General features: G+C 35.6%; 46 protein-coding genes, 5 tRNA genes and 3 rRNA genes (2 of these 54 only partly in view). 14 read left to right on the top strand and 40 right to left on the bottom strand.

The window, feature by feature from the left end; genetic code table 11:
• Positions 1-413 carry the end of an asparagine synthase B gene (gene asnB / locus KI430_RS09725; protein WP_248874336.1) on the top strand. Its footprint begins 1,249 nt before the window's first position, so the window shows 413 of its 1,662 coding nt (coding positions 1,250-1,662); the start codon falls outside the window, past its left edge; the stop codon is at positions 411-413.
• Between the two features lie 156 nt (positions 414-569).
• On the opposite strand, the gene KI430_RS09730 is transcribed toward asnB, so the two are convergent.
• The 3 genes from KI430_RS09730 to KI430_RS09740 all read right to left on the bottom strand — a co-directional run bounded on the left by KI430_RS09730 (position 570) and on the right by KI430_RS09740 (position 4,173).
• On the bottom strand, positions 570-1,034 hold the full coding sequence (locus KI430_RS09730; protein ID WP_074232931.1) for a hypothetical protein: 465 nt from the start codon (positions 1,032-1,034) through the stop codon (positions 570-572).
• Entirely contained in the window at positions 1,035-1,415 is a 381-nt protein-coding gene (locus KI430_RS09735; RefSeq protein WP_074232930.1) for a RidA family protein, read from the bottom strand.
• A gap of 133 nt (positions 1,416-1,548) precedes the next feature.
• On the bottom strand, positions 1,549-4,173 hold the full coding sequence (locus KI430_RS09740) for a putative LPS assembly protein LptD (protein WP_248874338.1): 2,625 nt from the start codon (positions 4,171-4,173) through the stop codon (positions 1,549-1,551).
• Between the two features lie 42 nt (positions 4,174-4,215).
• Between KI430_RS09740 and KI430_RS09745 the strand changes: the two genes are divergently transcribed.
• The 8 genes from KI430_RS09745 to aroQ all read left to right on the top strand — a co-directional run bounded on the left by KI430_RS09745 (position 4,216) and on the right by aroQ (position 8,274).
• Positions 4,216-5,499 (top strand): N-acetylmuramoyl-L-alanine amidase, encoded by a 1,284-nt coding sequence (locus tag KI430_RS09745; protein ID WP_248874341.1) that lies wholly within the window; start codon positions 4,216-4,218, stop codon positions 5,497-5,499.
• 60 nt (positions 5,500-5,559) lie between these two features.
• Positions 5,560-5,631 (top strand) — tRNA-Glu (locus KI430_RS09750).
• Between the two features lie 275 nt (positions 5,632-5,906).
• Positions 5,907-6,161 carry a 30S ribosomal protein S20 gene (gene rpsT, locus KI430_RS09755; protein WP_074232927.1) on the top strand — a complete coding sequence of 85 codons (255 nt, stop codon included), beginning with the start codon at positions 5,907-5,909 and terminating at the stop codon, positions 6,159-6,161.
• A 10-nt stretch (positions 6,162-6,171) separates the two neighbouring features.
• Positions 6,172-6,243 (top strand) — tRNA-Glu (locus tag KI430_RS09760).
• A 105-nt stretch (positions 6,244-6,348) separates the two neighbouring features.
• Positions 6,349-6,420 (top strand) — tRNA-Glu (locus tag KI430_RS09765).
• A 138-nt stretch (positions 6,421-6,558) separates the two neighbouring features.
• Complete coding sequence (locus tag KI430_RS09770) at positions 6,559-7,176, top strand: hypothetical protein (protein WP_248874343.1); 618 nt, start codon at positions 6,559-6,561, stop codon at positions 7,174-7,176.
• A gap of 3 nt (positions 7,177-7,179) precedes the next feature.
• Positions 7,180-7,782 carry a hypothetical protein gene (locus tag KI430_RS09775; RefSeq protein WP_248874345.1) on the top strand — a complete coding sequence of 201 codons (603 nt, stop codon included), beginning with the start codon at positions 7,180-7,182 and terminating at the stop codon, positions 7,780-7,782.
• 84 nt (positions 7,783-7,866) lie between these two features.
• Positions 7,867-8,274, top strand: coding sequence for a type II 3-dehydroquinate dehydratase (gene aroQ / locus KI430_RS09780; RefSeq protein WP_248874347.1), 408 nt, complete (start codon positions 7,867-7,869; stop codon positions 8,272-8,274).
• Between the two features lie 131 nt (positions 8,275-8,405).
• Here the strand turns inward: aroQ and KI430_RS09785 are convergent, their stop codons facing one another.
• From KI430_RS09785 to KI430_RS09845, 13 genes are all read right to left on the bottom strand, one after another.
• Positions 8,406-8,849: a hypothetical protein gene (locus tag KI430_RS09785; protein ID WP_248874350.1), complete on the bottom strand. Its 444-nt coding sequence runs from the start codon at positions 8,847-8,849 to the stop codon at positions 8,406-8,408.
• A gap of 235 nt (positions 8,850-9,084) precedes the next feature.
• Positions 9,085-10,476 carry a DUF4173 domain-containing protein gene (locus tag KI430_RS09790; protein WP_248874352.1) on the bottom strand — a complete coding sequence of 464 codons (1,392 nt, stop codon included), beginning with the start codon at positions 10,474-10,476 and terminating at the stop codon, positions 9,085-9,087.
• A gap of 29 nt (positions 10,477-10,505) precedes the next feature.
• Complete coding sequence (locus KI430_RS09795) at positions 10,506-10,991, bottom strand: ubiquinone biosynthesis protein COQ4 (RefSeq protein ID WP_248874354.1); 486 nt, start codon at positions 10,989-10,991, stop codon at positions 10,506-10,508.
• A gap of 5 nt (positions 10,992-10,996) precedes the next feature.
• The gene (locus KI430_RS09800; RefSeq protein WP_248874357.1) at positions 10,997-11,293 is read right to left on the bottom strand and encodes a hypothetical protein; all 297 of its coding nucleotides are present in this window, start codon (positions 11,291-11,293) and stop codon (positions 10,997-10,999) included.
• A 16-nt stretch (positions 11,294-11,309) separates the two neighbouring features.
• Entirely contained in the window at positions 11,310-12,146 is an 837-nt protein-coding gene (locus KI430_RS09805) for a metallophosphoesterase (protein WP_248878295.1), read from the bottom strand.
• A gap of 66 nt (positions 12,147-12,212) precedes the next feature.
• Positions 12,213-12,503 carry a winged helix-turn-helix domain-containing protein gene (locus tag KI430_RS09810; protein ID WP_248874359.1) on the bottom strand — a complete coding sequence of 97 codons (291 nt, stop codon included), beginning with the start codon at positions 12,501-12,503 and terminating at the stop codon, positions 12,213-12,215.
• Positions 12,504-12,509: 6 nt separating this feature from the next.
• Positions 12,510-13,037 (bottom strand): hypothetical protein, encoded by a 528-nt coding sequence (locus KI430_RS09815; protein WP_248874361.1) that lies wholly within the window; start codon positions 13,035-13,037, stop codon positions 12,510-12,512.
• Positions 13,038-13,064: 27 nt separating this feature from the next.
• Positions 13,065-13,682 carry a hypothetical protein gene (locus tag KI430_RS09820; RefSeq protein WP_248874363.1) on the bottom strand — a complete coding sequence of 206 codons (618 nt, stop codon included), beginning with the start codon at positions 13,680-13,682 and terminating at the stop codon, positions 13,065-13,067.
• A 74-nt stretch (positions 13,683-13,756) separates the two neighbouring features.
• Entirely contained in the window at positions 13,757-14,179 is a 423-nt protein-coding gene (locus KI430_RS09825; protein WP_248874365.1) for a PaaI family thioesterase, read from the bottom strand.
• A 75-nt stretch (positions 14,180-14,254) separates the two neighbouring features.
• A complete protein-coding gene (locus KI430_RS09830; RefSeq protein ID WP_248874367.1) occupies positions 14,255-15,046 on the bottom strand; it encodes an enoyl-CoA hydratase/isomerase family protein in 792 nt (263 codons plus the stop codon).
• Between the two features lie 126 nt (positions 15,047-15,172).
• Complete coding sequence (locus tag KI430_RS09835) at positions 15,173-17,854, bottom strand: reprolysin-like metallopeptidase (protein WP_248874369.1); 2,682 nt, start codon at positions 17,852-17,854, stop codon at positions 15,173-15,175.
• Between the two features lie 184 nt (positions 17,855-18,038).
• The gene (locus KI430_RS09840) at positions 18,039-18,986 is read right to left on the bottom strand and encodes a T9SS type A sorting domain-containing protein (RefSeq protein ID WP_248874371.1); all 948 of its coding nucleotides are present in this window, start codon (positions 18,984-18,986) and stop codon (positions 18,039-18,041) included.
• A 178-nt stretch (positions 18,987-19,164) separates the two neighbouring features.
• The gene (locus KI430_RS09845) at positions 19,165-20,754 is read right to left on the bottom strand and encodes a helix-turn-helix domain-containing protein (protein WP_248874373.1); all 1,590 of its coding nucleotides are present in this window, start codon (positions 20,752-20,754) and stop codon (positions 19,165-19,167) included.
• A 361-nt stretch (positions 20,755-21,115) separates the two neighbouring features.
• Between KI430_RS09845 and clpB the strand changes: the two genes are divergently transcribed.
• Both clpB and KI430_RS09855 read left to right on the top strand, forming a co-directional pair.
• The gene (gene clpB, locus KI430_RS09850; RefSeq protein WP_120212874.1) at positions 21,116-23,707 is read left to right on the top strand and encodes an ATP-dependent chaperone ClpB; all 2,592 of its coding nucleotides are present in this window, start codon (positions 21,116-21,118) and stop codon (positions 23,705-23,707) included.
• Positions 23,708-23,847: 140 nt separating this feature from the next.
• Positions 23,848-25,926, top strand: a complete 2,079-nt coding sequence (locus KI430_RS09855) for an outer membrane beta-barrel protein (RefSeq protein WP_248874375.1) — start codon at positions 23,848-23,850, stop codon at positions 25,924-25,926.
• Between the two features lie 127 nt (positions 25,927-26,053).
• Here the strand turns inward: KI430_RS09855 and KI430_RS09860 are convergent, their stop codons facing one another.
• From KI430_RS09860 to KI430_RS09880, 5 genes are all read right to left on the bottom strand, one after another.
• Positions 26,054-26,806, bottom strand: coding sequence for a T9SS type A sorting domain-containing protein (locus tag KI430_RS09860; RefSeq protein WP_248874377.1), 753 nt, complete (start codon positions 26,804-26,806; stop codon positions 26,054-26,056).
• A gap of 167 nt (positions 26,807-26,973) precedes the next feature.
• Entirely contained in the window at positions 26,974-27,684 is a 711-nt protein-coding gene (locus tag KI430_RS09865; RefSeq protein WP_248874379.1) for an FKBP-type peptidyl-prolyl cis-trans isomerase, read from the bottom strand.
• 173 nt (positions 27,685-27,857) lie between these two features.
• Complete coding sequence (locus tag KI430_RS09870; RefSeq protein ID WP_248874381.1) at positions 27,858-28,658, bottom strand: T9SS type A sorting domain-containing protein; 801 nt, start codon at positions 28,656-28,658, stop codon at positions 27,858-27,860.
• A gap of 161 nt (positions 28,659-28,819) precedes the next feature.
• A complete protein-coding gene (locus KI430_RS09875; protein ID WP_248874383.1) occupies positions 28,820-29,773 on the bottom strand; it encodes a hypothetical protein in 954 nt (317 codons plus the stop codon).
• A 26-nt stretch (positions 29,774-29,799) separates the two neighbouring features.
• Complete coding sequence (locus KI430_RS09880; RefSeq protein WP_248874385.1) at positions 29,800-31,659, bottom strand: M1 family metallopeptidase; 1,860 nt, start codon at positions 31,657-31,659, stop codon at positions 29,800-29,802.
• 229 nt (positions 31,660-31,888) lie between these two features.
• Between KI430_RS09880 and KI430_RS09885 the strand changes: the two genes are divergently transcribed.
• Both KI430_RS09885 and bglX read left to right on the top strand, forming a co-directional pair.
• Complete coding sequence (locus tag KI430_RS09885) at positions 31,889-32,863, top strand: zinc metalloprotease (protein ID WP_248874387.1); 975 nt, start codon at positions 31,889-31,891, stop codon at positions 32,861-32,863.
• 134 nt (positions 32,864-32,997) lie between these two features.
• Positions 32,998-35,220 (top strand): beta-glucosidase BglX, encoded by a 2,223-nt coding sequence (bglX, locus tag KI430_RS09890; protein WP_248874389.1) that lies wholly within the window; start codon positions 32,998-33,000, stop codon positions 35,218-35,220.
• 130 nt (positions 35,221-35,350) lie between these two features.
• Here bglX and KI430_RS09895 read toward each other — a convergent pair whose 3' ends face one another.
• The 7 genes from KI430_RS09895 to folK all read right to left on the bottom strand — a co-directional run bounded on the left by KI430_RS09895 (position 35,351) and on the right by folK (position 43,218).
• Positions 35,351-36,181, bottom strand: coding sequence for an endonuclease/exonuclease/phosphatase family protein (locus KI430_RS09895; RefSeq protein WP_248874391.1), 831 nt, complete (start codon positions 36,179-36,181; stop codon positions 35,351-35,353).
• Positions 36,182-36,213: 32 nt separating this feature from the next.
• Positions 36,214-36,795, bottom strand: a complete 582-nt coding sequence (nudK, locus tag KI430_RS09900) for a GDP-mannose pyrophosphatase NudK (protein WP_248874393.1) — start codon at positions 36,793-36,795, stop codon at positions 36,214-36,216.
• Between the two features lie 6 nt (positions 36,796-36,801).
• Positions 36,802-37,752 carry a methionyl-tRNA formyltransferase gene (gene fmt / locus KI430_RS09905; RefSeq protein ID WP_248874395.1) on the bottom strand — a complete coding sequence of 317 codons (951 nt, stop codon included), beginning with the start codon at positions 37,750-37,752 and terminating at the stop codon, positions 36,802-36,804.
• 185 nt (positions 37,753-37,937) lie between these two features.
• Positions 37,938-39,839, bottom strand: coding sequence for an ATP-dependent DNA helicase RecQ (locus KI430_RS09910; RefSeq protein WP_248874397.1), 1,902 nt, complete (start codon positions 39,837-39,839; stop codon positions 37,938-37,940).
• Positions 39,840-39,918: 79 nt separating this feature from the next.
• Positions 39,919-41,352 (bottom strand): OmpA family protein, encoded by a 1,434-nt coding sequence (locus KI430_RS09915; RefSeq protein ID WP_248874399.1) that lies wholly within the window; start codon positions 41,350-41,352, stop codon positions 39,919-39,921.
• A gap of 27 nt (positions 41,353-41,379) precedes the next feature.
• Entirely contained in the window at positions 41,380-42,801 is a 1,422-nt protein-coding gene (locus tag KI430_RS09920) for an OmpA family protein (RefSeq protein WP_248874400.1), read from the bottom strand.
• 21 nt (positions 42,802-42,822) lie between these two features.
• Positions 42,823-43,218, bottom strand: coding sequence for a 2-amino-4-hydroxy-6-hydroxymethyldihydropteridine diphosphokinase (folK, locus tag KI430_RS09925; RefSeq protein ID WP_317231427.1), 396 nt, complete (start codon positions 43,216-43,218; stop codon positions 42,823-42,825).
• A 43-nt stretch (positions 43,219-43,261) separates the two neighbouring features.
• Between folK and sppA the strand changes: the two genes are divergently transcribed.
• Positions 43,262-45,007: a signal peptide peptidase SppA gene (sppA, locus tag KI430_RS09930; RefSeq protein ID WP_248874404.1), complete on the top strand. Its 1,746-nt coding sequence runs from the start codon at positions 43,262-43,264 to the stop codon at positions 45,005-45,007.
• Between the two features lie 226 nt (positions 45,008-45,233).
• Here sppA and KI430_RS09935 read toward each other — a convergent pair whose 3' ends face one another.
• The 12 genes from KI430_RS09935 to sprA all read right to left on the bottom strand — a co-directional run.
• Positions 45,234-45,902: a DUF6048 family protein gene (locus KI430_RS09935; protein WP_248874406.1), complete on the bottom strand. Its 669-nt coding sequence runs from the start codon at positions 45,900-45,902 to the stop codon at positions 45,234-45,236.
• The gene (locus tag KI430_RS09940; protein WP_248874409.1) at positions 45,868-46,350 is read right to left on the bottom strand and encodes a DUF6452 family protein; all 483 of its coding nucleotides are present in this window, start codon (positions 46,348-46,350) and stop codon (positions 45,868-45,870) included. The genes KI430_RS09935 and KI430_RS09940 overlap by 35 nt, the downstream gene beginning before the upstream one ends.
• Before the next feature lie 34 nt (positions 46,351-46,384).
• Positions 46,385-47,791: a 23S rRNA (uracil(1939)-C(5))-methyltransferase RlmD gene (gene rlmD, locus KI430_RS09945; RefSeq protein ID WP_248874411.1), complete on the bottom strand. Its 1,407-nt coding sequence runs from the start codon at positions 47,789-47,791 to the stop codon at positions 46,385-46,387.
• A 7-nt stretch (positions 47,792-47,798) separates the two neighbouring features.
• Entirely contained in the window at positions 47,799-49,298 is a 1,500-nt protein-coding gene (locus KI430_RS09950; protein ID WP_248874413.1) for a TlpA family protein disulfide reductase, read from the bottom strand.
• 323 nt (positions 49,299-49,621) lie between these two features.
• Positions 49,622-49,729 (bottom strand): 5S ribosomal RNA (gene rrf / locus KI430_RS09955).
• A gap of 159 nt (positions 49,730-49,888) precedes the next feature.
• Positions 49,889-52,647, bottom strand: a 23S ribosomal RNA gene (locus KI430_RS09960).
• A gap of 157 nt (positions 52,648-52,804) precedes the next feature.
• A tRNA-Ala gene (locus tag KI430_RS09965) sits at positions 52,805-52,878 on the bottom strand.
• Positions 52,879-52,958: 80 nt separating this feature from the next.
• Positions 52,959-53,032, bottom strand: a tRNA-Ile gene (locus tag KI430_RS09970).
• Between the two features lie 152 nt (positions 53,033-53,184).
• Positions 53,185-54,701: ribosomal RNA gene (locus KI430_RS09975) — 16S ribosomal RNA — on the bottom strand.
• The 16S, 23S and 5S rRNA genes sit together here with 2 tRNA genes alongside, the layout of an rRNA operon.
• A 723-nt stretch (positions 54,702-55,424) precedes the next feature.
• On the bottom strand, positions 55,425-55,727 hold the full coding sequence (locus KI430_RS09980) for a VanZ family protein (RefSeq protein ID WP_317231428.1): 303 nt from the start codon (positions 55,725-55,727) through the stop codon (positions 55,425-55,427).
• 58 nt (positions 55,728-55,785) lie between these two features.
• The gene (gene gcvH / locus KI430_RS09985; protein ID WP_248874417.1) at positions 55,786-56,163 is read right to left on the bottom strand and encodes a glycine cleavage system protein GcvH; all 378 of its coding nucleotides are present in this window, start codon (positions 56,161-56,163) and stop codon (positions 55,786-55,788) included.
• A gap of 108 nt (positions 56,164-56,271) precedes the next feature.
• Positions 56,272-57,671, bottom strand: partial view of a cell surface protein SprA gene (gene sprA / locus KI430_RS09990; RefSeq protein WP_248874419.1) — the end only. It continues 5,764 nt past the right edge of the window; only the last 1,400 of its 7,164 coding nucleotides appear in the window; its start codon lies beyond the right edge, outside the window — the gene reads right to left on this strand; the stop codon is at positions 56,272-56,274.

Genomic DNA, 57,671 nt, shown 5'->3' on the forward strand with positions numbered 1-57,671 from the left:
ATCCAAAAGATAAAATGGTAACACCCGAAAGAATGGAAAAATGGGTTCTTAGAAAAGCTTATGAAGATATTTTACCTGAAAGTATTGCGTGGAGACAGAAAGAGCAGTTCAGTGATGGTGTTGGTTATTCCTGGATTGATACTTTGAAACAAGTAGCAGAAGATGAAGTGACGGATGAAATGATGGCAAATGCGAAATTCAGATTCCCGATTAACGTTCCGATGAGCAAAGAAGAATACAGATACAGAACGATTTTCGAAAGTCACTTCCCAAGTGATTCTGCAGCAAGTTGTGTGCCTTCTGTCCCTTCTGTGGCTTGTTCTACGCCTGTTGCTTTGGAATGGGATGAAGCTTTCAAAAAAATGAACGATCCAAGCGGAAGAGCAGTGAAAGTTCACGAGACGGCTTATTAGAAATTATTTAAACTAACTATACTAACTACAAAGGAAAACCACAAGCCTAGGCTTGTGGTTTTTTGTTTATTGTAATTTAATTAAACCTTAAGATAATAAACACTCAACAAACTTTATATAATAATCTTAAAAAAACGGATAAAGAAAACCACAAACTTAAGCTTGTGGTTTTTGATTTTTTAATTGTAATTGTTTGGCTCGTTTTTTCCGTCTGTTGGAAATGACTTCTGTTATTTTTCCGCCAATCCAGGAGAATGGGAAGAAAATCAGGAAGATGGATATTTTGTAAAAAACAGGATGGTAAGGATAAATAATAATATCCAGCATCGCAATGAACAACATGATGAAGCCTATCAAAATAGCATAAGCTACTTTGGCATATTTCACAATCATTGCGGTTACCACACCACCGAAGGTCACGCCCAATCCACCAAAAAACAAAAGTGCTATATAAAAAGAATCTTTGCCTTGGACAGACTGCAAGAGCAATTCCCAATGACTAAAAGGTGCAAACTGCTTATAGGTGATCCACGAGGAGTCTATCTTTACCCCAAGTGTGATAATGAGAGCGGCTACCGTAAGACCAGCCAAAACACCTAATGTATTCCTAAGAAAGTTCATCTAGTCTTTGTAAGCAATCATAGAGATTTCTACATCCACATTTTTTGGAAGACAAGACACCTGCACGGTTTCTCTCGCCGGAAATTGATCATTATTAAAATAAGAAGCATAGATCTCATTTACTACTGCAAAATCATCCATATTTTTAAGAAAGATAGAAGCTTTCACAGCATTATCAAAATTCATATCAGCGGCTGTCAAAATCGCTTTCAGGTTTTTCATCACCTGGTGTGTTTCCTTATCAATACCTTCTACCAGCTTTCCAGTTTCCGGATCTACAGGAATCTGACCAGAGATATACAAGGTTCCGTTGACTAAAGTTGCTTGCGAGTAAGGTCCGATAGCAGCCGGAGCGTCTGATGTATGAATGATTGTTTTCATTTCGAGAGTTAAATTTTTACAAAACTATATAAATTAGATGGAAGTTGGAAGCCGGAGGTGAGAAGATTTCCTGATTATGATTAAATAATTTGCAAATGCGACTCTTCTAACTTCAGTTTTTATTTTTCGTTTTTTAAAAAGTACTGTTAGGTTGTGTGAAACTTCTTTCTTTATATTTCACCGCATCTTTCAGGATATTGGCTTTGATTCCGATAAAGAAATCATAGACTTTGTACTGTCCAAAAGGCACCCAATTGAAGGTAATGGTAAAACTACGCTGATCTCTGGAAAACCCAAGTCTTGTGTATCCCAGCTCTTTCCTTTCTATATCATAGTTTGTACTTCCGTTGATATTCCAATAAGGTGTCAGCTTTATACTACCATCCAAACCAAGGGATGCAACTTTGGTACCTAAACGGGAAAGACCTCTTGTGTAGGAATAATTGGCATTCACATTCAGTGTCCAGGTTGGCGAGTAATGGGAATAATTATCATCATCAAAGAAATAATTCTCGTTCCGTATTTCACCTTTCTTTTTATACTTTTTGGAGCCTTCTTCCTTCTTACCAAAAATGGCTTCACTCATCGGGTAAGATAATTGAACATTAATTCCTTGTAAACTGAAATGTCCAAAATTTTCTGTTCTTACACCAACGTCACTTCCTTCGGTAAATACAATTTCATAAGGTTCAATTGTCATACTGGAGTTGACATTCAATTTATTATTAAAGAATGACGACTGCGCACTAACACTGAAAACTGACCATTTATATTTTTCTGCCGCAAAGTTATACCCTCCGGAAATATTAAGATTTTCAAAAATCTTCACTTTTTTTACACCAGTAGAATCTGTTTTGGACTTCACCTTCATCTCCAAATTATTTGAGATATTGAAACCCATAGTTTGCTGAAGTCCGGAAGCTGGCGCACCATAAATCCCACCTTCGAAGATAGAATAAGCTGTCATCTCTCCTCTGGCATTAGAATAATTTTTATAATAACCCCAACTTCTCTCACCGAAATCCGGAGAATAAGAAAAGCTCATACTCGGTGTTATCATATGACGGATTGCTACAATCGGAGAATTTTTGTTGAAGTTTTTCTGACCATACAAAACCGTCTGCAAACTTGCACTTGTGGAAAATGTAGAATAACCAGCAACATTACTTTTATAATTATCCTCCACCAAGTTCGTCAACGGATTGTATCTTTTCTCGAGAGTTTTTGTCGTTAAAACATTATCTGCATTAGCCGATAAAGTAAATGTGAAATATTTGGCTAATGTTGTGTTGGTAGAAAGTGAAAGATTGTTTTTCGCACCCGTTTTCAGGTCTTTCCACATTTCCTGCTTGAAAAGCTTGTCTTCTGTAGTTGTCACATAATTACTCAATGCAAAACCAGTGTTCACGTTGATGTTTTCCAACAATCCGGTTCTTACGCCTGTTTTTGGTTTGAAAAGATAGAACTGGTTAACCGCAATCGTCATATCCGGCAAACGCAAATCTGTAAGACCTGTAGCAAAGTTCTGGTTATAAGCCATACTCGCACTGATGGTCACCGGAAGATTCAGGAATCTTTTGGTAACGTTTACCCTCGATGTTTGTGTTGTGTTCAGAACATTACCGTTGAAAATATAATTGTTGTTAACCGTATTATTATAAAACTTACTGCTCACAACATCCACACTGGCGTTGAAAGTAAAATATGGATTAGCTTTAGAATCCTGAGAATGTCGCCACGCAATTCGGAAAGTTTTGGTTTTAGAATAATCATCTAAACCTTTGATGCCACGAACCGTATAACCGTAATCCGCCGCGAAATTTCCAGAGTAGCGGTATTTTTTGAGATAATTAAGTTCAGGCTTCAAATTCCAGCTTCCTTTGGTGTATAAATCTGAAAGGATTTTCAAATCAAAGTGATCGCCAATAGGCTGGTAATATCCCAAACCATTCAGAAAGAAACCAACATCCTGCCTTTCTCCAAAACTCGGAATCAAAATCCCTGCGGATCTTTTATCAGAAAAAGGAAGAATTGCAAATGGCATAATCAAAGGTGTAGGGACTTGTTCTATGTACATTTGGATGGGACCGGTTACAATCTGCGAACTGTTTTTACCCTTCAAAAGTTTGATGATACGGGCAGACATATGATAATCCGGCAACGAATCTTTTTTCTTCAGAAAGTATTCATCCGTAGTGTACATCCCTCTGCTCATCACAAAAACAGAGTCATTATATTTCTTGGTTTTTTGTGCTACGATAACACCTTCACTCTCTTCCGTTCTGGCGTTGAAAGCTATGGCTTGTTTGGTTTTGATATTATAAATTACCTCGTTGTACTCATATTTTTTACCTGCTTGTGTAGCAATAGCTGGTTTTATAATCTTGCCCTTTTCATCCTGCTCTCCCCTTGCATAGATTTTCCCGGTTTCCCATTCGAATCTGATATAATCTGCATCGATTTGCATATCCTGATAGATAATCTGGGCATTCTTATAAAGAGAGGTTTGCTTGTTGGTAATGGAAGAAGTATTTCGCTTTTCAGCCTTCATTTTTACGATACCTTCCAACTCTTCTTTAGGAAGAATAGTATCTTTTTTCTTTACACCTAAGGAATCTTTGGTTATATTTATAGAGTCACGAATACCACTTTTTCCATCAACATTTTTAGGCACAGTTTGTGATAAAATATTGTTAAAAATTAGGATATTTAAAATTAGTAATATACTTTTGAAAATACTTCGAGCCAATGCAGTCATTCTGAAATTGGGTTCAAAATTAATTAAATTTTAAAGATTAAAATGACCAGCTTCAAATTTTATAATAAAATTTTCTTTCTGTTAACATTTTTTATCGGTTTTAGCAGTATTTATTCACAAAAAAAATTCACTATTGTTCTGGATGCAGGGCACGGTGGAAGCGATATAGGCGCTAATAGATATTATAGCGACATTGGAACTGTTCAAGAAAAAAACGTAACTCTGGGAATCGTTTTGAAACTGGGGAAAATGTTAGAAAAAAATAAGGATTACAAAGTCATCTATACGAGAAAAATAGACGAATATCCTTCTTTAACTACAAGAACAACGCTTGCTAACAGAAGCAAAGCCGACCTTTTCATATCTGTTCACGTCAACTCATCTCCGAGTAAAAGTGCCACAGCTCAAGGAACAGAAACCTTCGTCCAAGGTCCTAATCAAAACAAAGCGAATCTGGATGTTGCAAAAGCAGAAAATGACGTAATTTTCTTAGATGAAAAAGATAGAGAAAACTTCGCATCTTATAATCCAAGTTCTCCGGAATCCTTAATTGCCCTTAAAATTCAGCAAAGCAAATATCTTGAGGCAAGTCTTATCATTGGTGGCTTGGTTGAAGAGAATTTTGTAAAAAAAGATAAAAGAATGTCCCGAGGTGTAAAACAAGAAAACTTACACGTTCTAAGAATGAATGCGATGCCATCTATTCTTATAGAAACCGGATTTGTTAATAATTACGATGACGCTCATTATATTTCAACAGAAGACGGTCAGCAAGCCATTGCCGAAAGTATCTTCAATGCTATTACAAGTTACAAAAAACTTGTAGATAGAAACGTAAAAGAACCTGAGCCGGAAAAACCTGTAGAGCAACCTCTTAAAAACGACTTCAGAATATTATTGATGAGCACACCATCCAGATATACAGAAGATGATCCTGCTCTAAAAGGTTTAAAATACATCTTACCAATTAAAGAAGGCGGATTCTATAAATATTACTATGGAACTACAAACTATGCTTCGGTAAAAGATACCAATCTTAAAACTGCCAGAGATGCCGGATTTAGAAATTCTATGGCCATCAGCTTTGTTCCTAATCAAGCTTTAGGAATGGGTTATTATACTATAGAAGTATATGCCGGAAAAGATAAGTTAGATTCTAAATCTCATATATTGAAGTCTCTTCCAGATATTGTAAGAAATAAAGAGAATGGTATTTTCTATTATACCAACGGTAAGTACAGAACTTTGGAAGACGCTGTAAAATCTCAGAAAGATTTGGAAAGTAAAGGAATCTCCAATACCGTCATCGAGAAAAAATTGAAATAGATAAAAACGATTTGCAAAAAGTAGAGAGTTTCTCTACTTTTGCAGACCGTAAAAAGGAATGGCCTATTCGTCTAGTGGTTAGGACTCAAGATTTTCTTTCTTGCAACAGCGGTTCGATTCCCCTATAGGCTACTTTTGAAAATTAAAATGAAAGTTATTTTAGAATAGCTTTCATTTTTTTTATCTGAAAATCACGATTTTAAAAAAACATCAAAAAAAATATTTTGAATTTTAAAAAAAATCTATACTTTTGCACCGCCTTAGAGGAGAAAAAGATAAGATATACAATCTTAATCATTCAAAAACGATTTTAAATCACAATAACTTCTAAGCAAAATAAAATTTAATTTTAAAAAAGTTTGCAAATTAAAAAATAGTTTTTATCTTTGCACCCACATTTGAACGATATGGCAAATCATAAATCAGCATTAAAGAGAATTAGACAAAACGAAGTAAGAAGACTTCGTAACAGATACTACCACAAAACTGCAAGAACAGCTTTGAAAGCGTTGAGAAACGAAGAAAACAAGGCAGCAGCAGTTGAGCAGTTACCTAAAGTTATCTCTTTATTGGATAAATTAGCTAAGAAGAACATTATTCACAAGAATAAAGCTTCTAACTTAAAAAGTAAATTAACTAAACACGTAAACGGTTTAGCTTAATATAAAGCTTGGCCCGTTCGTCTATCGGTTAGGACCTCAGGTTTTCATCCTGGTAAGAGGGGTTCGATTCCCCTACGGGCTACTTAAAATACCTTCCTTAATTTTTCTGGAGGTATTTTTTTTAAAACATTTAAAATCTGTATTTTTTATTTAGAATATTACAGATAAACAAAAGAAAAATTAACTAGGCCCGTTCGTCTATCGGTTAGGACCTCAGGTTTTCATCCTGGTAAGAGGGGTTCGATTCCCCTACGGGCTACTTAAAAACCTTCAGAAATATCTGAAGGTTTTTGTTTTCTATCTATTCAATCCAAATCTTATCTATACAATCTGCTCGTTTGTCTATTTTTGTTTTGATTAATTATAGAGATTCTTACCTTTGGCAAAAAAAATACATATGTATATTATTATTGCTATCGGCTTAGTCGTACTGACATTGTTTCTTATCAACTCAAAATTATTTGATGGATTACGGACAAGAAAAACCAGAAGTTTCGAATTTTTCATTTCTTTGATTTCAACCTTTACAGGTTTCTTTATTGCGTTAAGTCTTAATACTATTTTGTCTGACATCAATCAAAAGAAAAATCTGGTGAAGGTCTTGGATGCAACTAATCTCTCTTTGGAAAATAGTGAAATGAAAACGCAAGGAATGTATCTGAACGCTGCTAAAAAAGGCGCAGACATCAATGAAATCATTCAGTATGCGCCGGTTGAGATTCCAAAACTGTATACTAATCTGGAAACAAATTCTCTTGTTAGCGATTATTTTCTGTCGAATGCTTTTCAGGCATACATTTTGTGTAACGACAATCTGCAAACTTTTGTAAAAAGCGCTAATGCAAGCAATGCAACATCAGAAAAGAAAATCCTGATTTTAGAAAAGTATCTGGCTTATCTCAATCTGGCAAAGCAAATCAATACATTAGAAATAAAAAGATTGAATGGAGACATTTCTCAGTCCGATGAAGACCAAGAGTTGCAAAAATTAACTCAACAAATAAAGAACAATTAACAAATGAAAAAAACACTTTTGACACTGGCTCTAGCAGGTATTGTGATGACGGCCAACAGTTGTAAAAAAAATGACGATTCTACAACAAAGATAGATTTCACCCAATCTTATGAAGATGCAGCTTTAGCATTGTCTAACGCTCAGAAAAATTACGAAGCGGCTTTGGCAACTAATGATCCAGTAAAAATAGAAGCAGCTAAGAAAGAATTACAGGCAGCACAGCAAAAATATGTAGAAAGTAAAAATACTTATGTTGCAGAAGGCGGAACTGTAAAACCTGAGTACGAAAACTATCTGACAACTTCTACCCAAGCATTAGGAGCAAAGGCTTCTGAAGCGATTGGAAACGTTGTGAAGGGTTCAGACAGCATCATCAGCGGAACGGTTGCCAATGCTGTAGAAAACAAAACTACCGAGGTTAAAAACAAGCTGAATGCTGAAAAGACGAAGATTACAGATGAAACTAAAAAAACAGTTGCTGATGTAAAGGCTTCTGCCAATAAAACCAAAGAAGATTTCAAAAAGTCTGCTGAAGAGACTAAAAAATCAGCGAATGAAGAAATTGATAAGGCAAAGCAAAGTCTTAACAATCTTTTGAATAAATAATTACACCAAATCAAACACTATATTTCAAAAAGCCCTCAGAAATTTCTGGGGATTTTTTACTTTTACATTAATTATTGAAAAGCAATGAAAATCCTAATCATCAACGGACCTAATCTCAATTTACTTGGAACTCGTGAACCGGAAATATACGGTTCTATTTCTATGGAAGATTATCTGAATGAAATAAAAAATGAATTCTCTTCTGATGAAATTACATATTATCAATCCAATATAGAAGGCGAATTGATTAACCGTTTGCAGGAAGATGATTTCAAAGCTGTCATTATTAATCCAGGTGCTTTTACCCATTATTCTTATGCGATTTCGGATTGTCTTAAGAATATCAACAAGCCGAAGGTTGAAGTTCACATCAGCAATATTTATAAACGTGAGGAATTCCGAAAGAAATCTGTGACGGCGGAAAGCTGCGATGCGGTGGTTTCCGGATTTGGAATGAAAGGTTATAAACTAGCTATCTTAAGTTTAAAATAATCACCACATAGGCACATAGATTTTCATTAATCATAAAATAAAAAAGAGAAAATAGTTGATTGTTCTATTTTCTCTTTTTTTAGTATTAAGACAATAGTTAAAATTCTATGTGCCTTCGTGGTAAAATTTATCTATTCTATTTTAACAAAAAACTTACCGACCGGCGTTCCTTCTGCCATATTGCTTTTGGCCAATATCAGCCAATATTCGCCTTTCTGTTTGGTATCATATTCAATGGTTGGTCCGAATGGCCCGTCGAAGGTATTGTCCGGCATTCTGATTTGATTGAATCTCAAATTCATTGGTTTTTCTGTTTTGATGTAACCTTTGATTTTGGGTTGATTGACATTTTCTAATCGCAAAATCAATTGATCATTTGGGTTTGTAATTTCGAGATTCAATCGGATTGGCATTTTTGAGGCGTCGACTGTGACAATATTTTGATTGGATTCTTTTTCGGTTTTAAGAATTGTTGAAAGTGAATCAACCGGTTTTTCAATCGTGGTAACAGTATCTACTTTCTGTTCTTTGATTTCCGGCTCTTTTTTACAGGCAACCAAAAATAATGGAATCAAAGCCAAATATTTTAAGGAATGAATTGCAGCAGCCCGACTTATCTCTGATTTTATATTTATTTTATTTGAATCGATGAATCTCATTCCTCGATTTGAGCGGAAATCCTTTTTACGCAACGAAGTGTAGTGAGAAGATTGGGAGCGGAAGGCGGATAAACTGCTCAAATTATTATTGTTTTCCGATTTTAATGAATTCATTTGGTAGTATTTTTATTGTTAAATGGAATAATTAATCTTAGTTCTTTTCAGAATTAATATCAATCGTTTCATAATATAAAATTTTTGAGAGAAAGGTTTCTTTTTGATAAGATTCTATTCTTTCAATTAGTTGATTTTTCATTTCAGAATTTCCAGTTTTCTCGGCATAATCCAGCAAAATTTGTTCATTATAATTGATGGAAAATAAGTGGTAATTTTCTGCAAAATCCTTTCTTTTGATGTTATTGGACGTGATAATCAAGCCCCAATTGACGTAACTGCAAACCAAAATCAAGCCATAACAAGCCCAAAACATCTTGTTGAAAAGGAAAGCGTTGGTCTTCTTTTTCTGGATTTTGATGAATGTGAAAATCAGACCAATCAAAGCCATTGCCAAGAAAGCATAAACACCGAGACGTTTGTAAGTCAAACCGTAATTGATGATATATTCTGAATTTTTAAGGGAAGCTGAGATTATCAGAACAGCATTCAAAACAATCCAAATCTTGGCAGAAATTTTCAGAGATTTTGCTTTGTCATCGAAATTAAATCCTTTTTTAAAATAGAACAGAATCACGAGAATCGCCATCACGATTGACATTATCACAGCATTGACACGTTCGTGTGTTTCGGCACTCAATCCATCAGCTGACTTTGTAGCTTCGAAAAATTGTTCATAATTGTAAGTCGCAATGAAAACCAAAAGAAGAATGTTAAGCGCAGAAAAAGAAATCAACCCGCTGGTTCTTTCGGAATCGATATCGAGGAAAGAAAATGTGGGTTTTTGAATTTTGACTAAACCAGAAAAATCGTCATTCAAATAATGATTTTGTCTGAAAATGAATCGCTCGACTCCGAAATTCCAGAAAATAAAACCAATGTAAAATCCGACAATTGCCAAGACAATAAAAGTTAAAGGTTGAAACTCGAGTTCGGAATCTCTGAACAGATTCGCAAAATGGTCGCTTCCGAAAGCATATATAAAAAAGAAAATGGTCACAAAAAATGCAGGAATCAAAATAAAAGTAATGAATTTTTTTCCAAAGCTTTTGCCTTCTTTCGGCTTTTCGTACCATTGCTCTATGTTGAAAACTCTTCCCAAGAATGTGAAGAGATTCAACAATAGAACTTCAATATATAGAAATGGTTTTAGTTTCGGATAAGTTCCTTTGAACCTCAATAAAAATAATGACACAAAAACTGCAGTAAACGAAATAGCGTCGCCAAACCAAGCAAAAGCTAATGATGAAAGAATAGAGGTTACAAAAAGAGTTAGAAACATTCGGCTTTTGGATTCTGGTTTAGTTTGAATGTAAGTTAAGATACTTAGAAAAATCCCGAAGATTCCTAGATTGAGCGCAATATATTCTTTGTAAAAAAGAATGATAACTGCCAAAACTGTGACAAAGATCAAATGATGTTTTTTCATAATTATGATGTTTTATTATTTGAATTAAATCAGTACAAAACCACTGTTTCTCTTTGGTTAATAAAATCTTTCACATTTTCGAAATTCTGAAAAAGTAATTCTTCAAAATCCCAATGATAGAAAGGTCTCATACGTTTTCCTTTCCTGTAAGCCTGCAAATAAATCCTGAAATATTCCGGAAGAATAAGGCTTCCTAAAAATATGGCAGCAAGGAGATGAGCATTCATTTTTCCGTTTCCTAAAAGCAAAAACTGCATTGCAATTTCTTCTTCGAACTTGGTTCCACAATCCGTGAGCAAATGATGAACATCGTGATTTTCCATTTTTGGAATCATTGTAAAGCCGCGCTTTTTGTAGAATTCGCCAAGTTTTCTGCCTAATGTATCTTCCTCAAAAGCCAATAATTGCTGTTGTGAAAATGCCCATTGTCTTTTCTTTTTTTTAAAATATTTTCGATATAATTTTTGAGTATTGTTGTAAACAAATAATAGAAATTGAATGCGTATTTTTTTCATAATTTTTATTTTAAAATTGAGATTCCGATGAAGTAATAAAGAATTGCAATAGGAATATTGATGAGTAGAATCCTAGCAGATTTGAATGCTTCGTTTTTATACTCCTGCTTAAAAAGTCCGAAAACAATCAGTCCAAAAAATGCTAATAAATTGACAATAGATGCATAAACCAGAAGGAAATAACCCGCAAGTGCAAAATTGGAATTGCCCGAAAAAACATATCCAAAAAGACAAATATTACCCAAAATAAATGAGAGCCAAAAGAGAGATTTACCGATGTACGAAATTTTAGAATTTTTCATAAGTGTTGTTTTGATTTTATATTGATTTCAATGTGAAAAGTGTGATTTCTGGCCTGCAATTGAACCTGACCTGATAAGAATGTCCCAGCGCACGATTGATGTAAAGCATTCGTCCATCTTCCAAATCGATGATTCCGGAAGTATATTTTCTGTTTTCCACAGGCAAAATCAAAGGTGGGAGAAAAGGCGGTTTGCATTGTCCGCCGTGTGTATGTCCAGACAAAATCCAGCCTTGATAATTGTTCCAGACATCCAAATCGCAGACATCGGGATTGTGGCAAAGGACAAGATTAGCTTCATCCGGATTAATGATTTTCGCTAATTTTTCGGGGTGAAAATTAGTTCCCCATAATTCTTCGAAACCATAAATATTGAGTCCAGATAAATTCACTTTTTCATCCCGCAGAACTTGAATCTTGGAAGCTGTCAATATTTTGGAAACCTCATCTGCAACATATTCTTCTCTCCATTCTGCTCCATAATCGTGATTACCAAGAATTGCAGTTGTTCCAAGTTTTCCGTGAACTGCTTCTTTCATTACGGTTTTCAATTGTTCAAATTGTTCAGGATTATCTTCCCAGCAAACAAAATCGCCTGTATAAACCACAAAATCAGGTTTGTAAGCTTTTGCTTGTTTAAAAGAATCGATTAAATAATTCCAATCGAAACGGTTGCCAACGTGCAAATCAGAAATCTGCATCAAGACTTTGTTATGAAGATTGGATGCGAGATTTTTGATTGGTAAATCTTGTTTGACAAACTCCAACATAAACGGTTCAATTTGCCAACTGTAGAATAATGATAATCCTGCTGTTGCTAATAATGATTTTTTGATGAATGATTTTCTGGTCATTAGTTTCTGCATATTTAATTTAAAGTACTTTGAATTACAAAGCAAATTTTCAAAAAAAATCGGGAGTTATCTTCCCAATAATTTTTCTAAGTTATTGATATGTTCTTTGAAAGCATCCCTACCCTTTTGTGTGACACGGTAAGATGTTTTTGGTTTTTTACCTACAAACTCTTTCTTGATTTCTATATATTCAGCTTTTTCGAGAGCGGAACTATGGCTTGCCAAATTTCCGTCGGTGGCATTCAATAAGTTTTTCATTTCGGTAAAATCAACCCAGTCGTTGACCATCAGAACGGACATAATGCCCAATCTTACACGGCTTTCGAATTCTTTGTTGAGTTGATTGATGTTTAACATTTTCTATTAATTATTGATTGATTTCCACTTTCCTTTTTTGAAAAACATATTTGAATAAGGCTTAGTTTTAAAGACTAAATAAAAACCCCAAGAGCTACTATACAATGTCGGTTCAGATTCTAAAATGAAATTTGGATTTTCATTAATGATTTTCAAATGTGGATTTACACTTCCTTCTATAAATTCAATTTTTCTTCTATAAATCTTTAATACTTTACTTTCGTCTGTAATATATAAATTCAATACATTATCTTTTGTAATTTCGAATCTATAATGATTGTATTGCCAATCAGCATTTTTTCCTTTAAAAAACTCTCTATTAACAATGTATGTTCCATAGAAATCTTCCTTATCTAATTTTCTCTTGCTATATAAAAAATTAGAAATAATAATTAAAATAGCAAATAAACCAACTACAATCCAAATTCCAATAGAAAGCTTTATAATTATTTTTTTCTTTGTTGAATGATAAAGGGATAATAATATAAGAGTTATAAATCCTAATACTAAAAATAGTAATAGAGAAAAAAACATCCACATAGTTTTTATTATAAAATAGAATTAATCATACTTCCTATACATCAAAATCCCATAAAAAATATGCAAGAATCCAAATCCTATTGCCCAGAATATCAATCCCCATCCTAGCCAAAATAAAGCAATAATTCCAAGAATAACTTCGCAAATACCAAGATATTTGACATCACTTAATGTATATCTTTCTGCATTAATTAATGCTAATCCATAAAAAATGAGCATTGACGGCGCAATTAAAGGAAAATAATGATGATACCAAAGTGCGATGCAAAAAAAACCGCCTGCAACTAATGGAATTGCAAAATTGATTAAGAGTCTTTTGGTAATAGAATCCCAAACTTTTAGGTTCTTCTTTTTACTCTTTCTAGCTGTGAAAATATAACCACTAGAAATTGCCAGGACTAAAATTACCAAAGCAACAAAAAATAATTCCTGAGCTAAAGCCGGCGTATAAATGTTTCTTTCTCCATCAAAGTAATCAATTCCCTTTCTCTGGAAAATAAAGTAAACATAAACAGAGCCCAGCAACGCAACAATTCCTGCGACAACACCGGACAAACCGCTCAATGAAATAAATCTCGAACTGCGTTCCATCATCTGACGGATATGCGCTAATTCATCTTGGTAATTTTTCGATTCCATAAAAAGAACTTTGAATTACAAAGTTATAATTTATTTTAAAACTTCAAAATAAATTTTGAAGTTTTTGTATTTTTTTATAAAACTCTAAGTTCCGTAACCTTCTTTCCAATCTTATAAACCGTTCCTCGGAAACCTGCTATAACCTCATCATTCTGATTCTTGATTGTAATATCATAAATAGCCGTTTTTCTGGTATCGTTCAAAAGAATACTTTCTGCAGTTAAAACATCGCCGTTTTTTGCAGCTTTTGTGAAATTAATATAACAATTGAGCGCCACCGCAGCTTCACCACTATTGTTGGAAGAAAATGCCAACGCCGAATCTGCAAAAGCAAATGTAACACCACCGTGAACGGTTCCAAGCCCATTAATCATTTCTGGTTTGATTGGCATTTTTATAAGACAGTAGTTATCTTTGATTTCGATCAGTTCAATTCCAAGCCATTGAGAAAACAAATCTTTCTTAAACATATATTCTGCCGTTTCGCGAGCATTCATAAATTATAATTGATGGTTGATAAATGATTACAGTTCTTTAATCACTAAAATTCTCCGATTCTCCAACACTCAAACTTATTTCCCTTTGTAATTCGGCAATCGTTTTTCGATAAAAGCAGCAACACCTTCCTTAAAATCTTCGGTTTCAGCTGCATCTTGTTGAATGATGGATTCGTAATCTAACTGTTCGTTAAGCGTAAAGTTATATGATTTATTAAAAGCTTTTTTAGTTAGATAAAGTGCTGTTGTTGCCGCGTGGGAAAGCTGTGTCAGAACTTCCATTGATTTCTCCACAAATTCTGAATCTGCAAAAACATCAGCAACCAAACCTATTTTCTTAGCTTCTGTAGCAGGCACTTTTTTTCCCGTAAAAGATAAATAACTTGCCAATTGTCTTCCTACTAATTTTGGTAAATAATAGGTTCCCGCAGTATCCGGAATCAACCCGATGTTGGCGAAAGCAAAAGAGAAATAAGAACTTTCTGTTGCTAAAGTAAAGTCACAAATTGAGGCCAACATTGCTCCTGCTCCAACAGCCGGCCCATTAACTAAAGCAATGACTGGTTTTTTACATTTAACAATTTCGAGAACCAAAGGATTATAATATTCGATAACAAATCTCTGGATGGTTCTGTCATCTTCATCAAAACCTAAAGCTTCTTTCAAATTTTGTCCGGCACAAAAAGCCTTTCCTTTTCCAGCAATAGCAATGCATCTTACGTTATCGTCATTACTGAATTTGTGAACCGCATTTCGCAATTCTCTAAGCATAACTTCGGTAAGGCTGTTATAACTATCGGGCTGATTCAGATAAATCAATTGCAGTTTTCCATCGAATTGGGAATCTATCTCTATTTGTGAATACATAGTTTTTACTTTTTTGATATCAGCAATTTAATATATTTTATTGAAAGCATCGAAGAAATTTCTATTCTGGAAATAACAAAAGCCGACCATTGCTGATCGGCTTTAAAATTTATAAATAAATTGGAATTATTTAACAATTAATTTCTGAGTATAATTCGCTTTAGAAGAAGTTACTTTTAATAGGTAAACTCCTTTTGTCAAATTAACATTGAACTCATTAGTAGATTCACCTGTCGCTGCATTGAACCCTGAAGTATGAACTACTCTACCATTCATATCATAGATTGTCACATTTGCATTGCTTCCTAGATCTTTTGACTTGATAAAGAAGTTTCCACTTGAAGGGTTTGGATAAACTTTGATATTATTAGCATTGAAAGCATTTTCATTCACAGCAAGAACCTGAGCATCTCTTGTACAAACTTCTAAAGCCCAAGAATTGATAACTCCAACATTTCCAGGCGTATTATCTGATGCAAATAATTTCCAAGTTCCTTCTGCATTATGTCCTACAAAAACATTTAATGGCTGAAAAGGTTTTGCGTTACCTGTAACTGGAGACGCACAAGTAATGGTTGTTGCAGCATCAGTAAATTTGGCCGTAATCCCTGAACGAGAACTACACTGATGATCCATTAACAAAGCTGTTGTACCAACTGGACTTTCTATTCCAAAAGATAAATTTGCTGCGTTAGCATGAGTTATATTTGGTGTCACACTGATTTTTGTAATTACTCCTGTATCAGTGATTGATAATGGAGCTTCTACCTTTGGAGATGCAATTGCTGATCCACCAGGACCATCTTTGATATTTACCGGTGCCCCACTGTATGTATAAGTATTACATTCTTCACCCGCCACGCTATAATCAATTACAAAGCTTGGACTTACGGCATAATAAATATTATTAACAGCTTCTACTAAGATATAAGCATTCGTAGCAGAGAAATCATTTGGTATTGTTACCGTCTCAGTTCCATCATTAGGTGTATTATCCAATAATGAAACAAAAGTTTTTCCTCCGTCTTTAGAAATCTTTAGATTAACAGTAGTAGTATTCACAGGTGCAACATTTGTATTTGCTATATCCCAAGTTACAGTAAAACTTCCTCCGGAGATTAATGTTTGACCAAATGTTGGTGCTGTAACTTTAAATGGCCCAGAAGCTGCATTAACAGTAACTGCCATTGCATCTCTCGCAATATTAGGTTCCAATGGATTGTTGTTTCGTAATACCACTCCAAAATTAAGCGTTCTCGCAACACTAGAAACAGATTCCCATCTTGTTGTATACACTCCAGCTAAAACTGTATTAAAATCAGGGAAATATCTATAAGGATTAGCTGTTGGAGGTAATGCTCTGAAATTTGGTCCGGAAGGTTTTGCCAAATAAGCAATACTATTTGTTCCGATTTGAGCTGTTGCGGCCTGATCGGTTTGTTCAAAACTGTATGTATAACCAGCCGTACTAGCATCAGTAGTTGTAGCTTTTACAACAAATGGTGTAGATGCCGGAATAGTGTAATCATTTCCAGCATCTACTGTTGGAGCTGGTAATGCATATGGTACATTTGTTCCACAAGATACACTGTTAATTTTATTTTTAATCTGGTTGAGACTATTATAATGGAAATTATCATGAGAATTATATTGAACATCAAGATTCCCTGTAATACCAGTATAAGCCATTACAGTACTTCCGCTTCCCGGCTCTACTCGCTGATCTAACTGACTACTATAAAAAGTGTAAGTATGCCCGGCTCCCATCTGATGACCCATTTCGTGCGCAACGTAATCTATGTCAAAAGTTGCTCCTTCCGGAAGGTTATGTGATGTCCATCCCCCAGCTTTTAAACTAGAGCCACAAATAACGCCAAGATATGCCGCGCCATTAGCATCCTTTTTATCAACAAGATGCCCAAGATCATACAAAGAGGTTGCACCAGTTCCTAAAGTGGAATTAATACCACTGTTCGCTGTATCTGGTCCTCCTCCACTAGAATAAGGATCAGTACTTGCATTTAGAAATATTAATGATTCTGTTTGTGAAATCAGATTATAATGCAAAGACAAATCTTTTTCAAAAAGAGCATTTAGTCTTGTTGCAGTAGCATTTAGTGCAGCCAATACAACGGCTTTTTTCTCAGCATCAGTTGCTGTAGAGGGAGTTCCCGCTTTATCCAAATGGTACTGAGCAAATTCACCAGTGCAAGATAATGCCAGCCTAAATACATTAGTTCCTGCAGCTTTGTTGGAAACATTTGGTGTTTCTTCTGCAGTTGACCCCGCATCTTTAACAGCACATTCGAATGGGGCATCTTCATTAATATTTTTTTTCTTCTGATTAGAATCAAAAACAACATATGTTCTTTTGTCCGTAGTAAAAGGTTCGATATATTCAGAATGTCCGGAACGCACTACAATTGAAGAGAAACCTTGTGGAGAAACGCTAAATCTTAAATATGCAGACGAATCATCTAAACTTGTTCCAACATAAGATTTGATGTTGGGATATTTTGCCTGAAGATCCTCGGCCATATTGGAATATTCCCAAACTTTAAATCTCTCTAATTTACCATTTGCATTGGGTAAATTAACAACAACACCTTGATTTCCAGAAAATTTATTACTCACAGAAGTTAGTAAATTTTGTAATTTTTGCTGATCCAAATTATAGAGATTATCTGTCTGAAGATAAGCAACACTTTCACTTAGTTTTTGTCTATCAGCAACCTTCGATGTTTTACTCCATTGCGAATAACCTAAAAACGGTAACGCAAAGCCTAGTAATAGTAGATGTTTTTTCATTATAATCTTTTTTGCAAATTATGAATTTTTAACGATAACAACTAATTTTCAATTAATTAAATTAATATTTAACAAATTTGATAATAACTATTCATAAATAATCATTAATAATATTAAAGTTATTATATAAAAAAAGTCAAGACATAAATCTTGACCTCTTGTTTTAATAATTTAAAATATGAATTTACTTTTTAATCAATTTATTCGTAAAGGTATTTCCATTAGCCGTTTTAGTTTGAACAAGATAAACGCCACTTTTCAGATTACTGACATTAACTTTAGATTCATTGGAATTAACTGTTTTCACAAGACTTCCATTGGTTGAATAGATATTGGTTGAGACAATTTTAGTTCCGCTTAAACCTTTGAATTCAAAATAATCCTGAGCAGGATTTGGATAAATTCCTACTTTAGAATTGAAATCAGCATCAGAAACATTCAGGATACCACATTCAGCTTCAAGCTCATATAAACACTCTTGGTTAAGAAGTTGAAACCAATCAAATGTGTTTCCGCCCATTGCCAGACTTTCTCCAACCACACCTTCACCAGTATCGTAATGTGCAGTTGTAGCCCAAGCATTGGCATCAGATTTTGTACTCATCCAGATTCTACCATCTGACATTGTTCCGTTTAACAAAATTGGATTCGCTAACTTTACTTTTACTTTTCTTACGACAAATTCGTGCAAAGGTTCATATCCGACATCTTCATAGGATTCGATTGTGCTGTCAGTAATTTGTAAAATCTGTTGATTTGGGACATTTCTTCTTGGATCTTCTGGGTCTTCCGGCGTAGAGAGAGTATTATCATAAAAGATGAAGTTCACAAAAGTTGGCGGAAGTTTACTAGCCAAAGTCACAACTATACTATTGATTTTAATTGTCTGATTGGCATCTAGAGGAATATCAACAGCTGCTTTTTGTCCGCCATTTCCGATGATGAAAACACCGTTTTGCTCTTCGGTATCATTAATAACAACCGTATTACAAGTTTCTGCTTTTGCCGCTAATTTAGTTTGAGTTTTAACTTCTCCGGATAATGATTTGGAAACAGAATTTCCGTAACCCAGGTTTTGCGAATAGGAAAAAATAGAACCTAGCGCAGATAAAAAAAATACAATTTTCTTCATAATTAATTTTTTAAGATTTTTTAAAATACATTGATATAATCATATCAATCAGAAAAATATTTTATCTCATTGATGAAGTAAATGTATATACTTTAAGAATTAAAAAATAGCATTATACTTTCGAAATATCATATTTTAAAACACAAAAATTAGTTTTAAACCACTGATAAATAAAAGATTAAATATTTTTATGTTTCTTTTCCGCTTCTCTCAAAAAAGCCGAAGGAGAAATCCCCGTAATATTTTTGAAAATCGTTGTGAAAGAACTGTGAGAAGAAAAGCCAGCTTCTTCCGCCAGATAACTTATTTTATAATTGAGAAATTCCGGGCGCTCGTTGATTTGTTTGCAGATATAATTAATGCGAAGTTCGTTGAGATATTGATTGAAGTTTTTCTCTTTATGTTTTTTAATCGTCTCCGAAAGATAGGTCGGATTGGTTTTGAACATCACCGCCAGACTTGCAACTGTCAATTTTGAATTGGTAAATTTCGCAGATTCTTCAAACTTTTCTAATTTCTCAAGAATCATCGTCTCAGCAGAATTTGGGACAGAAAACAAAGGTTTTTCTTTTTCCTCAATTTCAGGTTGTACAATTTTAATAGGCTCAGCAATTTTGCTTATTTCCTGTTTCTCAAGACTGTTAATAAAATTTTGATAAAGGATTTTTTCGTTTTTTCTTTTCTGATTGATATAGAACACACTGATTCCTCCAATCAAAACCAGTAAAACACAACCAATAATTAAAAGATTGTTGTGACTTTCCTTATCTGAAATTTTCTCAAGAAGATTTTTTTGTTCTTCGGAAACGGCTGTATTAATTGCATTGAGATTATCTTTTTTAACATCAGGTTCTAAATCCAGTAACTTTTCAGAATACTCAATATATTTATCGTGATTATTCAAAGCTTTATAAGACGCAATCAGTTTTTTGTACATATCAGCTTTTAGTCTATTGTCTTTAAAAGTCTCTTCTTTGAGAACAACTTCCATAGAATCAATTGCTCTTTGATGTTCATTTTTACCGGCATAAACTTTAGCTAGATTATTATAAATAAAATACTTGAATTCCTTATTTTCATTATCCCGAATCGCTAAAGCTTTATTAAGAAAATATTCCGCCGAATCATTTTGTTTCAGGTAAGCATAAGAAACACCCATATTATAGAACGCTCTACGAAATTGGAAAATGTTTTTTTTATTTGGGTTTCCAATATTTCCTAAAAACTTCAACGCTTTTTGATAATCTTTCTTTGCGACCAAAAAGTTTTCTTTATCCGCTTCCAGATTTCCATATTCGATATACAATCTTGCTGTCAGATAATTCTTTTCATAACCATTCGGAAGTTTATCGACTTCTTGTTTCGACAAATCGAGATAAGGTTTTATTTTCTCAGGAAAGTTGAGAAACGAATATTGATTCGCAATCGAGCCATAGATTTTTGCTTTAAGGTTGGGGTTGCCCAGTTTCTCAGCAATTTCCTTCGCCTTGAAAAGCATTTCAGTGGACTTAGCAAAATCCGGTTTTTTAATTTTAAGATAAGCATCCGCCATTTTCATTCGGACTTCGTACTTTTCTTCGTCAGAAATTGGTTGCCCCAATTTTTGAAGACTTTGTTCGATGATTTGCTCAGGTGAAATTTTACTTTTATCCAAAGTCTCAGCACCAGACAGGTCTTCCTGATTTTGCTTTTGTCCAAAACAAAATAAAATTGTAAAAACAGCAAAGAAAATTAAGACGAGACGATTCAAGGTCAGATTTTTATTCACTCAAATTTATAAATAAAAATCCCGAATTAAAATAATGATGAATTGTTTCCAAAAACATGTTACAAATTGACAATTATTTTTAATCTAAATTCTAAACTTTCGGAAATTTTGTCTCTTCAAATTAACATAAAATTAAACAATTCGGAAATTTTGTCCTTAATTTTTAAAAATTCATCAATAGAATAGTTTTTGTGATTTAGGTTTCAGAATTAAATGATTGATGAAGCATTAAGATTAGAATTAGCAACTTTGATCTTAATGTTTTTTGAAAAAACAAAAATCATTTTTTTCAAATTGATAATTGTATAAATTTTGTACTAATCAATTAACTAGAAACCAACAACAATCAACTAAAAATATTATGAACTTAAACCAATATACTGTAAAATCACAAGAAGCCATCCAGGCTGCGCAACAAGTGGCGATGGAATTTGGCAATCAGCAGATTGAACCTCAACATCTCCTTGAAGGAATTTTTCAGGTAGATGAAAATATATCGCCTTTCTTACTGAAAAAATCTGAAGCAGATGCTACTTTAGTAAGAGAACGCAACCGTGAAAATTTAGAAAAACTTCCCAAAGTACAGGGAGGAAATATTTACCTTTCACAATCGGCAAACAAAGTTTTGCTTGATGCACCCAACATCGCTAAAAAAATGGGCGATGAATATGTAACTATTGAGCATTTATGGCTTTCTTTATTGGAAACCAATTCAGAAGTTTCGAAAATGCTTAAAGATATGGGCGTTACGAAAAACCTTTTGGAAGGCGGAATTAAAGAATTAAGAAAAGGTTCGAAAGCAACTTCTGCAAGTTCGGAAGAGACTTATCAATCTTTAAATAAATATGCAAAAAACTTCAACGAATTAGCCGCGGAAGGAAAATTAGATCCTGTAATCGGGCGTGATGAAGAAATCAGGAGAGTTTTGCAGATCCTTTCAAGAAGAACAAAAAATAATCCGATTCTGATTGGTGAGCCGGGAGTTGGTAAAACGGCCATCGCTGAAGGAATTGCTCACAGAATTATCAGTGGCGACGTTCCTGAAAATCTGATGGATAAGACTTTATATTCATTGGATATGGGAGCTTTAATCGCCGGTGCTAAATACAAAGGTGAGTTTGAAGAGCGTCTGAAATCTGTGGTGAATGAAGTTATTAAATCAGACGGGCAAATCATTCTTTTTATCGACGAGATCCATACTTTGGTGGGAGCCGGGGGCGGTGAAGGTGCGATGGATGCTGCCAATATTTTAAAACCAGCTTTGGCAAGAGGAGAATTAAGAGCTATCGGTGCAACGACTTTAAACGAATATCAAAAATATTTTGAAAAAGATAAAGCGTTGGAAAGACGTTTCCAAAAAGTGATGGTGGAAGAACCGGATACGGAATCAGCCATTTCCATCCTTCGAGGAATTAAAGATAAATATGAAGCTCACCACAAAGTAAGAATCAAAGATGAGGCGATTATTGCAGCCGTGGAAATGTCTCAGCGATATATTTCGGACCGATTTTTACCGGATAAAGCGATTGATTTGATTGATGAAGCTTCTGCGAAATTGAGAATGGAAATCAATTCGAAACCAGAAGAACTGGATGTTCTCGATAGAAAACTGATGCAGATGGAAATTGAATTGGCTGCGATTTCAAGAGAGGGAAATCAGACGAAAATAGATCATTTGAAAGAAGATATTGCAAAAATTTCCGAGCAGAGAAATGAAATCAATGCTAAGTGGCTGAAAGAGAAACAAAAATCTGAAGATTTAACTCAGATTAAAAAAGATATAGAATCTCTGAAATTAGAAGCAGAAAGAGCTTCAAGAGCAGGAGATTATGCAAAAGTTGCGGAAATCCAATATGGAAAACTTCGTGAAAAAGAAGAAGAGCTTTCCAAATTGGAACTCGAGATGCAAAATCATCAGAATGAATTAATTAAAGAAGAAGTAACTTCTGAAAATATCTCTGAAGTGATTGCAAAATGGACAGGAATTCCCGTAACCAAACTCCTTCAATCTGAAAGAGAAAAATTATTAAGTCTTGAAACTGAACTTCATCACAGAGTTGTAGGACAGGATGAAGCCATTACAGCAGTTGCGGATGCCATTAGAAGAAACAGAGCAGGATTAAGTGACGATAAAAAGCCAATCGGTTCGTTCCTGTTTTTAGGAACCACCGGAGTCGGAAAAACCGAGCTTGCAAAGGCATTAGCAGAGTTTTTATTTGATGACGAAAATAATATGACGAGAATTGATATGAGTGAATATCAGGAACGTCACAGTGTTTCGAGATTGGTGGGTGCGCCTCCTGGATATGTGGGTTATGATGAAGGCGGTCAGTTGACCGAAGCGGTACGAAGAAGACCTTATTCTGTGGTACTTTTGGATGAGATTGAAAAAGCGCATCCTGATGTTTTCAACACGTTGTTACAGGTTTTGGATGACGGTCGTTTGACGGACAATAAAGGTAGAGTCGTGAATTTCAAAAACTCGATTATCATTATGACTTCGAATTTAGGTTCACATTTGATTCAGGAGAATTTTGAAAATATTACTGATGAAAATCAGGATGAAATTGTTGATAAAACAAAAGATGAGGTCTTTGATTTATTGAAACAGACATTGCGTCCGGAATTCTTGAACAGAATTGACGAGGTGGTATTGTTCCAGCCTTTAAGAAAAAAAGAAATCGGAAAAATTGTAACCTACCAGTTGAGAGGATTCAACGATATGCTGGCAAAACGAAATATCATTATGACCGCAACTCAGGACGCCGTAGATTATCTGATGAATAAAGGGTACGATCCTGTTTTTGGAGCAAGACCATTGAAGAGAGTGATTCAGCAGGAAGTTCTGAATAAATTATCCAGAGAGATCCTTGCAGGAACCGTAAATGACGGTGACAGAATCACTTTGGATTATTTCGAGGAAACAGGTTTGGTTTTCAGACCGGTGGAATAAGAGTTAAATTTTTCTTCATATTAAATACTATTTTAAACAAGAAAACCTCAGCTGATTTGCTGAGGTTTTTGTTTGTCATAATCCCAATGTAACAAAATTATCGTTTATGTGTCATTTTAATAAGAAGAAAAATTATTTTTATGAAAAGAGTTATATGTTCCATTGTTGTTTTATGTAGTATTTCAATATTTTCTCAGGAAATAAAATCTGATAGTATCAAAGAAACTAAGGAAATTCAGGAAGTTATTTTAAAATCCCAGCGAAAGAAACAATACTCGGACAAAGCTGTTTATACTTTTGACAAGGAAGCTTTGGAAAAAGCCAGATATGCAAAAGATTTGATAAAAACCTTGCCCGAATTACAACTAGACCCTATTTCCAATACACTGAAAAGTACAAAAGGTGGAACAACTCTTTTCCTTATCAACGGAATTGAAGCCAGCGATATGCAAATCCGGAGTGTACAACCTTCCGAAGTGGTAAAAGTAGAATATTATGACATCCCTCCGGCAAGATGGGCAACAAGAGCCGACCAGGTAGTGAACCTCATCACAAGAAATCCGGAAACGGGCTATGTCTTTGGAGCTGATACAACTACAGCCTTCAACACAGGTTTTGTAAATGGCTCCGCTTATGGAAATTACACAAAAGGTAAAAACGATTTCGGATTGGAGTATTCCATCAACCTGAGAAATTATAATAATCGAACTGTCAAAAGTATTTACGACTACAATCTGAATGATTTTCACTATCGTTCAGAAGAAGGCAAAAGAGACCATTTCGGTTACACTTATCAGAATGTTGTATTGAGATACACACTTTCTGTTCCTGAAAAATATGTATTTCAGACAAAAGTGAATTTAGACTTTTTTACCAGCTTCATAAAAGGAAAGGGACAAAGTATTTTTTACAAAGACGATATTACCGAACAACACGGAATGTTCAAAAATGGAAACTCCAGTTATAAAAAGCCAACCTTGGATTTATATTTTTCTAAAAATATAGGTAAGAAAGACGAACTCAGCATTAATTTGGTGGGTTCGTCTTTCACGACCAATAATTCAGAATTGGCAAAAGAGTGGGATTTGAGTTCGGGTAACTCTGTGTATGACAATGATATGAACCTGAAAGCAAAGCAGAGCGGGATTGTTGGCGAGATTGCACACGTCCACACATTTGAAAAAGGGAAATTATCATCCGGATATAGAATCTCTAATACTTCTATTTCTAATGAACTGCAGAATCTGGAAGGTTTTTCAGAATATCGTGTTAATTATCTGGAGCAATATCTTTATACAGAATATTCTGGCAAAATCAACAAATTCTCTTACAGATTGGGAGCCGGACTGACCAACATCCATAACAAAAGTGCAGAAAACGTGGATGATGAATGGACAATTACTCCAAAAATTATTTTGAGTTATTCTATCAACAACAATCAAAGCCTACGTTTTACCAGCAGTTACAAACCACAAAGCCCGGGAAGTTCCGCACTCAGCAGTAATGTTGTTCAGATGGCGCCGAATATTGTTCAACGAGGGAATCCTTTTCTGAAAACAGCCCAACGATGGGGAAATAACTTGATTTATTCTTATAATAACAAGTACTTCGATTTCAATGCCAATCTGTTTTATTGGTATAACAACAGAGCTATCAATCAATATTATGTCCTTGACGAGGCACTCGGCGGATATGCTTTAACTTACGAGAATGCGAAAAATTCTCAGCAATATGGAGTTCAGCTTACCGGTTCATACAAACCTTTCGGAAATAGCTTACTTGTCATAAAAACACAAATTTCACCAGCATCCGAAACCATAAAAACAAGCGACGGAAAATTGATTAAAAACAATTATATCGGGAACAACTTCACTCTGTCGTCAGAATACAAATCGTTTAGCATTCAGTATGAATTCAATATTCCTGTGTATAATCTGAATGGTGCTTTTTTGAGTACGAATGAAAATGCCAGCCATCTTTTTGCAAGCTATAAGCTGAAGGAATGGACTTTCACGACAGGAATGTATTGGCTCGGAATGCCTTCGGATTACAAAACCAAAAGTCTGCCGGAAAGCGTGGTCAACTATTCCCGACACAATCAAATCTGGAATAACAAGTCTATGCTCATCCTTGGTTTAAGCTACGATTTCTCTAAAGGTAAAAAGAATCAAATAGACAAAAAACTGAATAACAGCACTGCTCCTGCAGCAACTTTTTAAAAAATCAGGAGAGTATAAAGAGACAGACCTGATTTTTAGATTTGTGGAAAAGGGTTAAATTAATTTTCAATAAAAAAGAAAACCTCAGCTATTTTGGCTGAGGTTTTTGATTTTAAATGTAATGTTTTTAGTTCTTAATAAATTTAGAACTTAGATTTCCAATTTTATAAATATAGTTTCCTTTAGGAAGATTCTCAACATCTACAGATATTCTATTTTCATTAATATTGAAACTTTTGCTTACAACCATTTTTCCAGAAGCATCATAAATCTCAACCTTATTTGCTCCATTTCCAGGATTGAAAACATTTAAAATCTTATTTGTTGGAATAGGGAAAGCAGATAGTGTCCTTTGATACTCAATCTCTTTTGAAGCAAGAGATGATGAAGGTAAGGTATAAACCTCACTAGCATTTGCAGTGTTTAGTAAAACTAATTTATTTTTATTAACTGTTTTATCCGTAAACAATTCAATATCATAATCGTAATAAGTATTATCAAAATTTTTAATAATAACCCCATCTTCATTGATGACTTGAAATCTATACTGTTCATTACCATAAAAAGCAATTAGAATTTCTAGTTTATCATCATTATTAAAAATATGTTTAGAGATTACAAAATCGAAATTATCTGCCGTAGGAAAAGAAACAGTACTAAATCCCATTGGACTTTGCACATTAATAGTTTTATACAAAGAATAATCTGAATTATATATATTTATAATATTTGATTCAAATTTTGTTGTAAAATAAAATGTTTGATTTTCATTTTTATAAACTTTAGCTGTTTCTCCCGCTGGAAAAACGTGCTCTAATGTAATTTGCCCAAAAGAAAAATTAGCTACTGCAATTGCTAGCGAGAATAGGAGTTTTTTCATAGTTTATTAATTTATTTAATCGTGCAAAAATAATCAATCTTTATTAAAATCCTTTACGGAAAAGCCACAATTTATCGTAATTTCACCCTACAAATCCTTAATATTAAAACAACAAAAAAACCTCAGCCAAATCAGCTGAGGTTTTTTCTTTTATTGTTACGAAAATCTTATTTGATATTTACCAATTCTACATCAAAGATAATCGTAGAACCTCCTGGAATTGCGCCTCCAGCACCTTGGTCTCCATAAGCCAAATCCGAAGGAATGTAAAATCTGTACTTAGCCCCTTTGCTCATCAGCTGAATTCCTTCTGTCCAACCTGGGATTACAGCACCCAGATTGATATCCGCTGGCGCACCACCATTTTTATCGGTAGAATCGAAAACAGTTCCATCGAGCAATTTTCCGGTATATTTTACCTGTACAACATCAGATGCTTTTGGTTTTGTTTTACCATCACCTTCCTGCAGCACTTCATATTGTAAACCAGAAGCAGTAGTTTTCACTTTTGGGTTAGTCTTATTTTTCGCAAGAAACTCCAGACCTTTTTTCTTATTTTCAGAGCCTTGCGCACTTGCTTCGGATTGTTTCTTTTGATGTTGCTTCATCATAAAATCTTGCATAAAGCTGTTCATCTCTTCAGCTGGCAACATCTTTTTCTTCGTGCTGTCCATTTCCTCTTTGATACCTTGAGCCAAAAGTTCTGCATCTACTTTGAAGCCTTCTTGTTTCATATTTTGAGCGATGCTCATTCCTATGTAATAAGAGGCTTTTTGCTCGTCGGTATATTTGCTGTCATCTTTTTTATCTCCTTCCTTAGCACAAGAAATAATACTAAGTGTTGCTATGCAAAACAATGCAATAGTCTGTCTTTTCATTTTATAATTTATGATTAATGAATTAATGGCTACAAATCTATTGTTTATTAAAGAAACTTCCTACTGCAAAGAATTTTATGAATAAAAATTTTTCGAATTATCATTAGGAATATAAATCAAAAAAACCTCAGCTGGATTTTGGCTAAGGTTTTTTGATTTATTTAAAGTCTCTTTTAGTTCTTAATAAACTTAGAACTCACATTTCCAATTTTATAAACATAAGTTCCTTTTGGCAAGTTTTCTACATTAATAGAAATTCTATTTTCATTGATATTAAAACTTTTACTCACCACAGTTTTTCCAGAAACATCATAAACCTCAACTTTATTCGCTCCATTTTGTGGATTGATAATGTTTAAAGTTTTATTGGTAGGGATTGGGAATGCAGATAGTTTTGTTAAAGAGTTAATTTCTTTTGTTGTTAGTTCCGATGTCGGTAAAGAATATATATCAAATTGATATCCATAAGGCTCATTTATGTAGTTTTCAACTTGCAACTTATTTTTATTTGTTGTAGAATCGTGAAAAACAAAATAGTTGTCGTTGAAATTTACTGTACCTGCATTTGGAGTAAAATCTTTTAATAATTGCCCATCTTCATTAATAAGTAAAAGTTTTTTATAAGCTTTTTGATTTGCATTATCAAAATAATAAGTACTTAACATAAACTCATATTTATCATCCAGATTAAAAATATGTTTTGAAATTGAATAATAACTTCCTTCAAAAAAATTACCTCCTATCCAAACTTCTCCATAATTTGAAGGTAATGGGATGTTAACTAATTTCCTTAGGCTATAATCAGAATTATATATTGAAAGTGTGTTCTCATTGCTTGCATAGGCTACATAAAACATTTCATTTTCATTTGAATAAGTTCTAACATTACCAGCTGGAAAAGAATGTTCTAAAGTAATCTGTCCAAAAGCAAAATTAGCAGCAACAATAGCTACCGAGAATAAAAGTTTTTTCATAGTTTATATTATATATTTTAATCTCGCAAAATTAATCAAACTTTAATAAAAACTTATACGGAAAACTATAATTCACAATAATACCAACTTAAAGATTCTTCACATTATCCTCAATTGTATAATCCATAAAAATCCCGCCATCCAGATTCACAGATATCATCTCAAGAATCCGAAATCACCTTATCCAAATCCAGCAAAAGATAATTAATATTTTGATTAATAGTCCTCGTTGCAGACTGCATTTGATTCAGCATCGATGCACGATTATGTAAGTCAGACGAACGATAAAGCCCACCGTTTCCAAAATTCACAGACTGATTGGCGGTATTCTCATCGCTGTCAAACTGGTACTGAATCCACCTTTGTTTCATATTCTCGATAATAGAATGTTCTCGGTTTCCCGTAAATTTTTTCTCCGTATACATATACCAAATGAAGGGCGGAAAATTCTTAGACAGTAATTTTTGTTCCCAAATATCACGTAAGAGATTTCGCCCGTGGATGAATTCTACTTTTTTACCTTTCGGGTTAAATGTTGCCAAACCCAATCCTGCACCCAGCAAACCACCGCCAATATTCACAGTATTTTCTAAACCATTATCTTTGATAACACCACCTGCAACAGAGGTTACCGCACCTGTAATAATAGAGAAAAGTATCAATCTATTATTTCGGTTGTCATTCATATTATCAACATAATTGGCCATCTGGGCAACTCTTTCACCTTCGCAGTCAAATTCCGCCGCCACAGCATCCAATTCTGTCAACGCAATACTGATTTTACTGTTGATTTTAGTTTTGAGCTGAACCACTCTCAATTGAGATTTTAGGGTCGAATCTTTTTTGAGATCTATGATTTTCTCTGCTTCGTCAATACTCTCCAGAGCATTCAGAATCAAAATACTTTGGTCAGAAAAATATCGCTTAAGCTTCTGATTGGCTGCAATGATAGAATCAGAATTATAAGATGGAATCTTCTGAGAATAGTTGTACTGCAAAGGCGCTTTACAATAGCTGTCCTTCAAAGTCAGGATATTCTGCTGAATAGTTTTATTCTTCTGTGAAACGCAGGACGAAAAGAATAGCAATATCAATAAAATACCAATATTTTTCATACAAAATCTCTTTTGTAAAACTAAAATTAAAGACTCTTCAAATTATCATCCGGTGTATAATCCATAAAAATCCCACCATCTAGATTCACAGATTTGATTTTCTTCTTTACGGGAATATTCAGACTGGTAGATTTCTGGTCTTTCTCCCAAACAACTGGCGTGAAGTGTCCTTTTTCCGTCGTTCCATCTTCATAAGTCAAAACCACATCAAACGGAATCGCAAATCCACCCACATTATCAACCGTTAAAACCATCTGATTCTTTTCCTGAGAAATAGAATTGATTTTCAAATCAATATAATTATTCGTGTAAAACCAATTATTGAAAAACCAATTCAGATTTTTACCGCAACCTGCGTTCATAGAATTAAAATAATCCCACGGAATCGGGTGTTTTCCATTCCAATTATCCATATAATGATGAAGCGCTTTTTTAAACAGCTCATCACCCAAATAATCCTTCAAAGCTAGATAAGATAATGCTGATTTTACATAAGCATTGTTCCCATAACCCGCACCAGAAAGCTGTGAGCTTAGCGTAATAATTGGTTGATCCTGTTCCGTAGAAGCATCATTGATCCAACGCTTCACACGGAAGTTTTTCATAAATTTATCCGCCGCTTCTTTTCCATTTTCATCAATTCCAATCAGATATTCCAGCATGGTCGCCCAACCCTCATCCATATAAGCATATCGGGTTTCGTTGATTCCCATATAAAAAGGAAAATACGTGTGCGCAATCTCGTGGTCAGCCGTCAGTCTCGCATCCTGCAAATCATCTGGGATACTGGTGTCGTTTATCATCATCGGATATTCCATATCAGCGTAACCTTGGATGGCTGTCATAGCAGGAAAAGGATATTCCACACCTGGCCAGTTATCGGTAAACCATTTCAGGTTATAGCGCATCCAGCCTGTATATTGTTCAAAATCTTTTGCGCCGGCATTGTAAGCAGATTGTACACTTACTCTCTTGGTTTTTAGCTGGACACTTGACGCATCCCAAACGTAGTGATTACTCAATGCAAAACAAAAATCAACAATATGATCAGCTTTGAATTTCCAGACATTCCACTCATTTTGTTTTGTTACTTTCTCGGATTTCATTTCTTCCGCATTCGCAACGTGGATGATTTTGTCAGACTTTAAAGACTCTTTGAAACGTTTCAGATATTCTGGCTGAAGAACTTCATCCGGGTTCAGAAAATCCCCTGTAGACCAAACCACAAAATTCTTAGGCGCAGAAATCGAAAAAGAATAATCATTGAAATCATTATAAAACTCCTGTCTGCCGTTATGCTGCAACATATCCCAACCGTTGTAGTCATCATAAACCGACACTCTCGGGAAAGAGTAGGCTACATAAAAAGTCTCTGGGTCGATTTGCCCTTCTCTTCCACTTTCCTTTGCCAATGGATATTCCCAATCGATTTTGATTTCAGTTTTAGATTTTGACGCCAATGGTTTTGTTAATTTCACGACCTCAACAGTTGACCAGTTATCACTATTGATATTATATTTTTCTCCGTTGATGTAGAAAGATTTAATTTTCAAACCATCCGTCAAAGCATCTTTCGAAGCATAGCCAGCTCTTGCAGATTGTGGTTTGGTCATATTATTTACAAATCTAATCGCTAAGATTTTCAATTCATCAGGACTATTATTAGAATACTGAATCACCTCGGAACCAGAAACAATCTTGGTTTTTGCATCCACTTTAACATTCACATCATAAACCCCTTTGTTTTGCCAATAGTTTTTTCCTGGCTTTCCAGACATATCACGTGTTCCGTTGGCATAAGCTTTTTTAATATTTCTCGGCATATACAATTCCTGCGCAGACATTGTAGCCCCTATCAGCATCAATCCCAATAATAGTTTGTTCATTTTATAACAATTAGAAATCAAAAATAAAAATTTAAAATGAAAAGATAATTTTCGGAATTCCAGAAAAAATTCAAAGCATCTCATTTTCAGCAAATAAAATCAATCCAAACAAACGATTAATTAAATATTATTCAATACATTTAATTAATTTCTAAATATTTTTTAAAAAAAATAAATAATTAATGCAAAAAATATATACATTTGATTAAAATTTTAAAAATATAACCCCATGAAGAAAACTTTTTTTTACCTAGCTACAGCCATTGCATTGACTGCCTGTACTCAAAACTCTGAAACCGAAACTTTGGCAGAGGAAAATTCTACAACCACCGTAGCCGCAAGAAGGTCTTGTCCTTCTGAAGAAATCAGACAACAATTACTAAGTACAGATGCCAGTGCGAGAGCAAGATACGCTAAAATAGAAGCGGGACTTCAATCTTTTATTACTTCGGGAAAGGTTTTAGCAGATGGTTCCGTAGATATTCCGGTTGTAGTTAATGTATTGTACAAGTCATCTGCAGAAAATATTTCTGATGCGAGAATTGCTGAACAAATTGCTATTCTTAATGCTGATTTTGCAGGAACTAATACGGATGCGACTAAAATCCCCACAGAATTCTCAGGAATTAAAGCTGGTGATACTCAGGTGAGATTTCATCTTGTAAAAACCGTAAGAAAAGCTACCACTAAAACAAAATGGGGCACTAATGATGCTATGAAAAAATCATCTTCGGGTGGAATTGATGCAACTAGTCCATCTAATTATTTCAATCTTTGGGTTGTTGGAAATATGGGTGGAATTCTTGGATATGCAACATTTCCAGAATCTGCAGGACTTTGGAACGATGGTGTTGTAATCGCAGCGCCCTATTTTGGAAAAACTGGTGCTACAGCGCCTTATAATCTTGGGAGAACCGCAACACACGAAGTTGGACATTATCTTAACTTAAGACATATCTGGGGCGATGCATCTTGTGGAAATGATCTCGTTGCTGATACACCGACACAAACTGGTGCTAATTATGGAAAACCAACCTATCCATTATATAACACTTGCAGCGGAACTTCTAGATCTGTAATGTTTATGAATTATATGGATTACGTGGATGATGCTGCGATGTTTATGTTCTCTGCTGGTCAGAAAGCAAGATCTCAATCTGTATTGACTTCCAGTGGAGCCAGATCTGGTTTAAGAGTATACTAACTAACTATTTAATTATTTCAAGCTGTTTTCACCTTTTGGTAAAAACAGCTTTTTTGTTTTAAATATCGTTATTAATGAATTAAATATTAATTTTACAAATATTAATTTCTCAAAAAGAGACAAAAAGTTTTCTCATGAAAAAATACTTCCTTTCCTTCTTGTTTTTAATTTTAGCGACTAGCATTTCTGCCCAGAAAAACATAGAGCAAAAAGTCAATGAACTGATTTCTAAAATGACTCTGGAAGAAAAAGCCGGACAACTCGTACAATATAGCGGCTTCGAATATGCGACAGGGCCACAAAACTCTAACTCAAAAAAAGTTTTGGAAGAAATCAAACAAGGAAAAGTCGGTTCTATGCTGAATGTCACAGGCGCAGAAGAAACCAGAGCGTTCCAAAAATTAGCTTTAGAATCCAGATTGAAAATCCCATTGATATTCGGGCAAGATGTGATTCACGGCTTCAGAACGACTTTTCCTGTCAATCTTGGTCAGGCAGCAAGCTGGGATTTGGAAATGATAGAAAAGTCGGAAAGAATCGCAGCGATAGAAGCATCCGCATACGGCATCCAATGGACATTTGCACCAATGGTAGACATCGCAAGAGACCCAAGATGGGGACGTGTAATGGAAGGCTCAGGTGAAGATACTTATCTCGGAACTAAAATCGGATTAGCGAGAATCAGGGGTTTCCAGGGAAAAGGTTTGGGAAATATTGATGCGATAATGGCGTGCGCAAAACATTTCGCAGCTTACGGCGCTGCAGTTGGTGGTAGAGATTACAATTCTGTTGATATGAGTTTGAGACAACTCAATGAAACATATCTACCTCCTTTCAAAGCCGCGGCTGAAGCTGGTGTCGCCACTTTTATGAATTCCTTCAACGATATTAATGGAATTCCTGCAACGGCTAACAAATATATTTTACGAGATTTATTAAAAGGGAAATGGAACTTCAATGGTTTTGTGGTTTCCGATTGGGGAAGTATCGGCGAAATGATAAAGCACGGCTATGCCAAAGACAATGCTGAAGCTGGAGAAAAAGCCATTCTTGCCGGAAGCGATATGGATATGGAAAGCAGAATCTATATGGAACAACTTCCAAAACTCGTAAAAGAAGGAAAAGTGGATATCAAATTTGTGGATGATGCTGTTAGAAGAATTTTAATCAAGAAATTCGAATTGGGCTTGTTTGATGATCCATACAGATTTTCAAATAATGACAGACAAAAACAACAAACCAACAATCTTGAGAACAGAAAATTTGGAAGAGAATTTGGTGCTAAAAGTGTTGTTCTTCTGAAGAATGAAAAGAAACTTCTTCCACTTTCAAAATCTACAAAAACAGTTGCATTGATTGGTCCTTTTGGAAAAGATGCGGTTGCGATGCACGGATTTTGGTCTGTTCCTTTCAAAGATGATGCGCAAAGAATCGTGACTCAGTTTGATGGTATCAAAAATCAATTAGACAAAAACTCAACTTTACTTTACGCCAAAGGTTGTAATGAAAATGACCAGGACAAATCGATGTTTGCAGAAGCCATCGAAACAGCTAAAAAAGCAGATGTCGTGATAATGACGCTTGGCGAAGGACACGCAATGAGTGGCGAAGCGAAAAGCCGAAGCAATATCCATTTCTCGGGCGTTCAGGAAGATTTATTAAAAGAAATTGCTAAAACCGGAAAACCAATTGTATTAATTATTAATGCAGGAAGACCTTTGGTTTTTGATTGGGCGGCGGATAATATTTCGACAATTATTTACAGCTGGTGGTTAGGAACTGAAGCTGGAAATTCTATCGCAGACATTTTATTTGGAAATGTAAATCCAAGTGGAAAACTGCCAATGACATTCCCTAGAACAGAAGGTCAAATCCCTGTTTATTACAACCATTACAATACAGGAAGACCAGCTGAAAAATCAACAGATAGAAACTATGTTTCCGCTTATATCGATTTGAATAACGACCCGAAATTTCCTTTTGGATTCGGATTGAATTATACTGATTTTAAATATTCTAATTTCAATCTGAGTTCTGAAAATCTTAAAGGTGACCAAACTTTAACCATCAATGTGAATGTGGCCAATACAGGAAATTTTGACGGAGAAGAAGTTGTTCAGTTATACATCCGCGACTTATTTGGAAAAGTTGTTAGACCGATTAAAGAATTGAAAGGTTTCCAAAAGATATTCCTGAAAAAAGGAGAAAACAAAACTGTGACTTTCAAATTAACCCCAGAAGATTTGAAATTCTACGATGACGAACTTAATTATGATTGGGAAGCCGGCGAATTTGAAATAATGGTCGGGACTAATTCCAGCGATGTGATGACAAAGAAGATTGTTTGGAATAAATAAGCCTTCTTTATTATTAAAAAACCTTGCAGACTTTGCAAATCAAGTAGATTTTTTCTAAAATGAATCTGCAAAATCTGCTTCATTTGCGAGACAAAAAACAAAATCCTCTTTCAGAGAGGATTTTTTATGCTTATTTCTTAAACTTAATATCCGCTAAAATCGGAAAATGGTCAGACGGATAAAGCAAATTTTCGCGTCGGTCATTAATTGTTCTATTGGACAACACATCAAAACCTTTTACGAAAATATAATCAATTCTCTCTTTCGGAACTGTGTTGACATCAAATGCAGTGAACGTTCCAATTGGTCCATAATGTGGCTTTTTGGAATGGTAAAAAGCATTATCCAAAGACTTCGAAATAATTTTAATCGGTTCCGAATCATCCGTCAAATTGAAATCTCCTGTCAAAGTTAATGGAAGATTTTTTGGATTGAGTTCTTTGACTTTTTCAAGAATCAGTTTTGCAGAATTTACTCTTGCAACATCGCCAACGTGGTCGAAATGCAGGTTCATTGCCAAAAATTGTTTCCCAGTTTTTTTGATTTTGAAAAACGCATAAGTACAAACCCTGTTGTAAGCCGCATCCCAGCCTTTTGAAGGTTTTTCCGGTGTTTCGCTTAACCAGAATGTTCCGGATTTGGTAACTTCCAGTTTATTCTTGTCATAGAAAATCGCCGAATATTCGCCTTGATTTTTTCCGTCGTCTCTTCCAACGCCAACGTAATCATAATCTTTAAGTGTTGTTTTGATATCTGTCATTTGCTGTGGAACCGCTTCCTGAACGCCGAAATAATCCGGATGATAATAATTCATTAGGGCCAAAGCATCTTCTTTTCTTTTATCCCAAGAATTTTCCTTGTCACTTTCCAAAGACAGTCGGATGTTGTAAGTCATTACTTTCAAATCCTGGGAAAAGAAAAGGTTAGACGACAATAATAATCCGAAAAATAATTTCTTCATTTTAAATTTTTATAATTGAATTGATTTTAAATCTATAAAATATTTTTTATTCTCAAGTGCTGAAGCAACATAATCGTTTTAGCATCTTTGATTTCACCCGAGTCAATCATTTCAAGTGCTTTCTCGATGTAAAGTTCCAAAACTTCTATTTCTTCCTGCTCTTCTTCCAGCCCGCCTCCGTCATTGATTTTCATCGATTTGGAATATTCTGCGATGAAGAAATAAAGAATCTCCGTTACCGAACCTGGAGACATATAAACTTCGAACACTTTTTTGATGTCCGAAATTTCATAGCCCAACTCCTCCTCCGTTTCTCTTTTGATGCAATCTTCCGGATTATCTTTGTCTAAAAGTCCAGCACAAGCTTCTATCATCATTCCGTCTTCATTGCCATTGATATAAGTTGGTAAACGAAATTGTTTTGTTAAGATTACAGTTTTCGATTTTTTGTTATAAAGTAAAATTGTTGCACCATTTCCTCTGTCATAAGCTTCTCTGCTTTGGGTTTCCAGCGTTCCGTCTTTTTTCTGATATTCAAAAGTGACTTTGTTAAGCGTGTACCAATTATCAGATAAGATTTCTGTTTTTAAAATCTTGACTTTGTTATTTTGCATTGAATTTTATTTTTTATAATCCTCAAAATTCTGAATTCCATTAAGGAAATCTTTGACAGGCATTCTTTTCTTTCCTTGGATTTGAACATCTTCAGGATAATAAATGCCGTCTTTTGTATAGAATTTGAATTCGGTTTTAGAAATATCAAAAGCGCCAGCTTCTCTCGAATGTGATCTTAATTCGAAATGTCCTTTGAAAATTTTCAATGATTTTTCCTCTTCTCCGATTTTCAAAATAGTGAAAGCCGTTGGATAAGGCGACATTCCTCTCACGAAATTATGAATCGTTTCAGAACTTTGATTCCAATCGATTTTTAGATTTTCTTTAAAGATTTTGTAAGCTGTTTTTGGATTTTGTTTTTCAGGCTGAGGTTTCTCCGTGATGGAATTTTCAGCTAATCCGTCCAAAGTTTTAATCACCAAATCTGCACCGATTATCATCAATTTATCGTGCAAAGTTCCCGCATTATCTTCCGGTAAAACTTCGGTTTCTGCTTGGAGAAGAATATTTCCTTCATCAATTTTTTCATTGATGAAAAACGTCGTTACACCTGACTTGGTTTCGCCATTAATCACCGCATAATTGATTGGCGCTGCACCTCGATAATCCGGCAGCAACGAGCCGTGCAGATTGAATGTCCCTAATTTGGGAATCGAAAACAAAACCTGAGGCATCATTCTGAAAGCGACTACGACAAAAACATCAGCATTGAGATTTCGGAGTGATTCTAAAAATTCCGGATTTCTAAGTTTTTCCGGCTGGAAAAGGTTGAGGTTATTTTCTTCTGCGAAAACTTTCACAGGAGAAGGTGTGAGTTTCATTCCTCTCCCACTCGCTTTGTCAGCCGCTGTTACAACACCGACAACCTTGTGATGAGATTTGAATATCGCTTCCAAAGAAGCTTTTGCAAAATCGGGAGTTCCGAAAAAAACGACATTAAGAGATTTCGTCTGCATTGATTTTATAATTGATGATTTATTAAAACTGAATATTTGTATGTTTTCTCAACCACAAAAGTCACATAAGATTTTCATTCACTACTCTTTTTTAAAGAAGAAAAAAGCAATAATTATTTCTTTTTGCTCAATAGAATTTTATTTAATAATTTCTTTTGTAACTTTTGTGGTTATTATTTAATGCTTCAACTATTTAACATATAAGTTTTATAGTTCAACATTTTTACTTTACCGATGTCCAAAAGGAAAATCAAGGTTTCTGAAATGGATTCTTTGGAATAAAAATTGAGACTCGCAGCCATCTCGTCCAAAGACATCGGCCGGTTCGACAATTGCTGAGCAATATCGGATGACAAGGTTCTCTTGGAGTTGGTTCTCTTTCTGCAAACCGAACATTTTCCGCAATTTTCAGCATCTCGCTCACCAAAATAACTAAGAATCAATTTCATTTTACAGAAATCAGAATCCTGGATATAGAATTTGTTTTCTTCCCATTTTCTGAGTTTATTTTTCTGAATATTATGGAAAAGCGACCAATACTCTCCGGACAAATGCCGGTCATTCCGAGGCTTTAAAAACCTGATAGAATGGAGACTTCCGTCAAGATATTCCAAATGTCCCGCTTTCTGCAACTGCAATAGTTTTTGTTTGAAATTCTGAAGGTCCATTCCGTTTTTTTTGCAAAAAGCCACGTCACTGAAATGCACTTTATGAATCGATAATCCAGGCAAATTCCTAAATAACAACTCCATAAAATAAGCATCTGAAGAAGCCAATTGTTCCAACTCATCTGACTGAACAAAACTCTGAATCGTAGACGCTGAGATATTATTTTTATAATAAATCAGTTCCTGATTGTTCAGAAACGTCAGAATATTTTTGATTTTCGCAGTGGATAATTTCGTCAGATTCTTGATTTTATTAAGGTCAAGCTGGAAGGTTTTTTCCGGCAAATCGTTATCTCCAATTTGGAAAATTGAATAGAGATAAGTCAATATTTTCTCGTATTCAGTTTTGTTTGGAATTTGGTTTTTGAATGTATTATCGATGTTCGTCAATTCCTGTTCGTTCCAAAGCATTAATGCTAATGCTTCTTCTCCATTTCGTCCAGCTCGACCAATCTCTTGGTAATAATTTTCAATCGTAGAAGAAGGCGACAAATGGATCACAAATCGCACATTGTCCTTATCAATTCCCATCCCAAAAGCGTTGGTGGAAACTAAAACGTGAAACTGACTACTAATCCACTTCTTCTGAAGTTTTTCTTTTTCATTTAAAGGTAATCCAGCGTGAAAAAAATCTACGTTTTGGAATTTGTTATTTTTAAGGAAATAAGTTAAATCTTCCGCTTCTTTTCTGGTTCTCGTATATATAATTCCGGAAGAGGGATTTTGTCTCAGAAATTCTAAAATCCTGTTATACTTATTGGAAGTATTTTCAACAATGATGTTGAGATTATCTCTTTTGAAACTTTGCTTATAAACCTGAGGTTGATGAAGTCCTAATTTATTAACAATTTCATCAACCACTTGATTGGTTGCAGTAGCTGTCAAAGCCAGACAAGGTACATTCTTGAATTCCTGTCTGAATTTTTTGATGTTCTGGTAACTTGGACGGAAATCTGAACCCCATTCTGAAATACAATGCGCCTCATCAACAGCAATAAATGAAACCTCAATCTCCTGAATATTTCTTAAAAATAATTGATTCTGTAATCTTTCGGGAGAAATGTAAAGAATTTTAATCAATCCATCTTTGCATCTATTATAAACAGATTCTTCTTCGAATTCGTCTAATTCTGAACTCAGTAACTCTGCTTCAATTCCTATAGATTGTAAAGCATCAATCTGATCTCGCATCAATGCTAAAAGTGGAGATACAACAATGCAAGTTCCTTCTAACACAATAGCAGGTAATTGATAGCAAAGAGATTTCCCTCCACCTGTAGGCAAAAGCGCTAATGTATCTTTACCATTAACAATTGAAAGAATAATATTCTTTTGAGAAGACCGAAATTCATCATACCCCCAAAATTGTTTGAGTGTTTTGTGAATTAATCTGTCTTGTGATTCTGTAGAAGAAAGCATTTGTAAATTTAATCAATTCCTGAACATAAAAAAACCGTTTCGCAATAAACGAAACGGTTTTAATTTATATCAATATATTTTATTTAGCTTCAAAATATACTCTTCTGTTCGCTCTGTTTTTCCATTCAGGGCATTTTTCAGCTGGTTCACATTCTGGATAAAGAAGATCTTTCTCTCCTCTTCCGATAGACTCCAATTTTGCTTTATCAGCTCCGTTTTTGATTAGATAATCTTTTACGTTGTTAGCTCTTCTTTCAGAAAGCTTTTGGTTATACTCATCAGACGATCTTGTATCTGTTCCTCCAATTACTTTGAAATTAGAATTAGAAGCGTTGATATAATTAATCGCTTGAGTCAAGATTGGTGTATTAGAAGGTAAAATTCTGTCAGAATTCAAATCAAATTCAATTCCTTTCATAATTCTTTCCCCATCTGTAACAACTCCAGTAGTTGTATTAGAAGGATAAGGACAGCCTTGATTTTCTACTGGTCCTGGAACCGTAACACATTTGTCATAAAGATCAATTACACCATCCAAATCTACATCTAAAGCGACACCAGCTCCATCTACTCTAGCACCAGCAGGCGTATCTAATTGTCTGTCCCAATCATCGCAAACGCCATCATTATCTACATCTCCTTTTTTACAAACTTCAAGATCTTGAGTTTTATCGTTAAGAACATCTAACTTGTAATAAATTTCTTGCAAAGGATCATGCCACATCAAGTGAGATTCGTGTTTTCCAAGTTTGAAGGTAATACCTAAAGTTCCGTTGAAGAAATTATCAGAAATTTGATCTTCTGTTAAGTTGTAGCCATTTTGACCAACTCCAGCTCCATCAAATTCATCATCACCAGTAACAACATACATCAATCTACCTTCGATATCGAATCTGTTATTAATTTTAAATTTAAGACCAGCTCCTGCTTGACCGAATAATGATCCTATCTTGAAAGGTTTTGATTCAAAATTAAGAGTTTGGTTGTAAGGACCTGGATCTTGTCTATATGATTTATAGGCTAAAGTACCAATACCTGCATAACCATGTAACGCCCATCTAAAAGGAGATTTGTTATCTACTCTTCTTAGGAGGTTAGAAAAATTAACATCTCCTAAGATTGATATTGCATTATATTGTGTTCTACCAGCAGTTTGTCTATCGCCTAAAGTTACGTGATCTTTTGTATTTGCATAACCTTGTCTTGTTTCTCCTCTGTCATACTGCAAATTTAATCCGAATGCGTGCGTAATAGCTTTATCAATACTGATATAGGCTGAGTATCCAAAAAGATTTTTACCGTTTCCATTTTTTATAGAGGTCATATCAGCAGACTGAATCAAAGGTACACCTGCACCAACCGATATAGACCAATCATTGAATCTTTTTGATTCTTGAGTAAATGGAGAAACATTCTGAGATCCAGAGTTAGCATCTGTCGATACCTTCTGACCTGCTAAACTCATAGGTAACAATAATCCTATTGCTACTAATGATAATAAATTTTGTTTCATATTTTAAATGTTTTTTTTCTAGTTTATTTATTTTGCAACGAAATATACTCTTCTGTTAGCTTCATTCTTCCACTCCGGACATTTTGTTGCCGGATCACATTCTGTATATTTCAAATCTTCTTTTCCTCTTCCTTCAGCAGTAAGAACATTTGCAGAAACACCTTTATTTACAAGATAATTTAAGACTGCGTTTGCTCTAGCCTGAGATAATTTTTTATTGTATTCTATAGAACCTCTACTATCTGTAGCTCCAACTACAATAAACTTGCTATCACCTCCTAAAGTTTTTATTATATCAGCTGCATTATTAAGATCAGAGAAAGATTTAGGTCTGATAACATCTTTATTCAGCTCAAATTCGATTCCATTAAAATATTTATTAATCTCATCAATAGCTACTTCTTTAGCTGGTAAAACCTGAGGTGTACTTTCTATAGGACATCCATTATTTTGGATTGGTCCAGGAACAGTGACACATTTGTCATTCAGGTCTATAACACCATCCAGATCAGTATCTAAAGCAACACCAGCACCATCAACTCTCGCTCCTGCCGGTGTATCCAATTGTCTATCCCAATCGTCACAAACACCATCATTATCCTGATCACCTTTTTCACAAACATTGAAGTCTTTGAATTGCTCTTCCAAAGCAGCAGTTTTTGCATATGCACCCTGTAAAGGATCCACCCAACGAAGGTGATCTTGGTGTTTACCTAATTTGAATGACAAGCCTAAGTTAAATAACCAAGCATTATCAGAATAAGTATCATTAATCAAATTATATCCAGGAAGTTCTGATCTTGTCCATCCGCCACCATCAAATTCTTCGTCCCCGCTGATAAGATATAAAGCTCGTAGTTCAATATCTAACAATCTGGAAATGTTATATTTCAACCCTACACCTCCTATATATGTAAAAGTTGCGATATTCATTTTTTGCTCTATATACAGAGGCCATTTGCTTAACCTATCATTATCCTGCAAAAAGGTTTTGTATCCTGTAAAACCAATACCTGCATAACCATGCAGAGCCCAGCGGAATGGCGATTTGTTATCAGTCCTTCTCATTAGGTTTGAGAAGTTGATGTCTCCCAACAAAGCAATTTGGTCAAACTTTGTATTACCATTTGCAACTCCAGCTGCATCATTTAAATGAGCTTTCTGTTTAGTCTGACCTCTGGTATACAACAATGATAGTCCAAATGTGTGGCTGATTTGTTTGTCCAAACTGACATAGCCATTCCAACCCCAATTGATTTTTCCGTCATAAAAAGACGTGATATCGGCATTTGCCATAAAAGCAGCACCACCACCAACAGAAACAGACCAATCTTTAAAAAGTCGGCTTTTGTTATTAAATGGTTGAGTTTCGGGCTTAGTATTACCGTCATTAGTCTGTGCCAGACCTAAAAATGGTAAAAATAAGAAGAGTAATAGTTTTTTCTTCATAGTCATCTGTGTTATAAAAACCTATCTCAGTTCGTTAATAATCCTTTTGGCAAAATCTCTTTCATAGAGATTCTTGTAATGAGGAATAATTAATCGCTTCGAAATAAATTTTATATTGTTATATAATATTATATCAATGTCTATAATTCTATCCTGATAAGCACCAAAATCAGCAGAATCGATTGTACGACCCATATCTCTTTCAATACTTTTAAGCTCAGAGAGTAACCTTATAGGTGAAAAATGTGTTTTTAATTTAATTGCAATATTACAAAAATTATTATAACTTTCAAATTCTACAGGTTTTGTTATTATTAATTCAGATTTAATTAATATTGCACCCGCTTGATTTTCTATTTTTTCAAGGGCAATCTCGATGTTTTTTTCCGGATTATTTATATTACTTCCAAGTAACAAAATGACATCATTGTACGACATATAGACCAAATAATATAATTAGATGAAAAGTTTTTTCAAATTAGTTTTAGCAAATTTAACTGCAATTTTCATTGTGACAGCGGGTTTGTTCCTGTTTTTTATTGGATTCATTATTCTATCATCATTATCAGGCGATACAGATGTGAAATCAAATTCTGTTCTGACTCTCGATTTAAAAACAAAAATAATTGATAGTCCTTCTGAAGATCAGGAAGAAATTTTTGCCTTCAAAACAGAAGAAACGCCGGTTTTGCTTTATGATGTTTTAAAAGCTATAGAAAATGCAAAGACTGATAAAAAAATAAAAGGAATTAGTTTAGAAATGGATAACATCAATGCTGGGATGACTCAGCTGGATGATATCAGAAATGCACTAAAGGATTTCAAGAAAAGTGGAAAGTTTGTTTATGCATACGGGAATGCAGTTTCTCAAGGTGCTTACTATCTGGGTTCCGTTGCTGACAAATATTATCTAAACCCTGCAGGATTGATTGAACTAAAAGGTCTTTCTACAGAAGTAACATTCTTCAAGAATTTTGCTGAAAAATATGGAATTGGAATTCAGGTAATTCGTCACGGGAAATTCAAGGCAGCGGTTGAACCATTTTTAAGAGATGAAATTTCACCTGAAAATAAAGAACAATTATCGACTTTATTAAATGATATTTGGTCTAATACTTCAACAAAAATCGCTAACTCAAGAAATATTCCTGTAGCTGAACTCAATACAATTACAGATAGCCTTTACAGCTACTTGCCGAATTTGAGCCTTAAATACAAACTAGCAGATCAGCTCATTCAAAAATCTGAATACGATAACATCATCAAGAAAAAACTGAATATCGATACAGATAAAAAACTGAATAAAATCTCCTTTGCCAAGTATTCTCAATCTTTAGAATCTGATAATAGTGGTAAAAAAATCGCAATTCTTTATGCTTCTGGAGCGATCTATAACGGAAAAGGTTATGACGGAATCTATTCTGAAAACTTCGTAAAAGAAATCAAAAAACTTCAGAAAGATGATGATGTGAAAGCAGTGGTTTTCAGAATCAATTCTCCTGGAGGAAGTGCTAATGCTTCTGACGAGATTCTTTTTGAAATGCAACAATTGAAAAGAAAAAAGCCGGTTGTAGTTTCTTTCGGAGATTACGCAGCATCCGGAGGTTACTATATTGCGATGGGAGCTGATAAAATTTTCTCTGAACCTAATACTTTAACGGGTTCGATTGGAGTTTTTGGAGTCGTGCCTTATTTCAAAGAATTGGCTGAGAAAAACGGAATCAGAAGTGATGTCGTCTCTACCAATGCCAACTCTAATATGATTTCGGCCATCAACGGATTAACGCCTGGTACATTGAATATAATGACCAGAAGTGTAGAAGCTACGTACCAGAGATTTGTCCATTTTGTAACTGTGAACAGAAAAAAATCTTTTGAACAAATCGATGCTATTGGTGGCGGAAGAATTTGGTCTGGTATTCGTGCGAAAGAAATTGGCTTGGTAGATGAACTGGGATCTTTACAAGATGCGATTAACTTTGCGGCAAAATCTGCTAATCTAAAAACTTATGGCGTTGCTACTTATCCTGCGAAAGTTTCAAAATTCGAGCAAATATTTTCTGCTGAGACTGAGGAGGATTTCTCTACAAGAATGATTAAAAACAAAATCGGGAAAGAGAACTTCAAGATTTTCCAGCACATCACAAATCCTGATACCAAATCTGCTGTAATGATGGAAATGCCATATAATATAAAAATACAATAATGATAAAGAAGATAATTTCAAATTATTGGATATTTTTAAATCTTGGAGCCATGCTCTCTCTTGTTTATTTACTAAAATCCAATACAAAACTTTTTATATTTTATATCGCAATAGGCAGTTTAATAATCGGATTTATTTTATATTTATTTAAAAGAAAAAATCAAACCACTAATTAATAAAAAAACGCCACAAATAAATTGTGGCGTTTTTTTATGTTTATACATATTTAAAACTTATATGCAATACTCCAGCTAAAGCCCATTGTGAAACTACCTGAACTTCTTCCAAAACCCGGAACAATCATTGGTTCTATCTCGTCTTGTTTGGTAGTATAAGCTAAATACCGAGGCTGTAAATTCACATCTATGAAGAAGTTACTTTCAAAAACCTGAACCTTTGCGCCCAAAATGGCTTCTATCCAATAACTGCTTTGTGTAGAAGGATCAAAAGCTATGGTTACACCTTCATTATTCAAACCTTTTACTGGAATTGCCATATATTCCTGATTATAGAAACTACCTGCCAATTTTCCGCCAGCATAGAAACCGTTCAAATCATTTTCCGGATCCATAGATAACATATAATATCCTCCAACTTTAGCAAAAATCCCATCTGCTTTTGCATCATAGCCATTCTTCTGGTAAACATTTTTGTCGTAACCCAAATCTATAACAGCGTGAACTCTTTTGTTGATCCTGCTTGAGACATAGCCTTGAAATAACTTTCTATCACTGAAGAAGCCAATTCCAAGATTCAGTACATCTACACCTACGGTTAGGTTGGGTTTATATTGCCATTTAATCGAATCTGACTTTTTTTCTTCTGCTTTATTCTGAGAAAAAGTAGAGATACAAAACAGACTAAAAACGAAGATAAAAATTGATTCTAGTTTCATCAGTTAATGAAGTATGATTGGATTCGACATTTTGTACAGGATTACTTTCCAAAAGCTCGGCATTCAGGTTTTCATAATTAATTTTATAACCACACGCAGGAGAAACATAAATGGCTTTTGTCGTATAGTTAATCCTTAGCTTACTTCTAGGCCCTTCTTTTCTTGTTCTAAAATAAATATCAGTATAAGGAGAGGCATCCACTCGCATCGGAACAAAAATAGAATCCACATTGGCTTGGGCAGTAATGATATTGGTTAAATCGGCTTTTCCATAATCTACATCTACGTAAAGTGTATCGATGGCTGTTAATTGATTGCTATCGGTATTTGGAACTTTGAACTTAAATTTAAGTCTTGGCGTAGAATCAGCACTCAGACAGATATCATCATCTCCTCCACAACTTGTGAGAAGTAATAAAAATCCGAAAAACAATATTAAATTCTTCATTATCTGATGTTAGAATTTAGAATAAAATTAAATCTTATTTTTTGATTAACAAAGCAATATTCTCTACGTGGTGCGTTTGTGGAAACATATCAACCGGAAGAATTTTCACCAAATCATAATCATCTTTCATCAATGCAATATCTCTGGCTTGTGTTGCAGAATTACAGCTTACGTAAACGATTCTTTCTGGAGCTAACTTCAGGATTTGCTCTACCACTTTCTGATGCATCCCGTCTCTTGGTGGATCAGTAATCAAAACATCAGCTTTTGGATGGTTAGCTAGAAACTCATCATTGAAGACGTTTTTCATATCACCAGCATAAAAAGTTGTATTGTTAAGACCATTGAGCTCTGCGTGTTCGATAGCTGCATCAATAGCTTCCTGCACAGCTTCGATTCCGATAACGTGCTTGGCATTTCTCGCTACATATTGCGCAATCGTTCCAGTTCCTGTATAAAGATCGTATACAACTTGGTCACCAGTTAATTCAGCAAACTCCAATGTTTTTCTGTAAAGCTCTAAAGCCTGACGGTAATTGGTCTGGAAGAAAGATTTTGGTCCGATCTTAAATTTAAGTCCATCCATTTCTTCATAAAGAAAACCTTCACCAAAATAAGTTTGGATATCCAAATCGTAGATGCTATCATTTCCTTTTGGATTGATGGCAAATACAAGCGTTTTGATTTTTGGGAATTGGCTTAAAAGAAAATCGAATAGTTGGATTCTCTCGGCTTTCATTTCCTTAAATAATTGGAAAAGAACCATCCATTCACCTTTAGAATTCTGGCGCATCATCAATGTTCTCAAGAAACCTTCCTGAGCTTTCACATCATAAAATTCCAAACCGTTTTCAACTGCATATTTTTTTACAGCCAAACGGATTTGGTTTGATGGATCTTCTTGTAGGAAACATTCTTTCAAATCAAGAATCTTACTCCACATCCCAGGAATATGGAATCCTAAAGCATCTCTATTTCCAAAATTTTCTTCCGAACTAATTTCATATTGAGTCAACCAACGTGCATTGGAAAAAGAAAACTCCATTTTGTTTCTGTAGAAATATTGCTCTTCTGAACCCAAAATTGGAATAATATCAAATCCGGAAACACCTCCGATTCTTGTAATATTATTTACAACTTCATTATGTTTGAAATCTAGTTGTTTCTCATAAGCAATATTTTGCCATTTGCAACCACCGCAAGTTCCGAAATGGATACACTTTGGTTCAACTCGATCTTCAGAATATTCTAAAATATCTACAGCTTCGCCTTCGTAATAATTGCTTTTCGCTTTCTTGACTCTAACATTTACCAAATCTCCGGGAACTGCTCCGGAAACCAAAACGGTTTTTCCTTCAGCAGTCTTACCAACAGAAACTCCTTTCGCACCTGCAGAAAGGAGTTTGATATTTTCAAGAATCAGATTCTTTTTTCTCTTCATCTAATATTTATTTTGTTGCTGCAGAGTCTGCATTTGCCGGAGCCTTTTGCAACAGATCATTTTGTAATTGTGCACCTTGATTTACAGATGGTGCTTGTAAACCAGAAATTTTATTCATTTCTTCTACAAACTTAGCATCACCAAGGTTATAAAAAGTTTGGCTAGCTACTTTTCCGTCTTTGTCAATCAAGAAAAATCCAGGAATTTTGAATCCGTAGATGAAGAATTTTTTAGCATAGTCAGAAGCTAATCCACCTTCAGCATGATAATTAGTTCCAGGAATTCCTTTCAACATTGCATTAGCTGTTTTAGTAAATTGTTCTTTAGTATCATCAAGATTTACAAACGCAAAGTTAACCTTTGCCTTGTAGAAATTAACTACTTCTTTTAGAACAGGAATTGTAGATTGTCCAATGTAAGGATTCCAAGACGCATAGCTCATCACCAAAGTAGGCTTACCATTAGTTTCTATATTTCCGGATTTCCCGTCTAGTTTTACAAGATTAACTTTTGGAGCAACTTCTCCTTTCTTCAATCCAAAAACGGCATTGATTGCGGAATTCAGATCTTTCTTAACTTCAGAATCTTTGATATATTCTTCGCTAACTTTCTGAACTTTTTCTACTTCACTTGTGTACGGATTAAGATCAAATTTAGCAATCACGAAAGCCAACAAATAATCTTTTGTTTTCTGAGACATCTCTTTGTTAGTTGCCAAAAATCTAGCAAAAATTGTAGACATACTTACATTGTCTTTGTCTTTCTGCTTAACTGCAAAGTTTTGGAAATCCTGTCCTACTTTATTCAAAAGATAATTTCTATAAACCGGAAGATTTTCTACCATTCTGTCATTATTCTTTGTCAAAGATTTTTCATAATCTGTAAAAACTTTAGACACTTTAAAAGATGGATCTCCTATTGTTTGTCCGTGAGTAGATTCGTATTGAACCAAGAAAGTTAAAATGTTTGTTGTTAACTCATCTTTTTTAAGTTTAACCACATCACTATCCGGTCCAATTTTATCAGCCGTCTCATCCAAATTTTTCTCAAGATCAGAATGTACTTTCTTAATTTCAGTTAAGAAATCAGCTTCTTTTTTCTGAAGCAATTGCATATTCAATTTAGAACTATAAGACTGAAGATATTTTTGAGTTTCTGTAATGAAATCGTTATTCTTTTTAGCATCACCTTCGATTTTATAAACTTCAGGAAATGATGTAGCTTCACCAGAAACTTTTAAAGTTTGACCTTTTTTAAGATAAATGAAATTCATTTTCCCAGCGTAAGTCATCGCATACATTCCATTTTTTGGTGCATTGAACTCACCTTTGAAGTTTCCTTTATCATCAACACCAAGATTGACCAATGGTAAAGTAGCAACACCAGAAGCTTCTATAAATTCAATTCTTTCCAAAGGAGAACCTCCTTTGATATTTCCTTCAACTTTAACCTTAGAGCAAGACACTGCCATAAAAGCAATTAAAAGAAGAAATAAGTATTTTTTCATTTTAAAAATTAATTTGTGCAAAAATAATCTAATTAAGAACTTAAAAAAAATGAAAACAACATTTTTATAAAAAGATTAACAGATAAATAGGAGAATTTGTGTGTATTTGGAATTAATCCAATTATAATTATTTGAAATCAAATTCTAAATGCAGTAATATGACCTTTTTATAAAACGAAAGATATCATCAACTAAAGTAGTATATCTTTTTAGTAAAAAAAAATGATTTAGATATATAATTAGAGGTATCCTTGCATCGATTCTTCTTTGAGGTATGGTCATAAAAAAAGCTCATCAAAATAAATTGATGAGCTTTTAAAAAAAACTGGCGGCGACCTACTCTCCCGCTTTCGCAGTACCATCGGCGCTAGAGGGCTTAACTTCTGTGTTCGGAATGGGAACAGGTGAGCCCCTCTGCTAAAACCACCCTAAATATGGTTTAATGTAACAATTTATCTTATGTAACAGTGTAACAATTAAATTGATACATCGTTAAATTATTATATTGTTAAATTATATTTATCGATAAAAACTTTCACAAAGAGAGAACCTTTGTTGCGCAACAAACGCCTGGGTTAGTGTAACCAATAGGCTATAAATCTACGGGTAATTAGTACTACTCGGCTATGACATTACTGTCTTTACACCTGTAGCCTATCAACGTCGTCATCTCCAACGACCCTTAAAAGATGTCTCATCTTGAGGCGAGTTTCGCACTTATATGCTTTCAGTGCTTATCTCTTCCAAACGTAGCTACTCAGCGGTGCACCTGGCGGTACAACTGATACACCAGAGGTTTGTTCAATTCGGTCCTCTCGTACTAGAATCAAGCCCTCTCAAACATCTAACGCCCGCAATAGATAGAGACCGAACTGTCTCACGACGTTCTGAACCCAGCTCGCGTGCCACTTTAATGGGCGAACAGCCCAACCCTTGGGACCTTCTCCAGCCCCAGGATGTGACGAGCCGACATCGAGGTGCCGAACCTCCCCGTCGATATGAGCTCTTGGGGGAGACTAGCCTGTTATCCCCGGAGTACCTTTTATCCTATGAGCGATGGCCCTTCCATACGGAACCACCGGATCACTATGTCCTGCTTTCGCACCTGATCGACTTGTAGGTCTCACAGTCAAGCACCCTTATGCCATTACACTCTACGCACGGTTACCAAGCGTGCTGAGGGTACCTTTGAAAGCCTCCGTTACTCTTTTGGAGGCGACCACCCCAGTCAAACTACCCACCACGCAATGTCCTTCTGAAAGAAGTTAGGCTCCAAGTAAGTAAAGGGTGGTATTTCAACGTTGACTCCACGAACACTAGCGTGCCCGCTTCATAGTCTCCCACCTATCCTACACATTACTTACTCAAAGTCAATACGAAGTTATAGTAAAGGTTCACAGGGTCTTTTCGTCCCATTGCGGGTAATCGGCATCTTCACCGATACTACAATTTCACCGAGCTCGTGGCTGAGACAGTGCCCAGATCGTTACACCATTCGTGCAGGTCGGAACTTACCCGACAAGGAATTTCGCTACCTTAGGACCGTTATAGTTACGGCCGCCGTTTACTGGGGCTTCAGTCAAACGCTTCGCTTACGCTAACGCCCTTCCTTAACCTTCCAGCACCGGGCAGGTGTCAGACCCTATACAGCATCTTTCGATTTAGCAGAGTCCTGTGTTTTTGATAAACAGTCGCCTGGGCCTCTTCACTGCGGCCACCATTGCTGATGGCGTCTCTTCTTCCGAAGTTACGAGACTATTTTGCCTAGTTCCTTAGCCACGACTCACTCGAGCACCTTAGGATTCTCTCCTCGACTACCTGTGTCGGTTTTGGTACGGGTTGCTTCACTTCGGCTTTTCTTGGAAGCGAGTTCACTACAGCAGCTTCGCCCGAAGGCTAGGCCTTGACTATTCCGTCAGTCTCCAGTAGCTACGTCACTCCGTCCCCTTTTTAGTGTGAGCAAGTATGGGAATATTAACCCATTGTCCATCCACTACCCCTTTCGGGTTCGCGTTAGGTCCCGACTAACCCTCAGCTGATTAGCATGGCTGAGGAAACCTTAGTCTTTCGGTGAGGGGGTTTCTCGCCCCCTTTATCGTTACTTATGCCTACATTTTCTTTTCTATCCGCTCCACAATACCTCACGATACTGCTTCGGCGCAAATAGAATGCTCCCCTACCAGATATAATTAATTATAAATCCATAGCTTCGGTAATATGCTTATGCCCGATTATTATCCATGCCGGACCGCTCGACTAGTGAGCTGTTACGCACTCTTTAAATGAATGGCTGCTTCCAAGCCAACATCCTAGCTGTCAATGCAGTCCAACCGCGTTGTTTCAACTTAGCATATATTTAGGGACCTTAGCTGTTGGTCTGGGTTCTTTCCCTCTCGGACACGGACCTTAGCACCCGCGCCCTCACTGCTGAGAAACATTTATTAGCATTCGGAGTTTGTCAGGAATTGGTAGGATTTGACTCCCCCGCATCCAATCAGTAGCTCTACCTCTAATAAACTTGTCTCAACGCTGCACCTAAATGCATTTCGGGGAGTACGAGCTATCTCCCAGTTTGATTGGCCTTTCACCCCTACCCACAAGTCATCCGAAGACTTTTCAACGTCAACCGGTTCGGTCCTCCACTTTGTGTTACCAAAGCTTCAACCTGCCCATGGGTAGATCACAAGGTTTCGCGTCTAATCCTACTAACTATGCGCCCTATTCAGACTCGCTTTCGCTCCGGCTCCGGACCTGAAGTCCTTAACCTCGCTAGTAAAATTAACTCGTAGGCTCATTATGCAAAAGGCACGCCGTCACACCATATAGGTGCTCCGACCGCTTGTAGGCGTACGGTTTCAGGTTCTATTTCACCCTTCTATTCGAAGTGCTTTTCACCTTTCCTTCACAGTACTTGTTCACTATCGGTCTTTCAGGAGTATTTAGCCTTGGAGGATGGTCCCCCCATATTCAGACAGGATTTCACGTGTCCCGCCCTACTCATTTATCATCCAAATATGCCTTTCAAATACGGGGCTATCACCCTCTATGGCTGTTCTTTCCAGAACATTCTTTTAAACATATAAAAACTTTTGGGCTAATCCGCTTTCGCTCGCCACTACTTACGGAATCTCTTCGATTTCTTTTCCTCCGGGTACTTAGATGTTTCAGTTCTCCGGGTTTGCTCCTCGCCTTACGGCGGGTAATACATCTTCAATGTATTGGGTTGCCCCATTCGGACATCTGCGGATCAATTCGTGTGTGCCGATCCCCGCAGCTTTTCGCAGCTTACCACGTCCTTCTTCGCCTCTGAAAGCCTAGGCATCCGCCATACGCCCTTAACGATTTCTTTCCTATTTTTAGGTTACTCAAGCGCTTGTTTGCGCTCGGTTTTCTCTTTGTGATGTCTTTACCGTTAATGTCAATGATCTTTTTGCTTTCTATTCGTCTGATGAACAATTGTTGTTGTTGGCTCCAATCGTAACTTTTAAATCAAACTCCTAAAACTGTGGAGAATAAGGGAGTCGAACCCTTGACCTCCTGCGTGCAAGGCAGGCGCTCTAGCCAGCTGAGCTAATTCCCCGCTAGGTGCTTCGGGTTTTAGGTTTTTTGTTTCGGGTTAAAACCCTCAACTTTAAACTCTAAACCTTAAACTTTAATTAGTAGTCTCGGGCAGGCTCGAACTGCCGACCTCTACATTATCAGTGTAGCGCTCTAACCAGCTGAGCTACGAGACTATTAAATAATTAATAATTAACAATTATTAATTAATAATTATCTCATTCCCTTTACTAATTTCTAGTGGGTTTATTTTTTATATAATCAACCGAGTAAAAAAACCAAAGCTTTTGTATAAAGCACTTTAATATTTTTTGACGTATAGTCTCTAAAATGAGATGTTCCAGCCGCACCTTCCGGTACGGCTACCTTGTTACGACTTAGCCCTAGTTACCTGTTTTACCCTAGGCAGCTCCTGTTACGGTCACCGACTTCAGGTACCCCAGACTTCCATGGCTTGACGGGCGGTGTGTACAAGGCCCGGGAACGTATTCACCGCGCCATGGCTGATGCGCGATTACTAGCGATTCCAGCTTCATAGAGTCGAGTTGCAGACTCCAATCCGAACTGAGACCGGCTTTCGAGATTTGCATCCAGTCACCTGGTAGCTGCCCTCTGTACCGGCCATTGTATTACGTGTGTGGCCCAAGACGTAAGGGCCGTGATGATTTGACGTCATCCCCACCTTCCTCTCTACTTGCGTAGGCAGTCTCACTAGAGTCCTCAACTGAATGGTAGCAACTAGTGACAGGGGTTGCGCTCGTTGCAGGACTTAACCTAACACCTCACGGCACGAGCTGACGACAACCATGCAGCACCTTGAAAAATGTCCGAAGAAGGATCTATTTCTAAATCTGTCATTTCCCATTTAAGTCTTGGTAAGGTTCCTCGCGTATCATCGAATTAAACCACATAATCCACCGCTTGTGCGGGCCCCCGTCAATTCCTTTGAGTTTCATTCTTGCGAACGTACTCCCCAGGTGGCTAACTTATCACTTTCGCTTAGTCTCTGAATCCGAAAACCCAAAAACGAGTTAGCATCGTTTACGGCGTGGACTACCAGGGTATCTAATCCTGTTCGCTCCCCACGCTTTCGTCCATCAGCGTCAGTTAAGACATAGTAACCTGCCTTCGCAATTGGTGTTCTAAGTAATATCTATGCATTTCACCGCTACACTACTTATTCCAGCTACTTCTACCTCACTCAAGACCTGCAGTATCAATGGCAGTTTCATAGTTAAGCTATGAGATTTCACCACTGACTTACAGATCCGCCTACGGACCCTTTAAACCCAATAAATCCGGATAACGCTTGCACCCTCCGTATTACCGCGGCTGCTGGCACGGAGTTAGCCGGTGCTTATTCGTATAGTACCTTCAGCTTTCCACACGTGGAAAGGTTTATCCCTATACAAAAGAAGTTTACAACCCATAGGGCCGTCGTCCTTCACGCGGGATGGCTGGATCAGGCTCTCACCCATTGTCCAATATTCCTCACTGCTGCCTCCCGTAGGAGTCTGGTCCGTGTCTCAGTACCAGTGTGGGGGATCACCCTCTCAGGCCCCCTAAAGATCACTGACTTGGTAGGCCGTTACCCTACCAACTATCTAATCTTGCGCGTGCCCATCTCTATCCACCGGAGTTTTCAATAATCAATGATGCCATCAATTATATTATGGGGTATTAATCTTCCTTTCGAAAGGCTATCCCCCAGATAAAGGCAGGTTGCACACGTGTTCCGCACCCGTGCGCCGCTCTCTCATTTCCGAAGAAACAATACCGCTCGGCTTGCATGTGTTAGGCCTCCCGCTAGCGTTCATCCTGAGCCAGGATCAAACTCTCCATTGTATGTTTGTTTGTCCTTATACTCAAACTCAATTTTAAATTGACGCTTTGGTTTTTTTTCCTTACTTGGTTGTTATATGTTATGTCAATGAACTTTGTTCTTTTCGCTTCCTCAGGATTCTTAATCTGTCATCTTGTCCCTGATTTGCGAGTGCAAAAGTAAAAAGTTTTTCCCAAACTACCAAAACTTTTTTGAAGTTTTTTTTTCGTAACCTCGAAAATTATTTTAGTATGTTCTTAACCCCTCTCCTGCGCTACCAATTCTTTCGTTTTGGTTCTGCAAATATAGGGTGGAATAATCTGTATTTGCAAATGGAATTAACAATGAGTTTACAATTGTGTAAAACTAGCATAATTAAACAACTGTAAAACAGACTAATATAAACCCATTTAAAGTTATCCACATTATGTTAAATAGATAAAAACTGTTAGATTATCTAAGTTTTATGGAAAATGCGGCAGGGATAGTAGCGGTTATCCTTTTGCTTTTTTCTCCGATTGTAAGACGAAAATTCAACTTGGTTGCATATTCTTTATACATACAAAGGGTGAAATGTTGACAAAAAAAAGCAAAAGATATGAGCGGATAGCCCGGTGACAAAAATAGCTTGGGAAAGCTTGGGCTTTTTGGCAGTCGCCCAAAGTACTGGAATTGGTTAATCAAATATTAAAAACCTAGTGCAATTTCTCGCAAATTGAGCAGATTTAATATGATTCAAAATAATCTTAGATTCGGTTTTGGAATTTTTCATACTTATTATATATATAGTATGAGAGTGATAATCCTAGTGTGTCCGCTACGGCATCTAAAACTTCGAGCGAACGACCGAGTTTCATGATGTCTTGTAAAATCTCTGTGAGCAATGCGTAAGAAACTAGAATCAGAAAAAAGTAAAGTAAAGATGTTTTGGGAAAACGAAGCCTGAAGAAAAATCCCAAAAGAAAGAAAATGGTAAAATGAATGAGCTTGTCCAAATGGGGGAACATAAAGGCATACTCCTGATTTTCCAACCCGGGGCGCAAAAGCATATAAGTAAGAAATGCCCAATAAATGGGCAATATAATCTTACTGTATTTTGTTATGATATTATCCAACAACTTCTTGGTATTCTTCTGCAGATAATAGCGTTGATAAATCTGCTGAGTCTGAAATCTTCAGTTTGATGATCCAGCCTTTTCCATAAGGATCGGTATTCAACAATTCTGGTTGATCTTCTAGATCTGCATTAACTTCTAAAACTGTACCTGCTACCGGAAGATAAAGGTCGGAAACAGTTTTAACTGCTTCTACGCTTCCGAATACATCGCCTTCGCTTAGATCTTCGTCAACGGTATCAACATCTACGAAAACGATATCTCCCAATTCTCCTTGGGCATAATCTGTAATTCCGATAGTTGCTGTATCGCCTTCTACTTTAATCCACTCGTGGTCTTTGGTGTACTTTAGTTCTGATGGTGTGTTCATTTTCTTAGATTAGGTTTTGGCAAATTTAATTATATAATTAGGATATAACAATAGAATAAAAATAAATTACAAAAAAAGAGTAAACAAATCTGCTTACTCTTTTTTTTATTAATTACTAGCTCCTCCGAATGTCATCGTGGCGGTGATACCAGCTCTGATGGTTGACAGCGGGAAGGCTGTTGAAATCTTATACTTGGTCATCATCTGATCGTAGAAGAATTTCAGGTTCAGATTCTGTGACATATTGTAATCTGCGGATAACTTGAGACTGAAAATCTTTTGTCCTCCTGTTACCTGAGAGTCGTCTATCAAAATATTGGTAATAGTTGTTTTACTATCTCTCATTGATAAGTCTGCTCTCATATTAAGATCACTCTTGATGTCTCTTCCTTTTCCTTTATAATTAATTCTAATTTTAAGGTCTTTCAAAATGTATCCGTAACCTACGACGAACTCATTTCCTAATTCCTCCGTCAATGTAGTATTAACTAATCCTAACAAGTAAGTTCTATCTCTATTATAGTTGAAACGGAATTGCATATTGTTTCTCATCGTTACATCAAAACCAATCAATGGAGAGAACGATTCTACATATCCAACTTGTGTAAATGTATAAGGATTGTATCTGTTACCATTGGAATCATAAGCTGTGCTAGGATCTCTAAGGTCTCTGTCAAAATAATCTACACTCGCCTGAACACCTGACATCGTAAATGTTGAAACGTATGAATGTAAAACATCAAACTTAGAGAATTGACTATTAACAATTGGTAAGTTTCTAAGTCCTGAGTAAACCAATTTCCAGTTTGGTAATGGAACTCCAGCTTTAGTAGGATTGCCCATTTTCTTAGGAGATTTACCTTCTATAGCAGCTTTGAAAGCCGGAATCAAAACATAAGAATTACTTCTGGAGTAACCAGCCGTGTAACCTTCCGCATCTCTAATTCCTTCGTACTGTTGAGAAATGGCTAATGCATTATCTTTTATAGATTGATAAAGTGCTGCTCCATCTTTGAATGCTGTATTGAACGACCAAGATGTATTGGAGTAAGTAATCAATTCTGTTCCAAAAGCATCTCTGTAACCTCGATAGTTTTCTAAATCGTTAACCACATTATAACCACCTTGAACATAATTTCTACTGTAATTTTGCAACACATTGAAATCTATTCTAAGATCATTTGCCGGCATCACTTGCAAGTCCGCCGTAAAGGTTCTGTTGTTCAATTCGGAGTAAGCATCATTCATTAATGTTGAATTAGAAACCCATCCATTTTCTATTACAGTTCTTCTGATATCAGCTTGCGATCCTAATAAGAATCCGATTGTTGGACCACCAAGTGTTTGTCCGTAACCATAGAAATTAGGTGCGGATAATAATCCTGGCAATACGATACCATTATTTTCATTGTAATTAACATTCAATTGCTTCAATGAAGTTAATGCATAAGCCACAGCCTGAAGCGGTTTCAACTTATTCTTGAATTTATAACTCTTGAACTTGAATC

This window comes from Epilithonimonas zeae (genome assembly GCF_023278365.1).
Classification (GTDB): domain Bacteria; phylum Bacteroidota; class Bacteroidia; order Flavobacteriales; family Weeksellaceae; genus Epilithonimonas; species Epilithonimonas zeae_A.

Bases quoted from the DNA above. Each gene is read 5' to 3' on its own strand.
- KI430_RS09800 (WP_248874357.1), bottom strand. From the start codon at position 11,293: ATGAAAAATTCTAAAATTTCGTACATCGGTAAATCTCTCTTTTGGCTC.
- KI430_RS09815 (WP_248874361.1), bottom strand. From the start codon at position 13,037: ATGTTTTTTTCTCTATTACTATTTTTAGTATTAGGATTTATAACTCTT.
- KI430_RS09980 (WP_317231428.1), bottom strand. From the start codon at position 55,727: ATGCTTTTGCGCCCCGGGTTGGAAAATCAGGAGTATGCCTTTATGTTC.
- KI430_RS09885 (WP_248874387.1), top strand. From the start codon at position 31,889: ATGAAGAAAACTTTTTTTTACCTAGCTACAGCCATTGCATTGACTGCC.
- KI430_RS09860 (WP_248874377.1), bottom strand. From the start codon at position 26,806: ATGAAAAAACTCCTATTCTCGCTAGCAATTGCAGTAGCTAATTTTTCT.
- KI430_RS09745 (WP_248874341.1), top strand. From the start codon at position 4,216: ATGACCAGCTTCAAATTTTATAATAAAATTTTCTTTCTGTTAACATTT.
- KI430_RS09920 (WP_248874400.1), bottom strand. From the start codon at position 42,801: ATGAAGAAAAAACTATTACTCTTCTTATTTTTACCATTTTTAGGTCTG.
- gcvH (WP_248874417.1), bottom strand. From the start codon at position 56,163: ATGAACACACCATCAGAACTAAAGTACACCAAAGACCACGAGTGGATT.
- KI430_RS09950 (WP_248874413.1), bottom strand. From the start codon at position 49,298: ATGAAAAAATACTTATTTCTTCTTTTAATTGCTTTTATGGCAGTGTCT.
- KI430_RS09915 (WP_248874399.1), bottom strand. From the start codon at position 41,352: ATGAAACAAAATTTATTATCATTAGTAGCAATAGGATTATTGTTACCT.
- KI430_RS09770 (WP_248874343.1), top strand. From the start codon at position 6,559: ATGTATATTATTATTGCTATCGGCTTAGTCGTACTGACATTGTTTCTT.
- KI430_RS09795 (WP_248874354.1), bottom strand. From the start codon at position 10,991: ATGAAAAAAATACGCATTCAATTTCTATTATTTGTTTACAACAATACT.
- KI430_RS09910 (WP_248874397.1), bottom strand. From the start codon at position 39,839: ATGCTTTCTTCTACAGAATCACAAGACAGATTAATTCACAAAACACTC.
- rlmD (WP_248874411.1), bottom strand. From the start codon at position 47,791: ATGAAGAGAAAAAAGAATCTGATTCTTGAAAATATCAAACTCCTTTCT.
- KI430_RS09825 (WP_248874365.1), bottom strand. From the start codon at position 14,179: ATGAATGCTCGCGAAACGGCAGAATATATGTTTAAGAAAGATTTGTTT.
- KI430_RS09790 (WP_248874352.1), bottom strand. From the start codon at position 10,476: ATGAAAAAACATCATTTGATCTTTGTCACAGTTTTGGCAGTTATCATT.
- KI430_RS09835 (WP_248874369.1), bottom strand. From the start codon at position 17,854: ATGAAAAAACATCTACTATTACTAGGCTTTGCGTTACCGTTTTTAGGT.
- KI430_RS09875 (WP_248874383.1), bottom strand. From the start codon at position 29,773: ATGAAAAATATTGGTATTTTATTGATATTGCTATTCTTTTCGTCCTGC.
- KI430_RS09895 (WP_248874391.1), bottom strand. From the start codon at position 36,181: ATGAAGAAATTATTTTTCGGATTATTATTGTCGTCTAACCTTTTCTTT.
- sppA (WP_248874404.1), top strand. From the start codon at position 43,262: ATGAAAAGTTTTTTCAAATTAGTTTTAGCAAATTTAACTGCAATTTTC.
- KI430_RS09740 (WP_248874338.1), bottom strand. From the start codon at position 4,173: ATGACTGCATTGGCTCGAAGTATTTTCAAAAGTATATTACTAATTTTA.
- KI430_RS09940 (WP_248874409.1), bottom strand. From the start codon at position 46,350: ATGAAGAATTTAATATTGTTTTTCGGATTTTTATTACTTCTCACAAGT.
- rpsT (WP_074232927.1), top strand. From the start codon at position 5,907: ATGGCAAATCATAAATCAGCATTAAAGAGAATTAGACAAAACGAAGTA.
- KI430_RS09880 (WP_248874385.1), bottom strand. From the start codon at position 31,659: ATGAACAAACTATTATTGGGATTGATGCTGATAGGGGCTACAATGTCT.
- KI430_RS09810 (WP_248874359.1), bottom strand. From the start codon at position 12,503: ATGTTAAACATCAATCAACTCAACAAAGAATTCGAAAGCCGTGTAAGA.
- KI430_RS09730 (WP_074232931.1), bottom strand. From the start codon at position 1,034: ATGAACTTTCTTAGGAATACATTAGGTGTTTTGGCTGGTCTTACGGTA.
- KI430_RS09855 (WP_248874375.1), top strand. From the start codon at position 23,848: ATGAAAAGAGTTATATGTTCCATTGTTGTTTTATGTAGTATTTCAATA.
- KI430_RS09870 (WP_248874381.1), bottom strand. From the start codon at position 28,658: ATGAAAAAACTTTTATTCTCGGTAGCTATTGTTGCTGCTAATTTTGCT.
- KI430_RS09820 (WP_248874363.1), bottom strand. From the start codon at position 13,682: ATGGAATCGAAAAATTACCAAGATGAATTAGCGCATATCCGTCAGATG.
- KI430_RS09935 (WP_248874406.1), bottom strand. From the start codon at position 45,902: ATGAAACTAGAATCAATTTTTATCTTCGTTTTTAGTCTGTTTTGTATC.
- KI430_RS09775 (WP_248874345.1), top strand. From the start codon at position 7,180: ATGAAAAAAACACTTTTGACACTGGCTCTAGCAGGTATTGTGATGACG.
- KI430_RS09865 (WP_248874379.1), bottom strand. From the start codon at position 27,684: ATGAAAAGACAGACTATTGCATTGTTTTGCATAGCAACACTTAGTATT.
- KI430_RS09830 (WP_248874367.1), bottom strand. From the start codon at position 15,046: ATGTATTCACAAATAGAGATAGATTCCCAATTCGATGGAAAACTGCAA.
- bglX (WP_248874389.1), top strand. From the start codon at position 32,998: ATGAAAAAATACTTCCTTTCCTTCTTGTTTTTAATTTTAGCGACTAGC.
- KI430_RS09735 (WP_074232930.1), bottom strand. From the start codon at position 1,415: ATGAAAACAATCATTCATACATCAGACGCTCCGGCTGCTATCGGACCT.
- clpB (WP_120212874.1), top strand. From the start codon at position 21,116: ATGAACTTAAACCAATATACTGTAAAATCACAAGAAGCCATCCAGGCT.
- nudK (WP_248874393.1), bottom strand. From the start codon at position 36,795: ATGCAAAATAACAAAGTCAAGATTTTAAAAACAGAAATCTTATCTGAT.
- aroQ (WP_248874347.1), top strand. From the start codon at position 7,867: ATGAAAATCCTAATCATCAACGGACCTAATCTCAATTTACTTGGAACT.
- KI430_RS09805 (WP_248878295.1), bottom strand. From the start codon at position 12,146: ATGACCAGAAAATCATTCATCAAAAAATCATTATTAGCAACAGCAGGA.
- KI430_RS09840 (WP_248874371.1), bottom strand. From the start codon at position 18,986: ATGAAGAAAATTGTATTTTTTTTATCTGCGCTAGGTTCTATTTTTTCC.
- fmt (WP_248874395.1), bottom strand. From the start codon at position 37,752: ATGCAGACGAAATCTCTTAATGTCGTTTTTTTCGGAACTCCCGATTTT.